Source organism: Paenibacillus sp. P32E (genome assembly GCF_001909085.1).
Lineage (GTDB): Bacteria > Bacillota > Bacilli > Paenibacillales > Paenibacillaceae > Paenibacillus_AQ > Paenibacillus_AQ helianthi.
The window spans coordinates 1-57,671 of the sequence record NZ_LVYY01000010.1 but is presented as its reverse complement, the minus strand read 5'-3'; the positions used below and the strand labels follow the sequence as shown (position 1 = coordinate 57,671).

The 57,671-nt window shown below is 50.1% G+C and carries 56 protein-coding genes, 1 rRNA gene and 1 riboswitch (1 of these 58 running past the window's edge); of the genes, 45 read left to right on the top strand and 12 right to left on the bottom strand.

Annotation, left to right across the window (positions count from 1 at the left end):
• The 4 genes from A3848_RS10930 to A3848_RS10915 all read left to right on the top strand — a co-directional run.
• Positions 1–127: the 3' end of a carbohydrate ABC transporter permease gene (locus A3848_RS10930; protein ID WP_178381970.1), read on the top strand. It extends 773 nt beyond the left edge of the window; only the last 127 of its 900 coding nucleotides appear in the window; its start codon lies beyond the left edge, outside the window; it ends in the stop codon at positions 125–127.
• Between the two features lie 196 nt (positions 128–323).
• Positions 324–2,072: an ABC transporter substrate-binding protein gene (locus A3848_RS10925; RefSeq protein ID WP_074084999.1), complete on the top strand. Its 1,749-nt coding sequence runs from the start codon at positions 324–326 to the stop codon at positions 2,070–2,072.
• Between the two features lie 112 nt (positions 2,073–2,184).
• Positions 2,185–4,566: a glycoside hydrolase family 95 protein gene (locus A3848_RS10920; protein WP_074084998.1), complete on the top strand. Its 2,382-nt coding sequence runs from the start codon at positions 2,185–2,187 to the stop codon at positions 4,564–4,566.
• A 337-nt stretch (positions 4,567–4,903) separates the two neighbouring features.
• Complete coding sequence (locus A3848_RS10915; protein ID WP_074084997.1) at positions 4,904–6,043, top strand: transglutaminase domain-containing protein; 1,140 nt, start codon at positions 4,904–4,906, stop codon at positions 6,041–6,043.
• An 88-nt stretch (positions 6,044–6,131) separates the two neighbouring features.
• Here A3848_RS10915 and A3848_RS10910 read toward each other — a convergent pair whose 3' ends face one another.
• Both A3848_RS10910 and A3848_RS10905 read right to left on the bottom strand, forming a co-directional pair.
• The gene (locus A3848_RS10910; protein WP_074084996.1) at positions 6,132–7,625 is read right to left on the bottom strand and encodes an amino acid permease; all 1,494 of its coding nucleotides are present in this window, start codon (positions 7,623–7,625) and stop codon (positions 6,132–6,134) included.
• A gap of 135 nt (positions 7,626–7,760) precedes the next feature.
• A riboswitch (Lysine riboswitch) is annotated at positions 7,761–7,975 on the bottom strand.
• 99 nt (positions 7,976–8,074) lie between these two features.
• On the bottom strand, positions 8,075–9,208 hold the full coding sequence (locus A3848_RS10905) for a virulence factor (RefSeq protein ID WP_074084995.1): 1,134 nt from the start codon (positions 9,206–9,208) through the stop codon (positions 8,075–8,077).
• Between the two features lie 235 nt (positions 9,209–9,443).
• Between A3848_RS10905 and A3848_RS10900 the strand changes: the two genes are divergently transcribed.
• Both A3848_RS10900 and A3848_RS10895 read left to right on the top strand, forming a co-directional pair.
• The gene (locus A3848_RS10900; RefSeq protein WP_074084994.1) at positions 9,444–10,433 is read left to right on the top strand and encodes an MBL fold metallo-hydrolase; all 990 of its coding nucleotides are present in this window, start codon (positions 9,444–9,446) and stop codon (positions 10,431–10,433) included.
• 120 nt (positions 10,434–10,553) lie between these two features.
• Entirely contained in the window at positions 10,554–12,179 is a 1,626-nt protein-coding gene (locus A3848_RS10895) for an ABC-F family ATP-binding cassette domain-containing protein (protein ID WP_074084993.1), read from the top strand.
• A gap of 108 nt (positions 12,180–12,287) precedes the next feature.
• On the opposite strand, the gene A3848_RS10890 is transcribed toward A3848_RS10895, so the two are convergent.
• Positions 12,288–12,473, bottom strand: a complete 186-nt coding sequence (locus tag A3848_RS10890) for a hypothetical protein (RefSeq protein WP_074084992.1) — start codon at positions 12,471–12,473, stop codon at positions 12,288–12,290.
• A 138-nt stretch (positions 12,474–12,611) separates the two neighbouring features.
• Between A3848_RS10890 and A3848_RS10885 the strand changes: the two genes are divergently transcribed.
• Both A3848_RS10885 and A3848_RS10880 read left to right on the top strand, forming a co-directional pair.
• Entirely contained in the window at positions 12,612–13,481 is an 870-nt protein-coding gene (locus tag A3848_RS10885) for a cation diffusion facilitator family transporter (protein ID WP_074084991.1), read from the top strand.
• 212 nt (positions 13,482–13,693) lie between these two features.
• On the top strand, positions 13,694–14,782 hold the full coding sequence (locus A3848_RS10880; RefSeq protein ID WP_074084990.1) for a C40 family peptidase: 1,089 nt from the start codon (positions 13,694–13,696) through the stop codon (positions 14,780–14,782).
• Positions 14,783–15,096: 314 nt separating this feature from the next.
• On the opposite strand, the gene A3848_RS10875 is transcribed toward A3848_RS10880, so the two are convergent.
• Complete coding sequence (locus A3848_RS10875; RefSeq protein ID WP_074084989.1) at positions 15,097–15,471, bottom strand: hypothetical protein; 375 nt, start codon at positions 15,469–15,471, stop codon at positions 15,097–15,099.
• Between the two features lie 315 nt (positions 15,472–15,786).
• Entirely contained in the window at positions 15,787–15,954 is a 168-nt protein-coding gene (locus A3848_RS10870; RefSeq protein ID WP_074084988.1) for a DUF1328 domain-containing protein, read from the bottom strand.
• A gap of 184 nt (positions 15,955–16,138) precedes the next feature.
• Between A3848_RS10870 and A3848_RS10865 the strand changes: the two genes are divergently transcribed.
• The 10 genes from A3848_RS10865 to A3848_RS10820 all read left to right on the top strand — a co-directional run bounded on the left by A3848_RS10865 (position 16,139) and on the right by A3848_RS10820 (position 27,060).
• Positions 16,139–16,645, top strand: a complete 507-nt coding sequence (locus A3848_RS10865; protein ID WP_074085079.1) for a DUF948 domain-containing protein — start codon at positions 16,139–16,141, stop codon at positions 16,643–16,645.
• Between the two features lie 70 nt (positions 16,646–16,715).
• Complete coding sequence (locus A3848_RS10860; RefSeq protein WP_074084987.1) at positions 16,716–17,249, top strand: hypothetical protein; 534 nt, start codon at positions 16,716–16,718, stop codon at positions 17,247–17,249.
• Positions 17,250–17,337: 88 nt separating this feature from the next.
• Positions 17,338–17,685 carry a YflT domain-containing protein gene (locus A3848_RS10855; RefSeq protein ID WP_074084986.1) on the top strand — a complete coding sequence of 116 codons (348 nt, stop codon included), beginning with the start codon at positions 17,338–17,340 and terminating at the stop codon, positions 17,683–17,685.
• A gap of 216 nt (positions 17,686–17,901) precedes the next feature.
• A complete protein-coding gene (locus A3848_RS10850) occupies positions 17,902–19,074 on the top strand; it encodes a SpoIIE family protein phosphatase (RefSeq protein WP_074084985.1) in 1,173 nt (390 codons plus the stop codon).
• A complete protein-coding gene (locus A3848_RS10845) occupies positions 19,071–22,745 on the top strand; it encodes a response regulator (RefSeq protein ID WP_074084984.1) in 3,675 nt (1,224 codons plus the stop codon). Before A3848_RS10850 ends, A3848_RS10845 begins: the two co-directional genes overlap by 4 nt.
• Before the next feature lie 83 nt (positions 22,746–22,828).
• Positions 22,829–23,698 (top strand): CheR family methyltransferase, encoded by an 870-nt coding sequence (locus A3848_RS10840; RefSeq protein ID WP_074084983.1) that lies wholly within the window; start codon positions 22,829–22,831, stop codon positions 23,696–23,698.
• A 17-nt stretch (positions 23,699–23,715) separates the two neighbouring features.
• Positions 23,716–25,386 carry a response regulator gene (locus tag A3848_RS10835; RefSeq protein WP_074084982.1) on the top strand — a complete coding sequence of 557 codons (1,671 nt, stop codon included), beginning with the start codon at positions 23,716–23,718 and terminating at the stop codon, positions 25,384–25,386.
• A gap of 97 nt (positions 25,387–25,483) precedes the next feature.
• Positions 25,484–25,822, top strand: coding sequence for an STAS domain-containing protein (locus A3848_RS10830; protein WP_074084981.1), 339 nt, complete (start codon positions 25,484–25,486; stop codon positions 25,820–25,822).
• 18 nt (positions 25,823–25,840) lie between these two features.
• A complete protein-coding gene (rsbW, locus tag A3848_RS10825; protein ID WP_074084980.1) occupies positions 25,841–26,293 on the top strand; it encodes an anti-sigma B factor RsbW in 453 nt (150 codons plus the stop codon).
• Positions 26,290–27,060: a sigma-70 family RNA polymerase sigma factor gene (locus A3848_RS10820; protein ID WP_074084979.1), complete on the top strand. Its 771-nt coding sequence runs from the start codon at positions 26,290–26,292 to the stop codon at positions 27,058–27,060. Before rsbW ends, A3848_RS10820 begins: the two co-directional genes overlap by 4 nt.
• Before the next feature lie 88 nt (positions 27,061–27,148).
• Here A3848_RS10820 and A3848_RS10815 read toward each other — a convergent pair whose 3' ends face one another.
• Both A3848_RS10815 and A3848_RS10810 read right to left on the bottom strand, forming a co-directional pair.
• Positions 27,149–27,481 (bottom strand): DUF5665 domain-containing protein, encoded by a 333-nt coding sequence (locus tag A3848_RS10815; protein ID WP_074084978.1) that lies wholly within the window; start codon positions 27,479–27,481, stop codon positions 27,149–27,151.
• A 124-nt stretch (positions 27,482–27,605) separates the two neighbouring features.
• Positions 27,606–28,109, bottom strand: a complete 504-nt coding sequence (locus A3848_RS10810) for a YtxH domain-containing protein (protein ID WP_074084977.1) — start codon at positions 28,107–28,109, stop codon at positions 27,606–27,608.
• Between the two features lie 393 nt (positions 28,110–28,502).
• Here A3848_RS10810 and A3848_RS10805 point away from each other — a divergent pair, with 393 nt between their 5' ends.
• A complete protein-coding gene (locus A3848_RS10805; RefSeq protein WP_074084976.1) occupies positions 28,503–29,222 on the top strand; it encodes a pirin family protein in 720 nt (239 codons plus the stop codon).
• A 100-nt stretch (positions 29,223–29,322) separates the two neighbouring features.
• Here A3848_RS10805 and A3848_RS10800 read toward each other — a convergent pair whose 3' ends face one another.
• A complete protein-coding gene (locus tag A3848_RS10800) occupies positions 29,323–29,547 on the bottom strand; it encodes a DUF1128 family protein (protein WP_074084975.1) in 225 nt (74 codons plus the stop codon).
• 184 nt (positions 29,548–29,731) lie between these two features.
• Here A3848_RS10800 and yyaC point away from each other — a divergent pair, with 184 nt between their 5' ends.
• The 5 genes from yyaC to A3848_RS10775 all read left to right on the top strand — a co-directional run bounded on the left by yyaC (position 29,732) and on the right by A3848_RS10775 (position 35,711).
• Positions 29,732–30,238, top strand: a complete 507-nt coding sequence (gene yyaC, locus A3848_RS10795; protein WP_083612079.1) for a spore protease YyaC — start codon at positions 29,732–29,734, stop codon at positions 30,236–30,238.
• A 103-nt stretch (positions 30,239–30,341) separates the two neighbouring features.
• Positions 30,342–31,127: an alpha/beta fold hydrolase gene (locus A3848_RS10790; RefSeq protein ID WP_074084973.1), complete on the top strand. Its 786-nt coding sequence runs from the start codon at positions 30,342–30,344 to the stop codon at positions 31,125–31,127.
• A gap of 255 nt (positions 31,128–31,382) precedes the next feature.
• A complete protein-coding gene (locus tag A3848_RS10785; protein ID WP_074084972.1) occupies positions 31,383–32,039 on the top strand; it encodes a DUF6483 family protein in 657 nt (218 codons plus the stop codon).
• A 113-nt stretch (positions 32,040–32,152) separates the two neighbouring features.
• Positions 32,153–33,346, top strand: coding sequence for a class I SAM-dependent methyltransferase (locus A3848_RS10780; RefSeq protein WP_074084971.1), 1,194 nt, complete (start codon positions 32,153–32,155; stop codon positions 33,344–33,346).
• 193 nt (positions 33,347–33,539) lie between these two features.
• Entirely contained in the window at positions 33,540–35,711 is a 2,172-nt protein-coding gene (locus A3848_RS10775) for an O-antigen ligase family protein (RefSeq protein WP_074084970.1), read from the top strand.
• Positions 35,712–35,839: 128 nt separating this feature from the next.
• Here the strand turns inward: A3848_RS10775 and A3848_RS10770 are convergent, their stop codons facing one another.
• Both A3848_RS10770 and A3848_RS10765 read right to left on the bottom strand, forming a co-directional pair.
• Positions 35,840–36,493, bottom strand: coding sequence for an SdpI family protein (locus tag A3848_RS10770; protein ID WP_178381969.1), 654 nt, complete (start codon positions 36,491–36,493; stop codon positions 35,840–35,842).
• A gap of 2 nt (positions 36,494–36,495) precedes the next feature.
• On the bottom strand, positions 36,496–36,828 hold the full coding sequence (locus A3848_RS10765) for an autorepressor SdpR family transcription factor (protein WP_074085078.1): 333 nt from the start codon (positions 36,826–36,828) through the stop codon (positions 36,496–36,498).
• Between the two features lie 365 nt (positions 36,829–37,193).
• On the opposite strand from A3848_RS10765, the gene uptA reads away from it, so the two are divergent.
• The 12 genes from uptA to A3848_RS10710 all read left to right on the top strand — a co-directional run bounded on the left by uptA (position 37,194) and on the right by A3848_RS10710 (position 45,291).
• Positions 37,194–37,808: an undecaprenyl phosphate transporter UptA gene (gene uptA / locus A3848_RS10760; RefSeq protein WP_074084968.1), complete on the top strand. Its 615-nt coding sequence runs from the start codon at positions 37,194–37,196 to the stop codon at positions 37,806–37,808.
• Positions 37,805–38,371, top strand: coding sequence for a thioredoxin family protein (locus tag A3848_RS10755; RefSeq protein WP_074084967.1), 567 nt, complete (start codon positions 37,805–37,807; stop codon positions 38,369–38,371). The genes uptA and A3848_RS10755 overlap by 4 nt, the downstream gene beginning before the upstream one ends.
• A 6-nt stretch (positions 38,372–38,377) precedes the next feature.
• Positions 38,378–39,007, top strand: coding sequence for an MBL fold metallo-hydrolase (locus A3848_RS10750; protein ID WP_074084966.1), 630 nt, complete (start codon positions 38,378–38,380; stop codon positions 39,005–39,007).
• 188 nt (positions 39,008–39,195) lie between these two features.
• Positions 39,196–39,372 carry a hypothetical protein gene (locus A3848_RS32265; protein ID WP_167374681.1) on the top strand — a complete coding sequence of 59 codons (177 nt, stop codon included), beginning with the start codon at positions 39,196–39,198 and terminating at the stop codon, positions 39,370–39,372.
• A 58-nt stretch (positions 39,373–39,430) separates the two neighbouring features.
• A complete protein-coding gene (gene sigY, locus A3848_RS10745; RefSeq protein ID WP_083612070.1) occupies positions 39,431–39,970 on the top strand; it encodes an RNA polymerase sigma factor SigY in 540 nt (179 codons plus the stop codon).
• A complete protein-coding gene (locus A3848_RS10740) occupies positions 39,954–40,280 on the top strand; it encodes a YxlC family protein (RefSeq protein ID WP_074084964.1) in 327 nt (108 codons plus the stop codon). The genes sigY and A3848_RS10740 overlap by 17 nt, the downstream gene beginning before the upstream one ends.
• The gene (locus A3848_RS10735; protein ID WP_074084963.1) at positions 40,277–40,498 is read left to right on the top strand and encodes a hypothetical protein; all 222 of its coding nucleotides are present in this window, start codon (positions 40,277–40,279) and stop codon (positions 40,496–40,498) included. The genes A3848_RS10740 and A3848_RS10735 overlap by 4 nt, the downstream gene beginning before the upstream one ends.
• 48 nt (positions 40,499–40,546) lie before the next feature.
• A complete protein-coding gene (locus A3848_RS10730) occupies positions 40,547–40,738 on the top strand; it encodes a PLD nuclease N-terminal domain-containing protein (RefSeq protein ID WP_074084962.1) in 192 nt (63 codons plus the stop codon).
• Positions 40,738–41,649: an ABC transporter ATP-binding protein gene (locus A3848_RS10725; protein ID WP_074084961.1), complete on the top strand. Its 912-nt coding sequence runs from the start codon at positions 40,738–40,740 to the stop codon at positions 41,647–41,649. The genes A3848_RS10730 and A3848_RS10725 overlap by 1 nt, the downstream gene beginning before the upstream one ends.
• Complete coding sequence (locus A3848_RS10720) at positions 41,646–42,416, top strand: ABC transporter permease (RefSeq protein WP_074084960.1); 771 nt, start codon at positions 41,646–41,648, stop codon at positions 42,414–42,416. The genes A3848_RS10725 and A3848_RS10720 overlap by 4 nt, the downstream gene beginning before the upstream one ends.
• A gap of 160 nt (positions 42,417–42,576) precedes the next feature.
• Positions 42,577–42,960 carry an ATPase gene (locus A3848_RS10715; RefSeq protein ID WP_074084959.1) on the top strand — a complete coding sequence of 128 codons (384 nt, stop codon included), beginning with the start codon at positions 42,577–42,579 and terminating at the stop codon, positions 42,958–42,960.
• Between the two features lie 303 nt (positions 42,961–43,263).
• On the top strand, positions 43,264–45,291 hold the full coding sequence (locus A3848_RS10710) for an FAD-dependent oxidoreductase (RefSeq protein WP_074084958.1): 2,028 nt from the start codon (positions 43,264–43,266) through the stop codon (positions 45,289–45,291).
• Between the two features lie 18 nt (positions 45,292–45,309).
• On the opposite strand, the gene A3848_RS10705 is transcribed toward A3848_RS10710, so the two are convergent.
• Positions 45,310–46,953, bottom strand: a complete 1,644-nt coding sequence (locus tag A3848_RS10705) for a PucR family transcriptional regulator (RefSeq protein WP_074084957.1) — start codon at positions 46,951–46,953, stop codon at positions 45,310–45,312.
• 183 nt (positions 46,954–47,136) lie between these two features.
• On the opposite strand from A3848_RS10705, the gene gatC reads away from it, so the two are divergent.
• From gatC to A3848_RS10670, 7 genes are all read left to right on the top strand, one after another.
• Positions 47,137–47,424 carry an Asp-tRNA(Asn)/Glu-tRNA(Gln) amidotransferase subunit GatC gene (gatC, locus tag A3848_RS10700; RefSeq protein WP_074084956.1) on the top strand — a complete coding sequence of 96 codons (288 nt, stop codon included), beginning with the start codon at positions 47,137–47,139 and terminating at the stop codon, positions 47,422–47,424.
• 23 nt (positions 47,425–47,447) lie between these two features.
• Positions 47,448–48,905 carry an Asp-tRNA(Asn)/Glu-tRNA(Gln) amidotransferase subunit GatA gene (gene gatA, locus A3848_RS10695; RefSeq protein ID WP_074084955.1) on the top strand — a complete coding sequence of 486 codons (1,458 nt, stop codon included), beginning with the start codon at positions 47,448–47,450 and terminating at the stop codon, positions 48,903–48,905.
• A gap of 97 nt (positions 48,906–49,002) precedes the next feature.
• Positions 49,003–50,436, top strand: a complete 1,434-nt coding sequence (gene gatB, locus A3848_RS10690; RefSeq protein WP_178381968.1) for an Asp-tRNA(Asn)/Glu-tRNA(Gln) amidotransferase subunit GatB — start codon at positions 49,003–49,005, stop codon at positions 50,434–50,436.
• Between the two features lie 96 nt (positions 50,437–50,532).
• Positions 50,533–51,003 carry a GNAT family N-acetyltransferase gene (locus tag A3848_RS10685; protein WP_074084953.1) on the top strand — a complete coding sequence of 157 codons (471 nt, stop codon included), beginning with the start codon at positions 50,533–50,535 and terminating at the stop codon, positions 51,001–51,003.
• A 41-nt stretch (positions 51,004–51,044) separates the two neighbouring features.
• The gene (locus A3848_RS10680) at positions 51,045–52,970 is read left to right on the top strand and encodes a DUF4097 family beta strand repeat-containing protein (protein ID WP_256702289.1); all 1,926 of its coding nucleotides are present in this window, start codon (positions 51,045–51,047) and stop codon (positions 52,968–52,970) included.
• Between the two features lie 124 nt (positions 52,971–53,094).
• Complete coding sequence (gene perR, locus A3848_RS10675; protein WP_074084952.1) at positions 53,095–53,526, top strand: peroxide-responsive transcriptional repressor PerR; 432 nt, start codon at positions 53,095–53,097, stop codon at positions 53,524–53,526.
• A gap of 303 nt (positions 53,527–53,829) precedes the next feature.
• Positions 53,830–55,551 (top strand): glycosyl hydrolase family 18 protein, encoded by a 1,722-nt coding sequence (locus A3848_RS10670; RefSeq protein WP_074084951.1) that lies wholly within the window; start codon positions 53,830–53,832, stop codon positions 55,549–55,551.
• 127 nt (positions 55,552–55,678) lie between these two features.
• Here the strand turns inward: A3848_RS10670 and A3848_RS10665 are convergent, their stop codons facing one another.
• Positions 55,679–56,044: a DUF2614 family zinc ribbon-containing protein gene (locus tag A3848_RS10665; RefSeq protein WP_074084950.1), complete on the bottom strand. Its 366-nt coding sequence runs from the start codon at positions 56,042–56,044 to the stop codon at positions 55,679–55,681.
• Positions 56,045–56,172: 128 nt separating this feature from the next.
• Here A3848_RS10665 and A3848_RS10660 point away from each other — a divergent pair, with 128 nt between their 5' ends.
• Together A3848_RS10660 and A3848_RS10655 are read left to right on the top strand one after the other, a co-directional pair.
• Complete coding sequence (locus A3848_RS10660) at positions 56,173–57,048, top strand: nucleotidyltransferase-like protein (RefSeq protein ID WP_074084949.1); 876 nt, start codon at positions 56,173–56,175, stop codon at positions 57,046–57,048.
• Positions 57,049–57,449: 401 nt separating this feature from the next.
• Positions 57,450–57,671, top strand: a 16S ribosomal RNA gene (locus tag A3848_RS10655); the annotation flags it as partial.

The following is a 57,671-nucleotide window of genomic DNA, read 5'->3' as shown; positions in this document are numbered from 1 at the left end:
GCAAATATCGCCTGAATCCATCAAGATGGCTATTACTATTGTAGTAACAGTACCGATTCTTGTGGTGTATCCATTCCTGCAAAAGTATTTTGTAGGCGGTATGACGTTAGGTGCAGTTAAGGCTTAGGCCAAGCATGGAACAGATTCATGGGATCGTGTTTCCTGATTCAACAATGGACGGATCAGGAAACATTCCCAATGATCTTTTTCAAAGAATAAGAATTGGAATTATATTTATATTGGTTTTGCAAGCGTTATCAATGGTATATTCAGGACTATCCTGATATGCATAGATGAAACACACATTACAAGGGGGATAAAAAATGAAAAGCAAGAGTATCAAGACTGCTTTCACGCTCATGCTCATGAGTTCCATGCTGATTGCCGGCTGTGGCGGAAACAACAACGCTGACAACAGTAAAAATGCGGCTAACACCGGAAATAATGCGTCGACTGCAACTGCTACCGATAGTGCAGCCAATACAACTGCAGATACCAGCCCCGTTACATTCTCATTCTTTGGTGCTGATGCCAGCCCTAACTGGAACAAAATGCAGGACGAAGTAGGTAAAGTCATTACGGAAAAAACCGGTGTAACCCTGAATGCTGAATATGATGTAGGCAGCGGCGGCGGTGAACAAAAGATTTCTCTGATGGCAGCCAGCGGTGACGTGCCTGATCTGATCTTTGCTAAAGGTAATCTAAGTAAACTGGTTGATGCAGGTCTGGTTATCGATATGACAGATTTGATCGACAAGTATGCGCCTAACTTGAAAAAGGTCTACGGCGATAATATGAAGCGTTTGAAATACAGCAAAGACGATCAAAAAATCTACTCCATTCCTACAAATGCCGGGGTTGACCAACAATCCTTTGACGCCGGAGGCGGTTTTGAAATTCAGCAGCGTGTATTGAAAGAACTTGGATATCCTCAAGTGAAGACCGTTCAAGATTATGAAAAGGTGCTTAAAGACTATGTAGCCAAACATCCTGAAACCGACGGTCAGCCAACCATTCCGCTTACGCTGAATGCAGATGACTGGAAAATCATGATCACGGTTACCAACCCGGCATTCCTAACCACTGGTGCACCGGATGATGGTGAATATTATGTAGATCCAACGACATATGCAGCACAACTTCACTACAAACGTCCAGCTGAAAAAGAATATTTCCGTTGGTTGAACCACATGTACAGCGAAGGGCTGCTGGACAAAGATACTTTTGTACAAAAAGATGACCAATATAAAGCTAAAGTGGCCAGCGGACGCGTGCTCGGTCTGATCTCCCAGGAATGGGAATACCAAGACGGTGAGAATGCTCTGAAGGCAGCAGGTAAAGACGAGTATACTTATGCTCATTTCCCTGTGACTTTGACCGATGAGTACAAAGACCATTCTTTCCAATCTGCAGGTGTTGATGCATCTGGAATCGCCATTACTACCGCTTGTAAAGATCCGGTTCGCGCCATTAAGTTCCTGGACTGGCTCGCTTCTGACGAAGGCCAGGTGCTGATGAACTGGGGGATTGAAGGAAAACAATATACGGTTAACGCAGACGGCAAACGTGTAATTCCTGCTGATGTTCAAAAGAAGAAAACAGATGACGCTAACAATTTTGCCAAAGAAACAGGGATTGGCCTGTACACAGCTTTGACTGCTCACTATGGTGACGGTGTGAAGGATTCCACAGGCAACTACTACACCACTAACTTCCCTGAACAAATCGTAGCTGCATATTCAGATGCTGAGAAAGAAACCTTGAAGGCTTACAAAGCTACAACATGGAAGGACTTGTTCCCTAAGGAATCCGACTTCCCGGTTAAGGAATGGGGCGCGTTGTACAACATGCCTACTCCTACAGATGGCGATTATCAGGTTACCTTCAAGAAAACGCAGGATATTATCCGTAAACGTATTCCAGAAGCCATCCTGTCCAAACCAGCTGACTTCGATAAGGTATATGATGCATTCATCGCTGAGCTGAACAAAGCCGGTGCTGAAAAGATGGAAGCAGAATACACTGATCTCGTAAAAGCAAGAGTATCCCTGTGGACTGGTAAGGATCTGTAAATCAACAAATTAGTAATTGAAGCATTTATCTGCTATCTGCTAATGTAAAGCAAAGGCCCGACTTTGGTCAGGGCCTTTTGCCTGTAGTTAGGGACTTGGAGGAGGAGAGGGAATGGCGGAGGAGAGCAAAGCACACACCTGGATATTGAAATATGACCAGCCGGCAGCGGTCTGGGAAGAAGCGCTGCCGCTCGGTAACGGGCATATGGGAGCTATGGTGTTCGGCGGAGCAGCCAAGGAGCGCATTCAGCTTAATGAGGATACATTATGGGCAGGGTTTCCCCGTGACAGCAACAATTACGAAGCTCAGCGTTATTTGAAGAAGGTGCGCGGGCTGGTCTCAGAAGGCAACTATGGCGGGGCTGAGGATCTTATTAACACGCGTATGCTTGGTGTAAACACACAGCCGTATTTACCGCTGGGCGATCTGTATCTGGAGCATCCGGGAGTGGAGAATACTGAGGGGTACCGCCGGGAGCTGGATCTGGACAGCGGCATTGCCACCGTGTCCTATCGAACGGATGATTGTACATTTACCCGTGAGGCTTTTATCAGCGCTCCCGATGGAGTCTGCGTGGTTCGGGTGGCAAGTGAGATAAAGGGGAAGCTTGAGCTGGTCATCTCAATGGATAGCCTCTTGAAACATAGTGTGCAAAGCAGCGGACAGCAAAAGCTGACGATGTGCGGGCAGTGTCCTACGTATGTAGCCGATAATTATTTTGGGGATCATCCGTACCCGGTCCAGTATGAGGAGGGACTAGGTATTGGCTTTGAACTGCAGCTGGAGGCGAAGGTTACCGGCGGAAGTGTACAGACAGTAGAAGGAAAGATTGTAATCACCGGTGCGGACAGCGTAGTACTGCTGCTTGCAGCAGGTACAACTTACGAAGAGCTGAAGCAAAAGGCGGCACATATCCGCACCGACCTGGCTAAAATCTCTACGACAATTCCAAATCCTGCAAAAATTTGTGCAGAGCGATTATCGGCGGCTGCGCAGAGGCCGCATGAGGAACTGCGGCAACGTCATGTGGATGACCACCAGGCCATCTTCCGCCGTGTGGACCTCAATCTCGGGGGCTGGGAAGCAGCTGCACTGCCGACGGACCAGCGTTTAGCTGCATACCGGGAAGGTCAGTCCGATCCGGCACTGGAGGCTCTTTTATTTCAATATGGCCGTTATTTGCTGATGGCCAGTTCCCGGCCGGGTACCCAGGCTGCCAATTTACAAGGAATATGGAATCCTCATCTGACACCGCCATGGAACAGCAACTATACCACCAATATTAATGCACAAATGAACTATTGGCTGGCTGAGGTCTGCAATCTGAGTGAATGTCATGAACCTTTGATCGATTTGATTCGTGAGGTCAGTGTCACCGGGTCAAGAACAGCCGCTATTCATTATGGGGCCCGTGGCTGGGTTGCCCATCACAATGTGGATCTGTGGCGTCATTCATCCCCTTCGGGCGGGGATGCCAGCTGGGCCTTCTGGCCAATGGGCGGGGTATGGCTCAGCAGCCACCTGTGGGAACATTATGCGTTTAACCCGGACCGCGAATACCTTGCACAGACGGCATATCCGCTGATGAAAGGGGCGGCGTTATTCTGTCTGGACTGGCTGACGGAAGGGCCGGATGGCATGCTGATTACGAGTCCCTCTACCTCGCCGGAGAACCGTTTTGTAACGGAAGATGGCCGGCCGTGCAGTATCTCTATGGGTTCGGCTATGGATATGAGCCTTATCCGCGAATTGTTCGGAAATTGCCTTACAGCCGCTAATATTCTCGGTGTTGACGAAGACTTCCGGCTTCAGTTGAAAGAGGCGGCTGCCCGTATGTTCCCTCTGCAGATCAGTAGAGACGGGCGCTTGCAGGAGTGGTTCCAGGATTTCACCGAGTCTGAGCCGGGGCACCGTCATGTCTCCCATTTGTATGGGCTGTATCCCGGGAATATGATTAATGAGAAGGAAACTCCGGATCTGCTGGAAGCCGCCCGCTTGTCACTGGAGAAGCGGATCGCCTCCGGCGGAGGCCACACCGGCTGGAGCTGCGCATGGCTGATCAATCTGTACGCCCGGCTTAAGGATGGAGCCGCCGCATACGGTTTTGTGCGTACGCTGCTAACCCGTTCCGTGTACCCGAACTTGTTCGATGCCCATCCGCCGTTTCAGATTGACGGGAATTTCGGAGCTGCCGCAGGGATTGCGGAAATGCTGCTGCAGAGCCATCTGGGTGAAATCAGCCTGCTGCCCGCACTGCCGGATCATTGGAACAACGGCCGGGTGGAAGGGCTTAGAGCCCGGGGTGGCTTCGTGGTGGATATGGAGTGGCAGGACCATGTACTTGTCTCTGCCAAGATTACAGCCGGGCAGGATAGCTTATGCCGGTTGAGCTATTCGCGTGAGCTGAAGCTTCAGCTACAGGGCGGCACGGTGGCAGAACCCGGAACTCCGCTGTACATGAAGGCTGGAGACAGTATTATTGCAAGCGTGTAAAAGGGCATTCATGCAGAACTGAAGCTGTGGTAATATGGCGGCGGACATTGTATACTGCTTTCTGGCAGAGGAACTGCCGGGAAGCAGTTTTTTTGCATATTCAGATTTATATGTTTTACAACCGCTAGGGACATTGTTTAGCTGCGGGCCTTATTCTGCGGCTGTGACGAACCGATAATAGAGAATATATAGCAAGATTTTACGATGGGAATTGCTCCAAGAATAAAATGCAAGGTATATGGGATGCTACGGTTGTGCAGACTGGATTTTCGGCATCTACTATACAGTACATACTATTGGGTGAGCCATTATAGGGCATGCAGGAGGAACAGGATCTATGGGGAAAAAGCATTTGTCGCTGATGAAGACCATTCTGGGAGGCGTGCTTATATGTGCGGCTCTGCCGCCGGCACTATACTGGGGTTGGGACCAGGCTTATGCGGCCAGCACTCAAACCGTGCTTCAATCGGGAACGGAAATGGCCCAGAAGCTGACTGCAGCAATGAATAACCGGAGAGAGAACATCACATTCGTATATGAAGGAAAGACCGCCAATTTGAAATCCTTGGTGCAAAAGGCCATTGACCAGGCTATGGGCAGTGACCCTTACCTCTACTATATTATTGACAGCTACGCTTTTTCTTACCAGGGGGGCAGCCGCTCAGCCAACATAACGGTGCAGATGGAGTACCGGGAGACATTGCAGCAGACCGCTCTGGTGAACAAGCAGGTGAAGACGATTCTGCAGCAGATTATTACTCCTGGGATGAACAATCACCAGAAGGTGAAGGTTATTCATGACTGGGTGGTGCTGCATCTGCAATATGATGCTACGTACCGCAAATATACAGCTTACGAAGGATTAGAGACCGGTAGTGCTGTCTGCCAGGGATATTCTCTGCTAACTTATAAATTGCTTCTGGGTGCGGGTATCCCTAATAAAATTGTTGAAGGTACAGCAAGACCGGCAGGTGGACCTGCCCAATCGCATGCCTGGAACCTGGTCCAGCTTGACGGGCGCTGGTACCACTTGGATACCACCTGGGACGATCCAACACCAAGCCCGGAGGGCGGTATCAGTACGCTTTACTATCTGCGGACTGATGCCCAGATGCGGCATGATCACAGCTGGACCAAGTCCTATCCGGCAGCATCCGTCGGCTACGCGCAGACCTTGTCCGAGCTGGTGAGCCGCGGAGGGCAGAACGTGTCTGTATACAAGGACCTTCAGCAGAAGCTCGACTATCGTCTGTATGAGGAGGGACAGGTGGTTACTTCTGCGTCAGAGTTGAATACCCTCGTGAAGGAAGCGGTGGCGTCAGGTAAACAGTCCCTTTTGTTCCGTTACCGGGGCACCGAAAGACTGCTCAAAATCGATCTGCAGGGATTGTACGGCTTAGGCCTGGAGAACCTATCGTATAACACTACTCCGTTTGATAACACCGGGGATTTGAAGGTATATGTGACCTGGAAATAACCCTCAGCGGTTCAGCAAAACAGGGATGCCACCGAGCCATTTGGCTGCGGGACATCCCTGTTTTGCTATTGACTATTAAATTCACCTGTTAATCTGCGTGAGTGCTCAGATCGCATTGATCCAGCGGGATAATGCGGCTCTGGCGGAACCAGCGGTAACCGATCCAGATTAGCAGGAACAGCGGCAGGCTGACGTAGGAGACGAGGATGCCGTACCAATCGATGGTGCCGCCTGTGAAAGCACCAAGGTTCTGTCCGAATACGGCAATGAGACATAGCGCCAGTGCGAACAACGGCCCAAAGGGGAACCATCTGGCCCGGTAAGGCAGCTCATCCAGCGAATGGCCCTGGGCTACAAAAGCCCGTCGGAAACGGTAATGACACACCGCAATGCCCAGCCAGTTAATGAATCCGCACATCCCCGAAGCATTAAGCAGCCAATTATAGACGGCACCGTCACCAAAGAATGAGGCCAGAAAAGCCAGCATGCCTACGGCAGTAGTCACGAGAAGAGCGCCTACGGGTACTCCGCGGCGGTTCAGTCTGCCGAGCGCACGCGGTGCCATGCCATCCTTGGCCATTGCGTACAGGACCCGGGTGGAAGCGTACATGCCGGAGTTTCCGGCTGACAGTACAGAACTGAGAATGACAGCATTCATGACGGATGCGGCAATCGCAAGTCCTGCTTTATTGAAGACAATGGTGAACGGGCTGACACCGATATCATCGATGCCGCCGCGGAGCAGATCCGGATTGGTATAAGGGATAAGCAGCCCGATCACAAGAATGGAGAAAATGTAGAAGATCAGGATGCGCCAGAATACCTGGCGGATGGCCAATGGCACATTGCGGCGCGGGTTTTCGCTCTCCCCTGCTGCAACCCCGACGAGTTCAGTACCCTGGAATGAGAAACCGGCAGCCATGAAGACCCCGACGAAGGCAAAGAAGCCGCCATGGAAGGAGCTCCCGCCAAGCTGGAAGTTGCTGAGGCCTACCGCCTTGCCGCCCATAATCCCGAAGATCATCAGCACACCGACAGCCAGGAACACGACTACGGTGATAATTTTGATAATTGCAAACCAGTACTCCGATTCGCCGTAACCGCGTGATGACATGAAGTTCAGTCCGAACATCAGCAGCAGGAACAGAAGGCTCCAGAGCACGGAAGGACTGTCCGGGAACCAGTATTTTATAATCACTGTGGCAGCGGACAGTTCGGCAGCGATGGTGACGGCCCAGTTGTACCAGAAGTTCCAGCCGATGGCGAAGCCGAAGGCAGGGCTGACAAACCGCGTGCCGTAGGTGCTGAAGGAGCCGGAGTCCGGCAGGTAGGTTGCCAGCTCTCCAAGGCTGGTCATAAGAAAATACACCATAATGCCGACCGCTGTATAGGCCAGCAGCGCGCCTCCCGGTCCGGAAGAAGCGATAGCGCCGCCGCTGGCCAGGAACAGCCCGGTTCCAATGGAGCCGCCGAGCGCGATCATGGTTAAATGTCTGGCCTTGAAGGTTTTGCGCAGCCCCGGAGCGGCAGGATTACTGCTCTGTGCCGTTATGTGCTGCTGTTCGTCTTTCTTAGCTTTCATGAATAGAACACTCCCTTAATTGTGATGTTTCTGTTCAAGGGCTCTAACCAAGTAGCATATCCATCCTGCAAGCACAAAAAAAACCGCAGACGGATTCTGCGGTTTCCTGTATTTACAGCTCCGCACCATACTCCCTGTTCAGATAGCGCAACACAGTGCCTGGCCGCAGTCTCCTGACGGGCCAAGCCCTGTGACAGTTCCGTGCCTTTCGGCGACGGCCCCAGCCTGCACTGCTTAATAAGAGCAGCGGCGCAGACTTCGGCGGATATTCCTTTCGGCGGCGTTTCACAGACGGCTCTTATAGCGTCTCCACGCGCGTACTCTTTATATCCGCGACCTCTACCTCATCTTAGGTATGATGAGGCTATCTTGTAACGATATGAACACAACAGGGATTAGTATAATGCAACTTGGCTGGGCAAGCAATGACAATTTAAGGCAGGTTAACGTCAGGTTCTCCGGCGCTCCGACATCTGCTGCCAGACGGTACCGGCAGCCTCTTCACCCGATGCGATGCGCTCCAGCGCCATTCGGGCCTGCAGGCCGACCTCGAATTCCGGGTCGTCCGCAGCAAGGCTCAGCGCGTCCTGAGCTTCAGCTGTGCCAACCTCGTAGAGGAAGCGTGCCGCCCGCCAGCGGACGAGCTTGCTCTTGTCTGTAAGCGCCGCTGTCATCACCGGCGTCGCTGCCGGATCGCCGATGTCGGACAGCGTGTCTCCAGCCGTGCGCCGCACGGCCGGGGCGCTGTCTGCCATCGCCTCATAGAGCAGCTCCATCGCCTCGGGCGTGCGGATGTCGCCCAGGTACACGACCGCAAGCCTGCGGATATGCAGCTTGGGGTCGTGCAGCGCCGTGCGCAGCTCCGGCAGGAGGTCTGCCGTAGGCTGAAGATCCTCCAGCGCGGCGTAGCGCATGCGCCAGTCCTCGTCCTTCAGGTCTCGCAGCAGCTCGGCCTGTTCCTTCTTCTGCCGCTGCTCGATGAACTCGCCGCCAGCCCCGTGCGCGATGGCCTGCTGCACGAGGGAGTCGAGGCGTTCCTGCGGATACGCCGCTTCCAGCTCCTGCTCGACCTCGCGCGCGATAGCGCCTGGCTCGCCATAGCGCACGCCGTAATCGGTGAGCTTGCGCTCTTTGATCATTACGGCGCTGGCCACATCCGTTACCGCCTTCGTGAACCGGGCGGCGAGGGCGATGCGCTCCTCACTCGCGCCGGTCTTGACGCGGATCTGGATCGGGATCCCGCGGAACATCTGCACGAATACCTGTGATTCCCCGAAGTGGGCACCGGCATTTTCATCCTCCAGATTGAAGTCGGCGCTCAGGCCTTCCGCACCGAAACGGGTCTGGACCTCGCGTAGAATCGCTGCCCAGTCGGCATTGCCTCTACGCTCCAGAGCAGCAAAATCGGCCGCGTGATAAATGCTGGTGACTCCAGGAATAGTGAGCATCTCCCGCGCCCAGGAAGGGGCGGAACGCTGGCTCTCCGGTGTATAGGTACGGCGGACTCCGGCCTCCAGAGTCTCATCGAGATGAAGCTTCATCGTATTGGGACTGGGAGTCGGTTCAATAAATGTAATCTTCATACGCTTGGCTCCTCTTTAAACGGCGTAAGCACCGTAAGTACTTTACCCGCATTTTACCTCATTTTGGCCACTCAATACAAAAGAGTTGCAGCACCGTTCCGCTTAAGCCTGGGACCAAATGGTTAAACTTTGTAGCATAAGGGTTGGGTATTACGCGATTTTGCAAAACCATTCGTAGAATCCTATAGTTAGAATAAAGTATATTTTCCGGCAACTTGTTAAGGAGAGATGCGGAATGGCCAGATTACGCTACAATAACATTGACAATGTCAGTACCGACAAAACGCTCAAGCAGCTCCGCCAGTGGCGCGAGGAGCGGCGGATGAAGAAGAAGGACTACTCCTATAAAGTGCCGAATCATCCGCCCAAGCTGGACTATCTATTTAAGAATCGTCTTGATACGACAATAACCTGGATTGGGCATTCGACATTTTTGCTTCAATATGAAGGGATGAATATCATTACCGATCCCGTATGGGCACAGCGGCTGGGGTTTGAAAAACGGATCTGCCAGCCCGGTATTCCGCTCAGCGGCATCCCCCCGGTGGATCTCATTCTGATCTCCCATTCGCATTATGATCACCTGCATCTGGCATCTATACGCAAGCTGTACAGGGCGGGGACCACCCTCGTGGTGCCGGTGGGACTGAAGCGCAAGATGGTGCGCAAAGGCTTTGCGAACTGCCTGGAAATGCAGTGGTGGGAGGAGCTTACCCTGGGAGCCGTGAAGCTGACCTTTGTTCCGACACAGCACTGGACGCGGCGGACGCCATTTGATACCAATACCTCCCACTGGGGCGGGTTTGTGCTGCAGCCTGCTGAGCCCGGCAAGCATCCCCGGGGTGACGGAGCCGCGCATGAGCTGCCTCCCAATCTGTACTTTGCTGGAGACAGCGGCTTTTTCCCGGGATTCAAAGAAATTGGCAGCCGCTTCAAGCTGCATGTGGCGCTGATGCCGATCGGTGCCTATGAGCCGGAATGGTTCATGAGCTCGCAGCATGTGACTCCCGAGGAGGCCATTCAGGCCTTTATGGATGTAGGCGCGGAATTGATGGTCCCCATGCACTTTGGAACCTTCCGGCTGGCGGATGATACGGCCCGGGAGGCGCTGGACCGGATGGAACAGGCACGCCTGGCACATGGAATTGACGGGAAACGTATACGTACACTGGCTTATGGGGAAACGCTGATTGTACATCCGGCGGAGCGGACACCAGCCCAATAGAGATTACATGTATCCGTTTATTGGGCAAAACTATACTTTATAGGCGGATCTTCGGGCTTTTTTCCTTGTTTTTATGCTATAATGAGCCGGAACCCTAAGTGAAAAGGATGGTAATGCTTAATGATCAGTACAAGCGGCGTAACACTCCGCTACGGAAAACGCGCACTATTTGAGGATGTCAACATAAAATTCACACCCGGCAACTGCTACGGCCTGATCGGAGCGAACGGCGCGGGTAAATCCACTTTTTTGAAAATTCTGTCCGGAGAGATTGAAGCCAACATCGGCGATGTGCATATCACACCCGGCGAACGTCTGGCCATACTGAAACAGAACCATTTTGAGTATGACGAGTATCTGGTACTGGAAACGGTAATTATGGGCCATACCCGCCTGTATGACATTATGAAGGAAAAAGATGCGCTCTATGCCAAAAGCGACTTCACCGAAGCTGACGGACTACGCGCCGGTGAGCTGGAAGGCGAATTTGCTGAACTGAACGGCTGGGACGCAGAACCTGATGCTGCTGCTATGCTGATCGGTCTTGGTATTATGCGTGAAATGCATGATAAGAAAATGGCCGAACTCAGCGGCAACGAGAAGGTCCGGGTACTCTTGGCGCAAGCCCTGTTCGGACGTCCGAATAACCTGCTGCTCGATGAGCCTACCAACCATTTGGATCTGGAATCCATCGGCTGGCTGGAGAACTTCCTCATGGATTATGAAGGTACTGTTATCGTCGTATCCCATGACCGACATTTCCTGAACAAGGTATGTACACATATTGCCGATATCGATTTTGGCAAAATCCAGATGTATGTAGGCAACTACGACTTCTGGTATGAATCCAGTCAGCTGGCCCAGGCGCTGCAGCGTGACTCGAACAAGAAAAAGGAAGACAAGATGAAGGAGCTGCAGGCGTTCATCCAGCGCTTCTCCGCCAATGCTTCCAAGTCCAAACAGGCGACCTCCCGTAAGAAACAGCTGGAGAAGATTACGCTGGACGATATCCGCCCATCGAACCGCAAATATCCGTTCCTCAACTTCAAACCTGAGCGTGAAGCCGGCAAGCAACTGCTTACCATCAGCGGGCTGAGCAAATCGGTGGAAGGCGAGAAGATGCTGGATGAGATCAGCTTTGTGGTCAACAAAGGCGACAAAATTGCTTTTGTCGGTCCTTACTCTCAGCCAAAATCACTGCTCTTCGATGTGATTATGGGCGAGAAAGAGGCGGATGCCGGCGAATATACTTGGGGCGTGACAACAACACAGGCATATTTTCCGAAAGACAACTCCAGCTATTTTGATGGAGTGAACATGAATTTGGTAGAATGGCTGCGTCAATACTCCAAGGATCAGGACGAAACCTTCCTGCGCGGATTCCTTGGACGGATGCTGTTCGCTGGTGAGGAAGCGCTGAAGAAAGCAAGTGTGCTGTCCGGGGGCGAGAAGGTTCGCTGCATGCTGGCCAAGATGATGCTGAACGGTGCCAACGTGCTCGTGTTTGATGAGCCCACCAACCACTTGGATCTTGAATCGATTACTGCACTCAATAACGGACTGATTGATTTTGATGGCACGATTCTGTTCACTTCCCATGACCATCAGTTTATTCAGACCATCGCCAACCGTATTATTGAAATTACACCGGCAGGGGTTATCGACCGCTCCATGACCTATGATGAGTATCTGGAGAATCCGGAAATCAAGGAAATGCGTGCCCGGATGTATCCTGTAGAAGTGTAAGAATGATATAGAAGCCTTGAACAAGCAATGTTCATAAGAAAAACGGCTGCGTCGTCCCGAAAGGGATAACGCAGCCGTTTATGTTCCAAATATAAACAAGTACCTTACTTAGGAACCGCCAGTACGGCGGCGCTGATTGTTGGGCTTTTTGTTATTCTGGCTTTTCAGCGGTTTGGCAGAACCGGCTTGAAAGGTGGAACCAGGCTTGCCGGAAGCGTGCTGTTTCTTCTGCTCCAGTTTTTGCCGGATGGCATCCGCCAGATTAATTTTTGGTTTTTCATGGTTCTCGCTCATTATGTTAACCCCCTTAGGTAGCAAGTCCTTTCCTTTATTCTAATTGTTTTTAAATGCTGCCACAAGGGCAAGAATAATTCAAAGAATGATCTGCCGGGGCACGGGAACAGTATAGAGAGTAATAGGGGGGGATGAAGGTTGGTTGATATTTATGATGATATACGTAAAGGTGAACGGGGCGCTCTAATTAGTGTTATCGCCTATCTTATTCTATCGGCCTTCAAATTGATCAGCGGCTATGTGTTCGGTTCGAGTGCGCTGCTTGCGGATGGGTTCAACAACCTCACCGATATTGTTGCTTCGCTTGCGGTGCTGATCGGTCTGCGTATTTCACGGAAACCGCCTGATTCCGATCATACGTACGGACATTTCCGTGCGGAGACGGTAGCGGCGCTCCTGGCTTCCTTTATCATGGCGATGGTTGGCATCCAGGTGATTGTGGAGGCCGTCCGCTCCCTGTTTGAGGGAGCCAAGGCCACGCCGCAGCTATGGTCAGCCGGGGTGGCAGTCGTCTGTGCAGCAGCCATGATGGGTGTATACATATATAACAAACGGCTCGCCAGACAGATTAATAACAACGCACTGATGGCTGCAGCGAAGGATAATTTCTCGGATGCTATGGTGAGCATTGGTGCCGCGGTAGGAATTGCCGGGGCACAATTCGGTCTGCCCTGGATTGATTCCGCCGCAGCCGTCGCTGTCGGTTTGCTGATACTGAAGACGGCATGGGATATTTTCCGTGATTCAACGTACCGCCTGACGGACGGATTCGACCAGGATCAGCTGATGGATCTACGAAGCACGATTGCCCGCACACCCGGAGTCGAAGGTATCAAGGACTTAAAAGCCCGTGTTCACGGGAATCATGTGCTGGTGGATGTGGTTGTGGAAGTCGATGCCCAGATTACAGTGAAGCAAGGCCACGCCATCAGTGACTCTATTGAGGAGCGGATGAGCAAGCTGCATAACATCATGAATGTGCAGGTTCATGTCGAACCGAAGCCTTGAGATTCCTTAATTTCTTCTAATTAGCTGTAATTTCCACCAAATCCAAGGAGAATTCGAGACTATAGACCCGGTAGTTACCATAAGTTGGCAAGCTTTTTTGTGAAATTTGGAGCATGTTCCATTTCCCGGTCAAGCCTATAATGAGGGCAGAAAGCAACAAACGAAGCGCGCGCCGTTGTTGAATTTCTCATTATGCTAAGCGGGGGAACGCTATGATCGTATCATATAAAGGGCTGGCATCATTTTTGCTGGTCTCGGCATCACTTGCGGTATCTCTGGGGGTGTTCAATCCGCAGCAGGCGCAGGCCGCTTCTGTTTCTGCCCAATCATCCGTTTCGGCATCCGCAGCGCAAACAGGTGTTATTGTATCATCTGTCCGTCTGCGTACAGCTCCATCAACAACTGGAAAAGTGCTGGGATATTTAAATAAGGGCGACCAGGTTGTTATCCTGGAAGAAACGAACAGCTATTGGTACAAAGTCAGAACCGTAGACGGTGACGTTGGATATACAAGCAGGGGAGAGCAGTATATCCAAGTGGCCGCAGCTCCGGCAGTACAAACAGCAGTGATTCAAGCTACAGTCCGTCTTCGGGATACCCCTTCAACGAGCGGGCAGATTACGGGATATCTATATAAAGATGATCAGGTTGCCATTTTGGAAGTACCGAATAGCTACTGGTACAAGGTAAGAACGGCTAATGGTAATGTTGGATATACAAGCTCGTCGGATCAATACATTTTAGTGGATGGAGGTACGGCATTGCCGGTTCCTGCTCCGACACCAGTGCCGACACCAGTGCCAACACCAGTACCGACGCCAGCACCAACACCTGCACCGGTGCCTACGGCTCCGCCACAGGCGGCAGTCATTGAGAGTGTAATTGCTGCAGGGATGGGCTACCTTGGAACCCCTTATGAGTTCGGCTCCAGCCGCAGCGATACCAGCACCTTTGATTGCTCCGATTTTATCCGGCAGATTTTTATGGATGCAGCCAATCTGAAGCTTCCTGCCGATTCCCGGCAGCAGGGTGACTGGATTAAGCAGAACAGTACGGTAGTCACCGATATTTCCGGACTGAAGCGTGGAGATTTGATGTTCTTCACGGATTACCAAGGTAGCTCGGTTTCCGCATATGCCGGAATTGACAAGTTGACGGCCAGAATTACGCATGTAGCTATGTATTTGGGGGATGGTCAGCTGCTTCAGACCTATTCAGTGGCTTCAGGCGGAGTACGGGTTGATAAATTAAGCGCTTCTTGGGTGAATCGTTTCCTTTACGGGGGCTCGGTCATCCGCTAAAATATAGAATAGTAGAGATGCGAAGCGACAGCAGGACAAGTTTGTGACGGGTGAACTAGGGCGGGTGTTTTGTGAGGCTATCCCTTTAGTAGATTGATTCTACTAAAGGGATAGCCTCTGTTTTTATGTTCATTGATATTCCCCGTTGCAGGCCCCTGACATAAATAAGCCGTGCAGGATCATTTAGATCTGCACGGCTTATCGTATGTAGGCCCGTAAAGAGTACGAAAAGGCTGGGATTTACGGGCGCTCGGCCGGGTATAGAATATGCTTCATAGCATGTTCTTCCTGCCGGAGTTACAATTATGGAATCATTACATCGCTGGAGTGATTACATAAGCAGACGCAGGCACCTTGATCCAGGCTGTTCCCAGCCATGTGTAAATTTCTCTCCATTCATTGCCCCAACTGTCGGTCTTGACAGCCCCAGTGGTATCAATGGTCTGTGCACTTAACCAGCCCGCTGGAGTCATGCTGTCCATGGAAAGGTGGAAAGGTGTTGCTTTGGTCAGGATAATCATAGGCGTAGCTGGCTTAATATCTGCTTGTGTGATTACAGTCTCGAATTTCCCACCGTAGGTGTTGCCTGTTACGGTTGTGGTGGTACCCGATACTTCATCGGCTGAAGCCGTTGCGGCAAAAGAAGCTACAAGACCCATGGCTACTGCGATACTGGCGAATTTTTTCATCTGTGATTCCTCCTGGGATTGGTTTGTTTGTAGCAGGTTTTTCCTTATTCGTGCTAATAAGCTTGTAAACAGAAAGAAGGCCCTATGAACCAAACGTCTTATTTTTTTATTTTCACAGTAACGGTCTTTGGTGCAAGGCCTACATGTTCTGCAGCGTGAATAGGATAGAAGAGAATTCCGAAACGGGTATGAGGTTCAGTGGGGAAAAGGCCGCAGGATGCCGCTTCACACACAATGAACCCGGATACTCCATCAGGAGTCCGGGCTCAGGTTGTGCCTGTATATGGAGAAGATCTTAAAGGCGGCTAATGCTATTTACATCGATCTTCCCCTGCGTCCCATAAACAGTGAAACAATGAAGAGAATCAGGAAGATGTAGAACAGTATTTTTGCGATGCCTACAGCGGCAGCTACAACATTGAAGAATCCGAAAATACCGGCGATTAAAGCAATAACAAGCAGAATTACCGACCATTTTAACATGATGTGTCATCCTTTCGGTGTGTAGGGTGTAGTCGAATGTAGTCATTGTTTAAACGGGGAGTTTTGTTTTGAAACAAACAAGGAGGGGGATTTGGCTTTTGTTTCGGGCTATTCACGTAAGGGTAACTATGCAGTAATAAGGCAGAGCAAGCAGACATTCAACGATTTGGAAGGGGTTTTGGAAATGATTATTGATCTAAGCGTCGCACTCGTGGCGATTGCATTTGCCGTACTCGTCTACTTTTTAATTAAAACCTTGAAATCAGCGAAGGAATCCCTCGATAAGGTCAGCCAGACTCTGCAGGAAGTGCAGAAAACGATTGACGAACTTACTTATGAAGTGAAAACCACAGTCAGACACGCGAACGATATTACCGCAGATGTTCAGAGCAAAATTCAAAAGATTGATCCGATTGTCGATTCCGTGAAAAACCTAGGTGACGTCATGAATGAACTGACGCTGACCATGAAGCAGGTATCAGTAACCGTCATTGAAAAGTACCGCAAGTCGCGTGAACTGAAGGAAAAGGCTAAAGCTGTATCGGTAGAAAGTACTCCGCTTAGTCCGGCAGAAGAACGCACCGTGAAGTCATACGATAGTGCAAATGCCAAGAAGTCACCTGGAAAAATAGCCATGGCGTTAAAAGGTGTAGACACAGCCGCTACCATTTGGCAGAAATTCCGTCATTAGTTCATAAGACTGAGAACACGCAGCCGGGACGGCCATACCAAGCAGCAGAACATGAAAGGCGGGATGCTCCATGAACGTTATCCTTCTTTTGCTAAGTCTCCTGTCTCCCTATTTATCTGTATCTCCGCAGAAGGAGTCTGTTCCTGCCGCTTGGTTGTTCCCGCAGTCGCCGGTAGTGCTCGCTACTGAGCACAGTGTAAATGCCAGCCCCTATATCACTGCCTTTGATTCCCTTGCCGGGGTGCCCTTGTATATGCCGGAAGAGGAGCTGCTGCAGGTTAAAGGTACGCCGCTCTCTGTTACCCCGGATCCTTGGCAGGGGTGCGAGGAGTACCATTATTCGGATATGTCCGCCGGAATTTGTGATGGGGCTGTTCTATACGTGCATGTCACTCCGGCTGAAGCGGGGGAATACGGACTGTACTTGAATGGACAGCGGATTGAACCGCAGAAGAATAATCTGCCTGAACTCCTGGGCTCTCCGGATTTTGTAGCTGAAGACGGGGATGTATATATGAGAGGAAGCACCGCACTTAAGATATACCGCAATTCACAGACAGGTGAATGGAACGGTATTGATTTGTTTGACGGGAATTCTTCTTGAGGCGTTTCAAACGCGTGGAAAGATGGTTAATGAAAGTCAGTCATCTTTTTAGCGTTGCCCTCTTATATAATACAAGGAGCGTGATTTCATGGATTCAATCCGTACGCAGGCTTATGCCAAGTTGCTTGAGAATGGTATTCAGGCGATAGAAGAAGTGAATCGGCTGCGCGATAGTGGTTACACTAGGGATGACATTTATGTGATCAGCCATAATGCGGATCGCGAAGGCCGAATTGTGGATGCGGCAGATGCGAATGAGGTAGGTTTACACGAAGAGGGGCTGTTCGGCTCCATTGCCAACATGTTTCGTTCACGGGGTGATGCACTCCGCAACAAGATTACTTCACTAGGTTTCAGTGCAGCAGAAGCTGGCTTTTACGAGAAAGAGCTTGATACGGGCAAGGTTCTTGTTATCGCCAAAAAAAACCTGCATTAATTCGATGGCATTCACATGGAGAGACCTATAGTCCAATAGCGTAACCTCCAGTCCCACTGCAAGTGGTGGGGCTGGAGGTTACTTTGTTGAATACAAGTACATGGATTCATTCCAATACCTTGCTTTATGGAAACTGGACTTTTAGATATCGTATGATAGAGTTGAATATTTCTGAATTTTACGGTTGAAATACTATTCGTGCGGGGTGAAGAAAAATTGAGAATTTTAATCGTAGACGATAATCCGACTAACGTAATCATAATCCGTGAAATTCTAAAGAAGGAAGATTACCGGAACTTTATAACTGCAGCTTCAGCCAAAGAGATGCTACAGCTGCTGGGGATCGGCACAGGGACTGAAGACAAGCGGCCGAGACAGTCGGATATTGACTTGATTCTGCTGGACATGATGATGCCGGAAATGGATGGAATTGAGGCCTGCCGGGTAGTCCAGCAATATGAGCATCTGAGAGATATCCCGATTATTATGGTTACTGCGGTTGGTGACTCCAAGAAATTGGCTGAAGCGCTTGATGCGGGTGCTGTAGATTATGTGACCAAGCCGATTAACAAGGTTGAACTGATGGCACGTATCCGGCTGGCCCTCCGCTTAAAGCGCGAAAAGGATTGGCATGTGGAGCGGGACCAGCGGATACAGGATGAGCTGAAGCTGGCTGCTTTGGTACAAAATGCAGTCCTGAGTCTGCCGCTCAAGGAAGAGGCTTTTGAAGTTCATGCCCTTTACCAGCCCTCAGCAGAGCTTGCAGGTGACTTGTATGCTTGGTATCCGCTTGGAGACGGCCGGTATGCTGTTATTCTGCTGGATATGATGGGACATGGTATTTCCTCGTCCCTATTCTGCATGTTCCTTGCTTCTGTACTCAAGGATACCGTAACGACGTATGTGCAGCCGGAGAAAGTTATTCAAGAGTTGAACCGGCGGTTTAACCAGTTATATATTGAGAAACAGCTGGTGCAGTATTATTTTACGGCGATTTATCTGGTTATAGATACCCGGATGAAGCGTATTGATTACGTGAACGCGGGGCACCCGCCGGGGCTCTTCTTCGAAGGCGGCTCCCTAAGTCCTGTTTTGCTGGAGAGCAACTGTCATCCGGTTGGCCTATTTGACAGCATTGATATTGAGCCGCAAACGCTGACCTTTGAGGATGAAGGCCACTTGGTGCTCTATACCGACGGGCTGCTCGAAATGTCAGAGGGCGGACAAGAAGAACAGCTGGATTTTATGGTTGGTTATTTGAACGGAGGGCATGAGTGGCACGAGCAGCTGATGCGCGCCTCCTTCTTCCATGACGTTCCTGACCAGGAACGTGATGATGACAAATGCCTGGTATGGATTTCGCTGAAGAAAGGAACAGATCCGGAATGAAAATAAAGGCTAAACTGCTGATCGGCTTCAGCGCAATGCTGGCCATTATGCTTTTGTTAACCTTCATTGGATACGACCGGCTTAATAATATGAGCAGCCAGCTGGACAGCTTTCAGGACAGGTACAGCAAGGGCCGCTCATCCTCCGGACTCCGGGGTGAAGTGAACGATATGGCGCGTATACTGACGACCTCCATGCTCAATGCGGACAAGCTCTCGGTTGGTTCCCAAAAAAGCGAGCTTGAGGCTAAAGTCAAAAAAGCCGGAGGGTACCTCCAGAATATCGAAGATTCGATGGAAACAACAGAAGAAATGCAGCTGCTGAAACGGATTGAATCAGCCTATTCGGGTTATATAAATTATCAGAACAAAGTGCTTGATATGCTTTCCGCCGGCTATTTTCAGAATGCCAACGCCTACCGGAATGCAGAAGGGCAGAACATTCAGGAAGAGGTGCTGAACAGCCTGAATGCCCTGTCGGATTACAACGCATTCAGAATGACGGAGGAGAATACCAACGCTAAGAAGGCTTATGAGAGCTCCATCCAGATGGTGACCTTAATTATGGTTATAGGGCTGCTGCTGGGGCTTGGGGTTATTCTATGGGTGATTCCAAGCATCACACGAGGGCTTAATGTCGTTTCCATGATGATTAAGAGCTTCGGCAACGGCAAAATGAGGGCTATCCGCCGAATCAGGGTTACCTCCAAAGATGAGATTGGGGATGTCGCCCGGGTATTTCAGAACATGGCCAAAGATCTTGAACAGAAGCAGGAGATGGAGAAGGCCTATGCGCAGGCGCAGAGCGATCAGGCTTGGCTCAACGCAAATATTGCCCGTGTAACAGATCTTCTGCGTGGCGTCAATTCGCTGGAACAGGTGACCCAGACCTTCATTGGTGAGTTCACCCCGGTGCTTGGTGCACAATATGGGGCAATCTACCTGAAGGATCAGAACAATCCTAATCTGCTTGTCAGTAGCGCATCTTATGCGGGAGAGGGCAGCGCCAAACTCAAAGCAAGCTTTGAAATGGGTCAAGGGCTTGTGGGGCAAAGCGCGCTGGATAAAACTCCAATCAAGCTTATAGAGGCACCGGAGGACTATATTTCTGTCACATCCGGTTTTGGGGGTTCGCATCCGGATCATATTCTGATCTATCCGGTCCTCTTCGAAGATGAATTGATGGGGGTTCTTGAATTTGCCTCCTTTACTCCATTTAGTGTCCTGCAGAATGAATTGCTGCATCAGCTTGCAATCAGCATGGGTGTGATTCTAAATAATATCAGCCGCCAGCTTGTAGTGGAGGAGCTGCTCCGGGAATCCCAGGCGCTTACTGAAGAATTGCAATGCCAGTCGGAGGAGCTGCAGACACAGCAGGAAGAGCTTCGCCGCTCCAATGAGAATCTGGAGGAGCAGACGGATGCGCTTCGACGCTCTCAAGAATTACTGCAGCGGCAGCAGGGAGAATTGGAGCATTACAATACCGAGTTGATCGCTAAGACCCGTGCATTGGAGGACCAGGTGCAGGAGGTGGAGGAGAAGAAGGACGAAATCGAGCATGCCCGCAGCCAGTTGGAGAAGCAGGCGATGCAGCTTGCCGTAACCAGTAAATATAAATCCGAGTTTCTGGCCAATATGTCACATGAACTGCGCACTCCACTCAACAGTCTGCTGATTCTATCCCAGCTGCTTACAGAGAATAAGGATGGGAATCTGACGGAGAAGCAGGTGGAATTTGCGCATACGATTTATATGTCTGGCGCGGATCTGCTTAAAATGATTGATGAGATTCTTGATCTCTCCAAAGTGGACGCCGGCAAAATGGAGCTAAATTATGAGGAAATACCTCTAACTGAGCTGAAAACCTTCGTGAAGCAGAATTTTGCACCGCAGGCTGTGAAAAAAGGATTGTCTTTGCGCCTTTTGTTCGATGAGCCGTTGCCGGATTCCCTCTTCACAGACGGTCACCGGCTGAAGCAAATTCTGCGGAATCTGCTGTCCAACGCCTTCAAGTTCACGAGTGAGGGCTTTGTGGAATTTGCGGTAAGCGCCGCAAATAAGGAGCATCTGCCCGCCTTCCTTCCGCATGAGTTCGAATATATTGCGATTTCTGTGAAGGATAGCGGGATTGGGATTCCTGCAGACAAGACAGACATTGTCTTTGAAGCGTTCCAGCAGGTGGATGGAACAACCAGCCGCAAATATGGCGGTACCGGACTGGGACTATCGATTAGCCGGGAACTTGCACGTCTTATGGGTGGAGCCATTGGACTGGAATCGCGTGAAGGTCAAGGCAGTATTTTCACCTTGTACTTGCCGGTTAAAGGTCATTACAGCCTCCTTCCTGGAGTGCTCGAGGCTGCAGCCTCCCGGGAGCGTGAGGTTTCGGTGATATCTCAATATAACAGCGAGTACCGGATAGAACGTACAGAAGACATTCCAGCTGCGCCTATGGAGCCTATTATCATGGAGGATGACCGTGATCATTTGTCTTCCAAGGATAAGATCCTGCTGATTATTGAAGATGATGAGAAGTTCGCCAAGATTCTGCTTGATATGGCCCGGAGCCGCGGTTTCAAGGGTCTGGTAGCCCTTCAGGGAGATATTGGCCTGACTATGGCCCAGACGTATCTGCCGGATGCCATTATCCTGGATATCCAGCTTCCAGTTCTGGATGGTTGGGCGATTCTGCGGGAGCTCAAGGGCTCTTCACAGACCCGCCATATTCCTGTTCATGTGATTTCTGTGAATGATGAAGTGAAGCAGGGATTGATGATGGGGGCGATGGCTTACTTAAGAAAGCCATCCTCAAGAGAAGCACTGGACCGTGCATTTTCACAAATTGAGAACTATACAGCCAGTACCCTGAAGCATTTGCTGATTGTAGAGGATGACGCTACTCAGCGCCGCTCCATCATGGAGCTTATCGGGCATGATGATGTAGCCATCACCGCAGTTTCCACTGGGCATGAAGCGCTGAGCGAGCTTCGTAAGCAAAGATATGACTGTATGGTTCTCGATCTGATGCTGGACGATATGACCGGTTTCGAGCTGCTGGACCAGATTCGTGATGATGAAGATCTAAATGATCTGCCGATTATTATCTATACCGGCAAGGACCTGGACAGCAAGGAAGAAACTAAGCTGCGCAAGTATGCTGAATCTATTATTATTAAGGATGTGCGTTCACCGGAAAGACTGTTGGATGAAACCACGTTGTTCCTGCATCGGGTGGAAGCCAATCTTCCTGAAGACAAGCGTAAAATCCTGCAAAAGCTGCACAATAAAGAAGAACTGTTCGACGGTAAAAAAATATTGCTGGTTGATGATGATATCCGCAATGTATTCGCCCTTTCCAGTGTGCTGGAAGGGTATCATATGGAAGTTAAGTTTGCAGAGAACGGCCGTGAGGCGCTGGACATGCTGGTGGAGCAGGAGGATTTTGATCTGGTGCTGATGGATATGATGATGCCGGAAATGGACGGATATGAGGCCATGCGCCGGATCAGACAGATGCCGCAATATCAGAAACTGCCCATTATTGCGCTTACGGCTAAGGCAATGAAAGAGGACCGGGCCAAGTGTATAGAAGCCGGCGCCTCTGATTATATGAAGAAACCTATCAGTACTGAGCAGCTTCTTTCTCTAATGCGTGTGTGGTTGTATTCGTAAGCCCGCTTTTGGGGTAATAGGATTACAGTACTAAATTACAACCCATCCGGAGATACGTTAGGTGCAAGGGAGCCTTGATAATAATGACAGCTATGGAACACGGGTATGAAGAGCAATCTGCCCAGACCGGGATCAAACAGGAGCTTGAGCAGATTGAAATTGAACTGCTTCTCAGCGGTGTACACCGCCTTTACGGATATGATTTCAGGAATTATGCGCTGCCTTCCCTGAGGCGGCGGATCTGGCATCATGTGCATACGGAGAATGTACCCAGCATTTCCGCCCTGCAGGAGAAAGTGCTGCATAACCGGGACTGTTTTGAACGGTTTGTATACAGCTTGTCCATTCCGGTAACGGAGATGTTTCGGGACCCCGGCCTCTTCCTGACCTTCCGTCAGAAGGTCATCCCGCTCCTTCGGACCTATCCCTATATCCGGATCTGGCATGCCGGGTGCTCCACCGGAGAAGAAGTGTATTCCATGGCCATCCTCCTGCATGAGGAAGGGCTGTACGACAAGGCGCGCATTTATGCCACGGACATGAATGCACGCTCCCTGCAGCAGGCCAAAGAAGGGGTATACGAGATCAGTAAGATGAAGCAGTATACCAAGAATTACATGGAAGCGGGAGGGACCCGCGCATTCTCCGAATATTATACAGCGAAATATAATTCTGTGATTCTGCAGCCTTATTTGCGCAAAAATATTATTTTTGCAGAGCACAATCTGGCTACAGATACCTCTTTTAATGAGTTCAATGTAATATTTTGCCGGAATGTCATGATCTATTTCAATGACGAACTCAGGGATCATGTGCATGGCTTGTTCCATGAAAGCTTAAGCCGTTTCGGAGTTCTGGTACTGGGCTCCAAAGAGTCTATACATTTTACCAGGTTCAGTGACAGTTATGAGCCCCTGGACAGAGTGGAAAAAATATACCGTAAGAACAAATAGCGGGTGAGGAGGGGCCAATGGGGGTTCAAGAACCGATTCATATACTGCTTGTCGATGACCGTCCTGAGAATCTGCTGGCGCTGGAAGCAGTGCTTGAAAGCCAGCATTATAAGCTTGTCAAAGCGAATTCCGGTGAAGAAGCACTGCGGTGTTTATTAAGATATGAATTTGCAGTGATTGTACTGGACGTACAGATGCCGGGTATGGATGGAATTGAAACTGCCAAATTGATCAAAGCCAGAGAGAAGACAAAGGATATTCCAATTATTTTCATCTCAGCCAACAGCAAAGAGGCGGAGCATCTGTTTGCGGGATATTCGGCTGGTGCGATTGATTATATGGTCAAGCCCTTCATCCCCCAAATTCTGAAGTCCAAAATCGAAGGCTTCGTCGATATGCACCTTACGACCAAAAAGCATCAGATGCAGACCATGCTGCTGCAGCAAAAGACGCAAGAGCTGGAGAGAATTAACGGAGAACTGACCAAAGCTAAGGAAGAGGCGGAGATTGCCGCCAAAGCCAAGACGGAATTCCTGGCTATGATGAGCCATGAGATTCGCACGCCAATGAACGGTGTGGTGGGCATGATTGACCTGCTCATGGAGACGGAGCTTGCTCCAGACCAGAAAGAGTATACGGAGATCATCCGCAAAAGTGCCGATACGCTCATTACCGTTATTAACGATATTCTTGATTTCACCAAGATGGAATCAGGTAAAATGGAAATGGAAGAACAGTTATTTGAGCTACAGACCACTATCCAGGAGGTATTTAGCTTATTTTCTGCGGAAGCTGGCAAAAAAAATCTTGAACTGGCCTATTTTATTGACCAAAAGCTGCCTAGGCTGATTTACGGGGATATGGCCCGTTTGCGTCAGGTATTAATCAATTTAGTCGCGAATGCCGTTAAATTTACCAATCAAGGCGGTGTTTACCTTGTAGCCTCCAGGGTGTCTTCGGAAGATCATAAGATGACCGTAGAATTCACCATTAAGGATACAGGCATTGGGATTTCTCCGGAAAAATGTGACCGGCTGTTCCAGCCGTTTTCTCAGCTGGATTCCTCTATGACGCGCAAATACGGCGGCACAGGTCTGGGACTGGCCATCTGCAAATCCCTGGTTGGAATGATGGGCGGTGAAATCCGTGTGGAATCCATGGAGGAAAAAGGGGCGACCTTTGTTTTTACAATTAAGACCACAGTGCCGGATGATGAACTTGGAAGAACCTTTCAGGAGGAGGAGCATCCTGCTGTAGAAACCGGTCAACATTGGCAGAAAAAGATCCTTGTAGTGGATGATCATCCGATCAATCAGCGCCTGATGGTAAGTATGCTGGACAAGCTGGGCTATGACTCCACAGTTGCCAAGGATGGTCATCAGGCAGTGGAGCTGTCTCTCCGCGAGGATTATGATTTCATATTTATGGACCTGCAGATGCCTGTTATGGATGGATTGACGGCCACCTCCAGAATCAGGCAGGGCTCTGGACATAATGCTACCCATGCTGTCATTATTGCGATGACCGCGAATGTAATGGAGGGGGTCCAGAACCGCTGTTCTGCTGCTGGAATGGATGGGTATATCAGCAAGCCGCTGAAAATGAGCAGCTTGAAACAAATAATTTTACGTTATGCCTCCAGTGACAATCCGGCTGAGAAACGGAACACCTCACTTTTCAAGGCATAATCCATTAAGTACCAATGTATGAATGTGGCGTTTTTTGTTTCAACCGTATAGCTTTAGGGTTATTGGTAAAGAAAACATTTATCAGGAGAGATTGTCTATGAATACAAATAAAAGCGAAAAGTTCCACGCAAGAACCGAAACAGAAGGCAATGTATGCACGGTTTACTTAGTTGGCGAGCTCGATTTGTCGGTAGCTCCCGACTTTCGTCTGGTGATGGAACCACTGGTAGGGGATACTGGGCTTGACCTAGTGATTAATCTGAAGGAATTGAGATATATCGACAGCACAGGCATTGGTATTCTGCTCTCGATTCTCAAAGCAAGACATGGAATGGACGTTAAGTTTTCAGTTGAGGAAGTTCCGCCGCAAATACAGAAGCTATTTGATATGACAGGAATCTCCAAGTTTTTTGCCCCCCAAGAGAATTCCCACTAGGAAAGGATCGAACTAAGGATGAGTGATGACGTGCAAAAAGTAGTTCTTCAGTTACCCGCAAGTGCAGAATATGTCGATATCGTCAGACTGAATTTATATGGCATTGCCTCCAAAATGGGCTTTACTTATGAAGACATTGAGGATATGAAAGTGGCTGTATCCGAAGCATGCAACAATTCGGTTCTTTACGCTTACGGGCAGGAAGACGGGATGGTTGATGTAATCTTTGAAGTTGGAACACGAGCCTTGTCCATCACCGTCAAAGATGAGGGGGAGAGCTTTGACGGATTGGAAGAGTCCGAGGAACGTATGACGCTGCATGATAAAGAGCTGAATGATGTTCAGGTAGGCGGGCTGGGCTTTTATTTAATGCAAGCGCTCATGGATGACGTTAGCGTAGTGAGCGAAGCAGGGAGAGGGACAGTCGTCACCCTGACCAAGCGGCTTAATTTCAGCGAGGAGAAAGTATGAACGAAAAAGTGACTCCCCCCGAGTCCATGAACGAAGCGGTAAGTCTGATCTGGGAATACCAGCAGACCAAAGATAATGAAATTGCAACAGTTTTGATCCGTAAATATGAACCCATGGTGAAGATGGCTGCCGGTAAAATTGCCCGCAACCGTCCAGATCTGTACGAAGACTTATATCAGGTAGGACAAATGGCGCTGATTAGGCTGCTGCAACAATACGACATCAGTCTGGGAATTCCTTTTGAACCGTATGCCATGAAAAGCATGATCGGGCACATGAAAAATTACCTGCGCGATAAATCCTGGTACATACAGGTTCCTAGAAGGATCAAAGAAAAAGGTGCCCTTGTCCAGCAGGCGATTGATGAGCTAACCATCAGATTGGAACGTTCACCTGCCGTAGAGGAAATTGCTCATTATCTTGATCTTACCGTAGAAGAAACTGTGGAAGTACTAGCCGGTCGAGAATGCTACCATTACGTATCCCTGGATTCGCCTCTATCCCAAGAGGAGACAGGGGCTACACTTGGTGAGATTATCAGCTCTGAAGCCAATGATTATGAGACCGTAGAGAAACGCATGGATTTGCAGCAGGCCCTCGGGCAGCTTAAGGAACAGGAACAGCAGGTGTTGCTGCTGGCTTTCCAGGACGGGCAATCCCAACGTGCCATCGCCCAGAAGCTTGGAGTGTCGCAAATGAGCGTATCACGGATTCAAAAGCGGGCTACAGAAAAGCTGAAGCAGATTATGGCGAATTCATCCTATTAATATAAATTTGGGTTATAACAAAATGGACATGCCTGATTCCCGTGCGGGGAGGGCATGTCCATTTTATATATATCATTATTTAAATGGATCAGCTGTTGGCATCAATGTACTTCTTGATCTCTCCGAGGTATTCTCCGATTACCGGCACATTCAGGAACAGACTGAGAATATAGCCCAGTAAGCCCAGAATCACAAAGGTGCCAAGGGAGAGTCCCAGACCACGGGATATGCCGGCCATGAGATTGGTGATAATCCGTTTTTTAGGGTCCGTATAGTTTTCAAGGATATCCTTAAATTCCGATTTTTCCAGCGAATCGGCAATTTTGTCAAGCCTGGCGTTTAGCCGTTTCACTTCATGCCTAAGCTCGAAGGGATGCTCCTCTACATCGTAGGTTTTCGTGTTGTTCCCCGCATCTCCCATAAGGTTACCTGCTTTCTATAGCCCGTAACCGGACTTTGATAATTAAACAAATGTTACATAACAACAGCCAGCTGCAAGTGAGCTGGCTGTTTCCGGATTTAGATCAAGCCGCGGATCACCGCTTTTAGTAAGAAGATTTATAAGAAGCCTTAACTTCTTCCTTGGCTTCCTGTGCCGTATCCGATATATCCTTGGAAGAAGCGGAGGCTTCCTCGGCAACGTCCTTTGAAGCGTCTTTGACATCAGAAATGATATCTGCGGATGCGCTTCCTACGGTTTCGCCGATTTTTTTACCTGTTTCGGATAACGTAGCGGCAATTTGTTGTTTACTGTCACTGACTGTAGTGAAAATATCAGAAGCTTTGGCGGATACCGTGCTGGCAAGGTCAGTAGTCTTTTCTAGGGCAGTAGCAGCAATCGTTTTGGTTTTATCCGTTACTACACCTGCAACCTCTTTGGTTTTGTCCGTAGCGGTCGAGAATTTCTCAGACAAGTCACTGCGCATTTCACGGCCTGGCTTAGGAGCGAACAGCAATGCTGCGGCAGCTCCAATCAAACCTCCGATGAAAATACCTTTGAAAAATGTGTTTCCGCTCTCTACCGGATATTCTGTCTCTGCTTTATTCATAACCAATCACTCCTCATTCGATTATTGTATTCCAGTTCCTGGCGGCAGGGAGTAGAGCATATAGTGTAGATGGTTTCCCTCGCCGCCGGTAACCGGATTTCAGGGTGGCCTGAACGTTCTTACTTCGTATATAAACTTGGGCGTATGGGCTGAAACAGCAAAGAAGGACGGCAAAGATTCCCGGAGCATGCTTCAGCATTTGTGATGTTAAGAGACCTATTGTGATAAAAACGGGGGATTTTGCGACTTTACAAACTGCCGAAACTTTAAAATCAAAACAAACCATTCTGGCTTCCTTGATTGACAAAGAAAGGAAGAGGGTAAGGAATACATAATTACAGCGCCCTTGTATTTGAGGATAAGATTCATACATCATTGGAGGTGCACGCAATTATGATCAAAGTCATTACTTCAGCAGAGCGCCATACTTCGAATAAAGAATGGATACACAGTGAATTCAGCTTTTCTTTTGCCGATTACGATGATCCAAGCAATGCGCACTTTGGGGCACTGCTGGCCCATAACGATAATGAGCTTAGACCGGGGCAGGGAATGCATGAGCATCCGCATCATGATCTGGAGATTATCACTTATGTAGTTTCTGGAGTGTTGAAACATCAGGATGATCAGGGCAATCATGCCGAGCTTCAGGGCGGCAGCATTCAGATCATGAGCGCAGGTACGGGCATTAATCATTCCGAGACCAATCCGTCGGACACTGACAATACGCGTTTTCTGCAAATTTGGCTGCTCCCGGATCAGCCGGGCCGGCAGCCCAAATGGGACGCGAAGTTCTATCCAGTTGAGCATAAGACCAATACCCTTCTGCCTGTAGTTTCAGGAAAGGGGGAAGAAGGTGCGCTTGAGATCCATGAGAATATAACGATCTATCTGTCTTCTCTGGAAACGAACCGGGAGCTGAAGTTCCTTCAACGTGAAGAGAGGCGGACGCATATCTACCTTATTTCCGGCAATTTGGAGATCTCGTGCCCGGACGGAACGTTCCACCTTCAGCCGGGCGATGCGGCCCGCATCCGCAAAAGCTGCGATCTGAATTTGAAAGGAACGGGCAGTGACATGAGCGCGGAGTTCCTGCTGATTGACCTTCCTTAGATTCAACTTTCAGCAAGTCAAAGAGAGTCCCATGCCTTAGGTGTCCATCTGCTGATGGCCGTAAGGCATGGGACTCTTGTTCGTACTTGTATCACATTTTTTATTTCGCCCGTAGGCGTCCGAGTTCGGAAACCAGCGCTTCGACTTGGGAAATGCTTAGTCTGTCACTGCCCATAGCCACTTCGTAAATATCAAGAATGTCCTCATAATTCTTTACCGAGAAGGCTGAAGCCTGCATGGCTGCAGCACTTGCCATTTTCAGCTTGCTTTTAATGCCCTCAATCATATATTCAACATTTTCCTGGGTAGGCTGGGATAGATCCATTGGGGTTAACAGTCCTCTCTGCATATTAATTCAAATATTCTATCATGTTTGGGGGTGCAAACACCATTTTTTTGTCCATTCCATGGATATCATGTTAAATTAATAGAAATATATTTGGAATGAATCGTAGAAAGGGGCGGGGAGATTGGCAATCAGGGAGCAGGAGAGCAGAAAACGCAAAAAAATGGATGCTTCCGGGCTGACTTCCTTCTTCCGGGAGATCGCGTTCCGGCATCCGCTGGAACAGATCACATTTTTGTGCATAGGTACGGACAGGTCCACTGGGGATGCGCTTGGACCGCTGACCGGAAGCCGACTTTTGGAGCATGGATTTCCGCATGTAAGCGGCACGCTGCCGTCACCTTGTGACGCGGATAATCTGGAGGTACGGATAGCAGAGATTCCTGCAGGGCAGATTATTATTGCTATTGACGCATGTCTCGGTCCTCCGGCATCGCTTGGCTATTTCCTGACGGCTGCTGAGCCGCTGCGTCCGGCACAATCGGTGGGACTGATGCTTCCGGCTGTGGGACATTACAGCTTGGCTGCCATTGTAGACGTGAACGGACCACGTCCTTACCGGACACTGCAGAGTACTCCGCTGAACAGAGTGATGGGAATGGCCGGGCAAATTGCCCTGGCTGCAGCGGCCGGATTCGGAATGGATGACCGGAAAGCGTTTCAAGAGTGAAGAAATGGCTTAATAATTAAGACAAGCAAACCGTCTCAAGCCTCGGATCGTTTAGCTGTCCGCGAGCCGCGTTTGGCTATTACATAGAAAGAGGGAAGCTGACATGGAAAACATTCGTTGTGAGGGAAGCAATATTTGTTACAGTGATCAGGGCAAAGGTGACGTTATTGTGCTGCTGCACGGTTTCTGTGGAAGCTCCGCTTATTGGGAGCAGGTAATCCCGTTTCTGAGCAGTAATTATCGGGTGATTGCTCCGGACCTGCGGGGCCATGGGGCCTCGGATGCCCCGCTCGGGGCGTATACTGTGGATCAGATGGCTGATGATGTACTATCACTGCTTAATGCGCTTGAGATCCCGGAGTGTTACCTGCTGGGGCATTCACTTGGCGGATATATCACTCTATCCTTTGCACAGCGTCACGCATCCCGTCTAAAAGGGTTCGGGCTGATACACTCTAGTGGCTACCCGGACAGTGAAGAAGCCAAAGAGAACCGTCTGAAAAGTGTAAGCACGATTCAGAATGAAGGAATCTTTGCGTTTGTGGATGGTCTGGTACCAGGTCTTTTTGCACCAGGGGCCGCTCCGCAACTGCTTGAGCGCACGAAGGAGATCGGTTACAGAACGCCTCCGCAAGGGGCGGTGGGTGCAGCGATGGCGATGCGTGAGCGTCCTGACCGCCGCGACGTCATCTCAGCTACAATGCTGCCGGTGCTGCTGGTAGCCGGTGCAGAGGACAGTAAGGTACCCCCTGAACGGACGTTTACCTCGGACAAACCGAATGTAACCCAGGCGACCATTCCAGGAGTAGGACATATGAGCATGTATGAAGCTCCTGGACGCTTGTCGGAAATCATTAAGGATTACGTGCATGCGGCTGTGCGCACATAACTAGAAATTGGAACAAACCGCAAGACCTTTTGCTAAGCATACAGAAAACCTACAGGGGCATCACCCGCCAGACTACGCGGGTGATGCCTCTGTTATTGGAACACTATTCCTGATCTCTTCGGCCATAGGCTAGTTAAGTAGCGCATAGATGTGTAATGGTTTAAGATGAATTCAAAGGGCAGCCCAGCCGTAAGGGGTGGCCGTTAAGAGAAGCATAGCAGTCCATGCGCTGCAGCTATGGAAGGAGTGTGCCATATGTTCCGAAGAGACTACATCGTGCGGATGATTGAGGATATGACGGCGATGGTTGCCAAGGTAATGACACTTAAGCAGGAGAAAAAGACAACCGAAGCTTTGTGGGAGGTCGATGAGCTGCTGATCCGGCATTTCCGCCTGAATTCCCGGCTGCTGAATTCACTGTCCGTAGAGGATATTATCGATATGTATCTGCTTGGAGGCGTTGTGGAATCCGATAAGCTTCAGGGTGTGGCGCGGCTGCTTAAAGAAGAAGGAGAAATCTATGCTGCGGCTGGAAACCAAGATGCGGCTTTGTTCAGAGCGATGAGGGCACTGCATCTTTTTTTGTACGCCGATCTTCATGGTGCAGAACGTGAATTGCTGCAGATGCCGGCTGACATTGATGAGCTGTTAATAGAAACGCAGGCGTATAGGCTTCCGGCAAAAACAGAACGGCTGCTGCTCACCTACTTGGAATCCATCGGGCGGTATGCCAAAGCAGAGGACAGCCTCTACAGACTCTGGGAGCAAGGGGAGAATGTTGCCCGGGAAGGCAAAGAACTGTATGACCGTCTGTTGCTGAAAAGCCCGGAGGAACTGGAACTCGGCGGTCTTCCGGCACAAGAGGTTAGAGAAGGCAGGGATGAATGGGAGAGACGGCTACAGTTCCACTAAAAAAATGCTATACTACATTAAGAAAATTCAGGAGAACAATTGTCTCCCATGTTATGAATAACTATGACCTAAATGTATAACGCTATAATTTATTTTTGCGTGACGAAAGTGAGATGTACCCTGTGGAATCTTTGAATGCATTGATTGAACAAGTCATAAGCGGCCGTACTCTGATTACGGCAACTCTTAGCCAGCTGCGCAGCAAAGGCGAGACCCCCTACACCAAGGTTCAGGTGAAACCTGTGGAATTAAAGGGCAAGCTGAATTATCAGTTTGCCTATTATACCGGTCCCAAGGTTGAACACCGCAATATTCCGGCTGAGGCTGCTGCGGAGGAATTGATGTCATTGCTGAGAGAGACGTTCCGCCAAGGACTGCTCTGTACCATTGAGGCAGATTATCAAGTGTTGATCAGTAAAAAGTACAAGGTTTCGATTCTGACCAAATCGCCGAGCAAGCAGGAGGCTCCGGACTTGGCCCATAACCGCCGCAAGCGGTATGTGCTGGATGAAGGAGAACCTGTGCCGTTTCTGGTGGAGCTGGGCATTATGAACAGCGAAGGAAAGGTGCTGGCTAAGAAATACGACAAGTTCCGCCAGATCAACAGGTTCCTGGAGATGGTGGAGGATGTGCTTAACGATCTGCCGGCTGGCCGTCCATTGACCATTGTTGATTTTGGCTGCGGCAAATCCTATTTGACCTTTGCCTTGTATCATTATCTGGCCATCCGCGAGCAGCGGGAGCTGAACATTGTCGGACTCGATCTCAAAGCCGATGTCATTGAGCATTGCAGCGCGCTTGCGTCAAGGCTCGGCTACGACAAGCTACGCTTCCTGGTTGGTGATATTGCGGACTATAACGAGCTGGATCAGGTCGATATGGTCGTAACACTTCATGCCTGCGATACGGCTACTGATGCTGCACTGGAAAAAGCCGTCCGCTGGGGCGCATCGGTGATCCTGTCAGTTCCCTGCTGCCAGCACGAGCTGTTTGCCCAGATCGAAAGTGAGGTACTGAATCCGCTGCTGTCGCACGGAATTCTGAAAGAGCGGTTCTCCGCCCTCGCTACCGACGCGATCCGGGCGAAGCTCCTGGACCTCATGGGCTACCGGACACAACTGCTGGAGTTCATCGATATGGAACATACGCCGAAGAACATCCTGATCCGTGCTGTCAAAAGCGCAAGCGGAGACAATGCCGCCAAATGGCGCGAATACAGTGCATTCCGTGACTTTCTTGGTGCGGAACCGTATCTTGAACGCGCCTGCACTGATCTGCTGCCGATAAAAAGCAGCCTGGAGGGTTAAACCCTTTAATAGGATGAATAGTTAATACCATGACAGGACGGATGGTTCCCGGAGGGAACAACCGTCCTGTTTTAAATTTATGGATTAACATGGCTCCGCTATAGATGATCCGGATATTCAGCTACGTTATCTTTTGTTTCAGACTAAATCTGGAAATACTAAAGGTAACTTGATTCATACAGGAGAAATTCGAATGCGGTGGAATAAGCGGCTGAACAGCCCGGAGCTGAATATAGTGTATGTTTGTGCAGGTACGGTATTTACTGCGGGGGTGGCAGCCTGTCTGTTGAGGGGGCTGTTTTTTACCTGGGAGATATATCCGTTTCTCACGGTGTGGTTTGCACTGTGCGGGCTTCTTGTCGCCCCGGTGCTGGCTGTATTTGAATTGCACAAGAGGACTGACGGAAGAGGTCAAGAATCCGGGGGCCCAGTGGTGAAAAAGGCCGCTTTGACCCTGCTGGGCTGTCCGCTGGCCATCCTTGTTCTTTATGCATGGACAGGGCTGCGGGGGCCTATATCTGCGCAGGGGACACTGGATGAGCTGCTCCGCTGGGGATTGTATGCTTCTTTTGCCGTACTGGCCTATTTCTGTGCGGGATACCGGCAGGGTGCCCGGCTTCTGGGGGCGATGTGGCATGCGATGGGAATGGCCATCAGTTTAAGCGCATTGCTTGCAGTATGTGCCGGGTTCAAGCTCCCCTATGCGGTAGCATATACTTCAGCGCCTGAAGTCAGCGCCACAGGCGCCAGACTGGCAGGTCTGCTCGAGTATCCGAATACGTTTGGAGCAGTGATGGCTGTTTTCCTGCTGGAGCGCCTGTTTGCTGCTGCTTCTCTGATGGAATCGGCTAAGCCCAGGCCATCAGCGATCAAACAGTCCGTAGCTACTGGAGTGTATGGCATGCTGCCGCTGTTCCCTTATGCCGCCGCGCTGCTCCTCAGCGAGTCGCGCGGCGCGTGGTTGTCCGCGGCCTTCGCCGGCGCCGCGGTCCTGCTCTGGAAGCGGCAGCTCTGCGCGCCGCTTCTGCTTGCCGGCGCCGCGCCTATGGCTGCTGCGGCGCTGTTCTACCGCCAGCTGGCCCGTGCCGGGCTGGCGGTAGAGCCTGGACCCGGCCTGCTGCTGCTGGCCGGGCTGTGGGGCGCCGCGCTGCTTGGCGGCGCGTGGCTGTGCTGCCGCCGGCGAGTCGCGGCAGGCGGGGGCAGCGCCGCCAGGGTGGCTCTGGCGGCGGTGATGTGGACGGCGGCGGGCAGCGCCGTCCTCTTGCAGGTACGCGAGCGGATAACCGGACCGTCATCGACGGTCGCCGCTCGCGGGCTGCTCTACCGCGATGCCTGGAAGCTCGCGGCAGAGGCGCCCTGGCTGGGACGCGGGGGCGGGACTTGGCGGAGCTCGTATCTCGCCGCCCAGTCCCGCCCCTATGTGGGCAGCCAGGTGCACAATGGTTACCTCGACCTCCTGCTGAACCTGGGAGGCGTCGGCCTTGCCATTCTCCTGCTGCTGCTGATCGCAGCAGGATGGCTGGTGGCAGCAGCAGCGCCCAGGCTGCTGCCGTCCCTGCTGGCGCTTGCCCTGCACAGCGCCGTCGATTTTGACTGGAGCTACGGCCTCATGTGGCTGCTGCTGTTCCTGCTGCCAGCGCTTGCCCGGGCCGAGAAGCTTCACAGCGTTGTCGCAGGCGAACCGCCACAGCTCCCCGCATCCGCTGAACCGCCACCCGTTCCTGGCGGACCGGGAAGGCCTGCTGCGGCGGCCGCACTGCTTTTCAGTGTGGCGCTGGCACTTTTCATCCTTTCCTTCCAAGCGATGAAAGGGGAAACACTATATAAGCAGGCGGCTGGCACCTCGCAGAATAGAGAGAGAATTGTTCTACTGCGGCAATCCCTGCAGTGGAATCCTCGTGATCCCATGACAGCTGCCGCTTTATCCCGCATGCTTCCAGGGAACCAGGGTCGTGACCTGATTTTGAAGAGTCTGAAGTACTCCCCAGAGAATGCTGCTTTGAAGTGGGAGCTGGCAAAACGGGCTTTGGAAGGGGAACATCCGGGAACGGCAATGTACTGGGTGCGAAGAGGCCAGCAACTTGATGTTTTTAATGCGGCCAAACGCATAGAAGCGGCAGAAGGAATGCTGGACATGAGTGTACGCAGACTCCGGGAGGGGGACTGGACAAGCGCGCGCCAGAGTGCGGAAGCCGGTTTGGAGCTGCTGCGGCAGTACCGTCTGTTGGGGGAACGGGAGAGTGGGAAGGGAATTCAACACAATGACCGCCGTTTTGGCAATGTGCAAGAAGCCGAAGGCTTAGGCCTTCGGCTGAAGGGAGTACGTTCTGAAGCCTGGCATTTGGAGATGGCAATCCGTTTGTAAGCGGGCAGACGCGTTGCCTGAACCAAAGTCTTAATCTTGTGAAATCATGCTGTTACCCAATTGCTTCCTTATCAGGGACGGCAGCACAGCGTGGGTTGCTTTATTCTAAGAAGTTGTATCTCCTGTTCTTAAGCTCTACTGCGGGGAGAGATCAGCCACGAATACCCAATAGGCAGTAAAGTGACAATCACCAGTGCTGCAATAATCATACTGATAGACAAGCTCTTGGGTAAAAATGCTCCCAGCACGATCAACAGGCCGCCGATCATCCACATCCTGCCTGAGAAACGGTGTGTCTTCCGCCATACCTCCGGGCTGGCCAGCGTCCAGGCTGTGCGGACACCTGTGAAATAGTTGTCCCGGATCTGGGGCATAAAGTAGCCGACCACAACAAACAGCAAGCCCAGAACGACCATAGCAATTTTTCCGGCAGGAATGCTTTGATCCAGACCATAAGAGACGTTCAGGACAAGCATGGCATCGAATACAGCTGCGATCACCAGACGGATCATTTTGTAGGCATTTTGAAATTTACTGTAGTTCTCTCTCTTTGGATCGATATTGCGGAAGAACTGCATCGCGAGCGGAAAAACCACGCCCATAAAGCCCATCAAAGCGATAATGGAACCTTTGCTCCAGTACGAGTTAACCTCCCCGCTGATGCTGAAATGGGCAGGGAGCTGGTCGGGCAGCCTGCTGTAATTGACCAGTGCATAACCCAGTGAGAGAACACCCAGAATCACAATCATTGTGTCCTGCCATTTCCATTTGAAATCCTTCATCATCAATCAACCTCCTTGTTTTTCTCTTTACTCTGCTTTGGTTTGGGTTCTGTACTGCTTGGCGTTTCACTCTCTTTTCCCGTACCCGTAAACTCAAGGAACCAGCCGAGCACCTCTTCCAGCACAGTTGTATCGAGCGAATACAGAATGAATTGCCCCTGACGTTCGTCCTGTACCAGTCCCGCATGTTTCAGGGCATTAAGATGATGTGAGATACTGGGCTTTGACATGTTAAAATAATCGGCGATCTCCCCGGCAGTACGATCCTTTTCCCTAAGCAGCCGTAGAATCTGTCTCCGGGTCGGGTCAGCCAGCGCTTTGAAGGATTCGTTCATCATTCACCTGTCCTTTCGATATTTAAATAATTATCTAAATGTATAATATTTCTTTTAGGATTGAAATGTCAATGGGCATTTTCATATCGGAGCTGCAACATTGATTTCTTCTTGAAATATAAGGATTTATATGTTTCACGCTATAAATCATCCTTCTATTTCTCGCTGAAACGGATTCCGTCCCTAAAAAGGACGGCGAAGCCGTTTTCACTTGCCAGAAAGGTTTTCAGTTTCCCTTAAGTAGAAGTCGTAAGCCCGCATATGCTAGAATAGGCTAGGAGAAGCTGGGTACATAGAGTGGAATCGCTAAAAATCTATAAAACGTAAAGCGAATTCCGCGAAAAAAACGGGAGGAGGAGCTGCATTTGCATGTTATTTCTGATCTGATCTCGCAGTTATTTGAATGGATTCAGAGTCTTGGGTATTTCGGGATTATGATCGGACTTATGATTGAGGTTATCCCAAGTGAAATTGTACTGGCCTATGGCGGTTATCTGGTCTCGCAAGGAGAGATTAATTATTTCGGCGCGGTGCTCTTCGGTACGGTAGGCGGAGTGGTGGCCCAGATATTTGTATACTGGATTGGCCGTTATGGCGGCAGACCCGTTCTGGAGAAATACGGGAAGTACATTTTTATTAAGAAAAAGCATATTGATCATTCCGAGGAATGGTTCAATAAGTATGGCACCGGTGTTATCTTCACGGCCAGGTTCATTCCGGTTGTGCGCCATGCCATATCCGTTCCAGCCGGGATCTCGCGCATGCCGCTGGCCAAGTTCACCTTGTTGACCACGCTTGCCGTAATTCCATGGAGTGCGCTGTTTGTCTATTTGGGTTATACACTTGGCGACAGATGGGAAACAATTGATGAAGTAGCTGCCAAATATACGAACGAGCTTATTCTTGCGGCCCTTGCTGTCATTGTTATATACTTCCTGTTCAAATGGTACAAATCCAAGAAGAAAGGTAGTGCAGTATGAAGCAGAATGTAGCCCCTAAATTCGGTCAAGGCCTTACTCCGCGCCAGTTCGTGGAAGGCATGACGAAGAACCAGCAGGTATTCGAATCATGGTATGAAAAATTCGCCTGGGAAGATGCAGACGACCGGGAGTACTTTGAAAGTTTGAACCACAGGGATGACCTTCGGGTACTGATACTCGCTGCGGATTGGTGTGGAGATGTTGTACGCAATGTGCCGGTCGTGTTCCGTATTCTGGAAACAGCAGGCATCCGAACCGAAGTGCTGATTGTGGAAGAAAATCAGGACGTTATGGATGATTATCTAACCATGGGCGGCAGATCCGTGCCAATCGTGATATTTGCCGATACAGGCGGTTACGTGCTGGGTCATTGGGGACCCCGTCCAGAGCATGTGCAGTCGCTGATGAGAGCGTTCAAACAAGAGAATCCTGACCGCGAGGCTCCTGACTACGAGAGCAAAATTGCCGAAGTTCGCAAGGCGATGGGCCAAGCCTACGGGGAAGGAACGGAATCGCACGCAGTAATCGCCAAGGAACTGCGCAGCCTGATCTCCGGATTCTAAGAAGCGATGCTTAATATTCGTTCATATAATTTGGGATCACTTCAGACGAATGCTTATTTGCTTACCGGAGCGGACCCCGGACGTGGCATTATTATTGACCCCGGTGCAAATCCGGCAGCCCTTCTGCGGGCTGCTGAAGGAATGGAGATTGAGGCTGTTCTGCTCACCCATGCCCACTTTGATCATATCGCCGGGCTTGATGAGATCCGCAAAGCCAAGAAATGTCCCGTGTACCTGCATCCTATGGAGAGTGAGTGGCTGGGCAGTCCCAAGCTAAACGGCTCCCTCATGTGGCCGGATGTCACACCACCCATTAGCACAGAACCTGCCGAGTATGATCTGGCAGAGGGGCAGGTACTTACGCTTCTGGGGCTTACCTTCCGTGTCATGCATACGCCTGGTCATTCTCCGGGCAGCGTCAGCTTCCTCTGCGGAAATGATCTTTTTTCCGGAGACGTACTCTTTAAGCTGGGAGTAGGACGTACCGATTTGCCTGGAGGCCGGGAACGTGATCTTATTGATTCCATCCGGGGGAAATTATACCGGCTGGATGAGGAAGTCAGAGTATTTCCCGGCCATGGGCCACGGACAACGATCGGTTTTGAGCGGCTCCGTAATCCTTATGTCCCCATGTAGTGTTCTGCCTCGCGCTCAATCGACAATAAGCGGGAAAATACTGATGGACAAGAGACTACAAAGTTGCTACAATAATGTTAATTAAATGTAACATTTAACCTCGCGAAGCACGCAGACTGTGGAATAATCCCGGTTTGCGTTCTTTTTTTGTCTATTTTTAAGGGGAAAGGGTGCTAGGGGACGGGATCATGAAAAAAATTGAACAGAAAGTACACACCGGGGAAGAATATCCGGTACCAGTATCTATTACGGAAGAGCAGGAGAAGCGGGAATGTCTCTTCTGGAGCTTCCCGCACGGTAAGGGTGCGGTTCAGCCCTGGCGGCGTAGATTGTGGGAGTTGCAAAATAATTCAGATGGCGAATGAACGATTCACTTTACATATTCGTATTACATAGGAATGAACGTTACAGATGGAGGAGCAGATGAGCGACGGGACGCACGATAGGATCATCAGAGCGCAGCAAGGCGATGCTTCCGCGCTGGCTGTGCTACTGCGGGATCATTATGCCTTTCTCTACAAATATCTGATCAAGGCAACCATGGACCCCTCACTTGCGGAAGAGCTTGCCCAGGATACCATGGTCCGATGCATGGAGAAGATTGCTGCCTATAACGGAGCTTCTTCTTTTTCCTCATGGCTGATTACCATTGCTACCCGTCTGTATATCGACAGGAAGCGCCGCTGGAAGCTGGAGATGCAATGGAAACGGCAGGAAGAGGGAGTAAGGTCCATCCGCTGGCGTTTTGAGAGCCGGAATATGGAGTGGAGTGAGGTCCTTGATGCACTCTCACACCTGACCTCCGCTCAGCGCATGGCAGTACTGCTCAAGCATTATTACGGTTATGGGTATGAAGAGATTGCTGAGATTTTGCAGATCCCTTCCGGCACTGCCAAATCTCGGGTAGCATCAGGGCTAAATCAACTGCGGAAGGAGCTTAGTGAGGATGAAGAAGGAGAATAATGAAGAATTACTTCGGATGCTATCGTCAGACCTTGCTCGGCTTGACGCACAGTACGATGATATATCGCCACCATCCTTGCCCGGACTGGAGCAGCTAATCGCTGATGAAGCTCTCCGCAGGCAACGCCAGAGCCGCAGAGAGTTTCAGAGATTTTTGCTAGTGGGGCTGTTCTTGGTGAGTGTTGTCCTGTTTAGCTTGGGGTTTGCACCAGTAACGTACTGGATCCTTCAGGCGGCATTTCCGGTTGCCGCGCTTGGGGGCTTGGCGGTTATGCGGTTCAGGATTCGGCGGGAGGACACAGAAGAGTGAATGAACTGCAGGAAGTGCCTTATTGGTTGTGGGGTTGTCTGGCTGTGGCACTGCTGCTCCAGGGTACCTTGCTCTTTAGGAATGCACAGAAGCGTGGCCGAGGCAAAGTGGCCTGGTTCTGGGGCTTATGGGGGTTAACCGGAATTCCTACACCGCTCATTTGCTATCTGTTGTTTGTGGTCTATTTTGACTGGAGAAAAGCAAATAGGAAGCCTTGATCAGCCGGACTGTGGTTCCGGAGAAGAATTTAAGGGGTGGGTGTACTCATGGATGAAATCAAATGGGGTTTAATTTGGCCGCTGCTTGTACTGCAGGCAGTGTTGGCCATAATCGGCTTAATTTCTTTGGCTAAGGCAGAACGGACACGGGGACCTAAGTGGCTGTGGGTTATAATATTGATTTTTGGCAATCTCCTGGGCAGCGTGGCCTATTTTACGATAGGAAGGAAAGAAAGCTGATGCCGCTGCTACAAGTTGCAAATTTACGCAAAGTCTATGGAGAGCATACCTCAGTGGACGGAATCTCTTTTGATATTGAAGCAGGGAAATGTGTAGCTTTACTAGGCCCCAACGGTGCAGGAAAGACCACCACCCTGCGTATGCTGGCCGGTCTGTTGCAGCCAAGCTCAGGGTTGATTTCTTTTGATGGCGGCAGCGGTGTGGATTACCGCAGTCTGCTGGGTTATTTGCCGCAATCTCCGGCATTTTACAGCTGGATGAGCGGGCAGGAGTATGTTGTATTTGCTGCGAAACTTTGCGGTATCTCTTCTAGCGAAGCCGGGAGACTTGCGGCGGATGCGCTGGAACACGTAGGTTTGAAGGACGTATCCCGCCGCAAGATCGCGGGATATTCCGGTGGGATGAAGCAGCGGCTTGGTCTTGCCCAGGCGTTGGTTCACCGTCCCCGGCTGCTGCTTTTGGATGAACCGGTTTCTGCCCTTGATCCTATTGGACGCCGGGAAGTTATGGAGCTGCTGCGGGGGATCCGGGAGGAGACCACCATTATTTTTTCTACCCACGTCCTGCATGACGCCGAAGAAATATGTGACGATATTATCCTGATGAATCATGGTTTAATAGCAGAGCAGGGAACGCTATCCCGGCTGCGCTCACAATACAGCCTGCCTGTGATTCGCTTGAGTACGGGAATGGATGAGAAGGCACTGGGGTGGCTGCAAGATCTTGCACACAGATCCTTTGTTGAGCAGTCCGTGATCTTCTCCGGGTCTGCTACCCTGAATGTCAGTGATATGGAACTGGCACGCCGGACTATTCTTCAGGAAGCCGCAAGCCTGGACATTTCATTGCTTCAATTCGAAGCAGGCTCTTCCACCCTTGAGGACTTGTTCATGAAGGTGGTGGGGGCATGAGGAAGGTATGGACGCTATACCATAAAGAAATGTTGGAGGCCCTGCGCAGCTATAAACTGATTTGGGTCCCGGTAGTATTTATGATTCTTGGTATTATGCAGCCGCTCACAACCTATTACATGCCTGAGATCCTCAAAGCATCCGGGAATGTGCCGCCTGGAATGCTGGAGGGCTACGAGATGCCGGGAGCGGCTATGGTAATGGCACAGACACTTGGACAATATGGTACCATCGGTATGCTGATACTGGTGCTGGGCGTAATGAACAGTCTGGCAGGTGAACGGAGCGGAGGGACTATAGAGATGCTGATGGTCAAGCCGGTGGCCCCCGCAGCTATCGTCTCGGCCAAGTGGGCTGCCCAACTGACTACTCTTATTGTTGCTCTTGGACTGGGCGTAGCAGGAGCGGCCTATTATACAGAGCAGTTGATGGGTCCTCTTTCCTGGGGCAGGTTATGTGCAGGAGCCGGGTTATACGGGCTGTGGCTGCTGTGCGCTGTTTCGCTGACGCTGATGTTCAGCGCGTGGCTGCGCGGACCAGCGGCTGCGTTTCTGGGCTTGGGGGTTGCAGCGGCGATGTCGCTGGCCCATAGCCTGCTGCCGTCGCAGCTAGGTTGGACACCCGCAGCGCTAACTGCCCAGTCTGCTGCAATCATTACAGAAGGAAGAGGCGGTACCTGGGGGCCTGCGTGTTCTGCAGGTGTTCTGATCGTAGTATGCCTTGCCGCCGCATCCCTCCTGATTCGCAGGAATAAACTACCGGATTGATAATAGCATGCGAAATTTGACGAATTTAATCGGTTTCTAGAATGTTATCTGCAAAAAAACAGCTGAACCCGCTTGCTGGTGCTGGACAGCTCTATCTTTTTTTAGTAGACTGTTGGAACAAGTAAGAGTTATGAAAGATTCCAGGTCAGGAGGTAGGGCGATGCTGCGTTTAGGTGAGAAGATTGTCATTGTCGCGGACGCTTTCGAGCAGAGTCTTCCTATCGGAGACTATGGCTACCTGATTGCTTATGACCGTAATCCTGACAATGCGTTTGATTACGTCATCCGTGTTCCGCAGGCCAACAGAAATTTCTATGTTACAGCTGAGGATGTCGAAGCGGAAGAGCAGTTGCTGGCAGCTCAGGCTGAAAGTGCAACGCATGAAGCATTGATAGATTATGCTTTGTCCACGCACAACGAGAAGCTGTTTCATCATTTGATGAATGGCGAAGAGGTGGAAGCAGTAGAGACAGAGACAACCACTAAGGAAAGCCTGTCCCAGGCGGATTTCATCAAACAGGTGAATCTTCGCGCTTGGATTTAAGGAAAACCGGCGAAAGCCGGTTTTTTTGTATTTCGTGTTTAATTTTTTGATATATAGAGCATCGCTTCTTCGGAAGTATACGCTCTTCTTACAGAGACCGGCGAGGCCGTTTCTACTTGTTACACAATAACAGTTCATATATTCAGCAATATGTATCAAATTCTCTCCCTTTTTTAGAACAGTTTGCTCCTTATCCCGTCTGTAGCAGCTATGCTACGCTTACAGCGAACGGACACCACTACGGGTGAAGCCTGCTTTCAGCAGCGGGCGGGGACCGACAGACTGCCAGGGGGAGATAAACAAATGAAAGCTTTTAGGAGCGCACTTTGTGTGCTGTTATGTATGTTGATGATTGTTAGTATCGCCGGTTGTAAAGGTGAAAAGGCTGGAGAACAGGTGATTCCTGCGGCTTCTGCACAGCAGGAGGACGGTACAGCAGCGGCCGCAAAGACAGAAGGAAAGGCTGATCAGGTGGCCACAGGAAACGCAGCAGTAGTTACATACAAGCCGGGAACCTATACCGGATCAGCTAAGGGCCATAACGGATTGATAACGGTAGAGACAGTATTCAGTGAAACTGCTATTGTCTCGGTGAAGGTTACGGAGAGCTCGGAAACGGCAGGGGTTGGTGATGCCGCAAATGAGAAAATTCCCCAGCGGATTGTTGATAACCAATCTTTGGCTGTCGATGCTGTTTCGGGTGCGTCGCAAGCGAGCAAAGCCATTATTGAGGCAGTGCAGGACTGTGTCAAGCAGGCGGGTGCCGATCCGGCAGTGCTGCTGGTGAAGCAGGAGAAGAAGGGTGGCGAGGTGCAGAACATGGCCTTCGACGTTGTGGTGGTTGGTGCTGGAGCTTCGGGAACTGCCGCGGCGTTAGCCGCAGCAGAAGCAGGTAGTAGTGTGCTGCTGTTGGAGAAGACTTCGGTACCGGCTGGTGCAGGCACAATGGCTGGGGGAATGTTCACTACGGGCAGTAAGCTGCAGCAAGCGGAAAATCTGCCGGATTGTTCGCAGTGGCTGTATGACCAATATATGGAGACGAGCAATTATAAGGCCAACAGCCGTCTGGTCCGTGAAGTGATCAGCAAATCAGGCAGCACGGTAGACTGGCTCATGGAGAACGGTGCTAAATTTACGCTGATTGATCCCGGTGTAGGTGGACAGCCGGTGCATAAGGGTGACCCTAAGGCATTCGTCGGCTACGTGGACGGCGGTTCGGCAGCGATCGGTGCCCTGCATAAGTCGATTGAGAAAAAGGGCGGGAAGATTCTATTCGATACAAAAGGCGAATCGCTGATTATTGACGATAAAGGTGCTGTAATCGGTGTGAATGCTACACAAACGGATGGCACCAAGCTGGTGATTTCCGCTAAGTCCGTTGTGCTGGCTACCGGCGGTTATGCCGCCAATGCCAAGATGATGAAGCAGTATCTTGGTGACAAAGCGCCACTTGGCTCCATTGCCTCAGCTACCGGGGATGGAATCAACATGGCTTGGAAAGCCGGGGCGGCTGAACTGGGTACAGATGTCGGGCAGTTCTTTTTCCTGAACGGTACAGAGAAGGGACAGGCCATGAAGCATGCTTCCGATATATGGACAGTGGGAAGTTATCCGTTTCTCTGGGTAAATAACAACGGTGAGCGTTTTACAAACGAAGAGGTGATCTTTGAGTATGCTGCGGCAGGGAACGCGCTGTATGAACAGCCGGGTGGAGCGGCCTGGATCGTTTTTGACCAGGGGACTGTTGATCAGATCAAGCAGAAGGGCTTTGTGTCTATTGCTGACATTTACGGCACCTGGAAGAATAATCCACAGGCCTTCAAGGAATTTAATGAGCCGGTCAATACGGTAGCGCTGAACAAGTTCCAGGAGACACCTTATGACCTGACTCCTTTTTTGGAGGAAGGAATTGCAGCCGGGGCTGTGGTCAAAGGTGAGACCTTTGGTGAGCTTGGAGAGAAGGCGGGCATGAGCAAGACTGTCTTCGAGTCTACGGCCAAACGATACGCGCAAATGGCCAAAGTTGGCAAAGACAGCGATTTTTACAAAGATCCCAAGTATTTAAGCAAGCTGGATAAAGGGCCTTACTACGCAGTTAATATCATGACACGTACACTAACGACTCTTGGCGGAGTCAAGGTCAACCAGAATATCCAGGCGGTTGATGACAATGAGAAGGTGATTCCGGGTCTGTGGGTAGCCGGAAGCGATGCGGGAGGCATGTACTCCAGCAGCTATGTGATGTTTGAAGGTGGAACCTTGGGCTTTGCCTACATTTCGGGACGGATGGCTGGCGAGAATGCTTCCGGTTACGCCGCAAGTATTCAATAACTCAATTACAATAAGGGGCTATACATGCCCCTGCCAGAATCGGGACGCACCTTGTCCCGGTTTTTTGGCATATCCGTCCCCGTTCTTCCAGTCTCCTGCTAACTCCAACATTTTAAAAGACATGCCCAGATGCAGCCCAAGCTCAGCGTCTCCCAATTGAATGTCGGCAATTTCCTGGATTTTTTTGATCCGGTATACCAGCGTGCTGCGCTGGATATGAAGAGCTTGTGCAGTCTTGGATTGATTGCAGACATTCTGCAAATAGCAGTACAGCGTTGAGGTGAAGCATGTATTGTACTGGCTGTCATATTCCAGCAGGACAGCCAGCGCCGGATGGCAGTGTGTTCGCAGCTTCTCTACGGAGGTTGAGAGCTCTAGCAGGTCGAAGAGCACATATTTCTCATAGAAATAGAGGACTTCTCCTTTGTGAAGTGTAGAGCCGAGCTTCAGTGCCTTCCGCGCCTGCTGATAGTGTGGGCGGACTTCCGAAAGACAGTTGAAGCGTTGGCTGATGCCGCATTGCAGACTGTGGGCCAATAGGAGTGTCTGCAGATCCTGCAGATCTTCCGGCAGCAAACGTCTGCTGCTGCATCGCGTTGCTGCGGCGATAATGCAGCCTTTATAGATGAGTGTTATGGCTCCGGGCAGAATTTCCTCCAGCTTTTTGCTGAGGAATTGCAGCATGGTATTCTCCCGTTCGTAGTCCCGGATGGAGATGACAAGCATATAGCAGCCACTAGCCTTAGAGGTAGCCGAGGACAGGCGGCTCAATTCCGGAATAGGGTTCGGCAGAGAATCCTTCTCCAGAAGATGATACAGCAGATACTCGTCATATTTCCCGCTGGCATTGCTCAGGAAGCTGTCCTTTTGCATTTCCAGGCTGACCATTTTGCAGAGAACGGCGACAAGCTCATAATCAAATTCATGGAACGGGCGCTCGTATTCGAACACGGAGATAAAAGCTGCCAGCTGGCCGTTGATCCGAATGTTGGAAATCATATAGGCGTAGTTATCGATCTCATGTTCAATGATCAACTGCGGGTAGTCGTTTAGGTTGACCATTTCGAACCGTCGTTTGTTTCGGTACACGTCGTAGCAGGAACTGAACCCGCCTTTGCCGTCATAGGTTGCAAGAAATTCCGCAACGGGTGCATCCTGCTTCAATTGGCGAGGTGTTGCAATAAGAGTGAAGGACATATCGCATAAGGCAAAGGGGTTCTCCAGCATCCCATAGGCTTCATCGAGAAGCTTCTGCAAGTCGCAGCCCTGCAATAACATATTGTGTAATTTTTCACAATTAGTATTATACCTCCGCCAGGCATACAGCAGATCTCTAAGCTCGTGATATACGGCTGCACCGCAGGCGGCATTCCGCAGCAGGATGAGGTTCTTGGCAACAGGCAGGTCGGAACAGCGGTTCAGCGCGTCATTGGCTGCGGCTGCACAGGGTGCGGCATACAGAATATTGATGCAGTCGCTGTCTAAGAGCAGCCCAAGACTCTCTTCGGAGCTGGTGATATAAAGAACTCCGGGATCCAGTAAAGTCAGGCGTTCCGTGTTCAGTTCCACCCCATATATAACGGTACAATCCTGACGGGATACTAGCAATTCAGTGTCATATTGTTCCAGCCTGGAGGAAATGGAGCATAGAGTTATTTGCATCGGAGATCATCCTTTTCACTGTTTTGGCAAGCCGAAGCTATTTCTGATCGCTCCAGTTTAACATGCTGCATAAGCGGTGAATTAGGAGGAAGCGCACAAGCACATTGAATTGTAGAGGCTTCTACAATATAATTAACACGTTATCCGGGCGCTTTAGCCCTTTAAACAGGAGGGATATTTCTAATGAGCATTACCATTAAAGATGTGCAGCATGTGGCCAAGCTGGCCCGTCTGCAATTAAGCCCGGAAGAAGAGGCAACCTTTACTGAACAGATGAATGCGATTTTACAATATGCTGAGAAACTGAATGAGCTTGACACAGAAAATGTAAAGCCGACAACCCATGTATTGCAAGTTAGCAATGTGATGCGTGACGATGTGGTGAAGGAGAGCCTGTCTCAAGAGGAAGCGCTGCTTAATGCGCCGGAAGCTGAAGACGGACATTTCAAAGTTCCCGCAGTTCTGGAATAACTATAGAGAAAGGAGGAAGAATGTTGAGCCTGTTTCAATATCGATTACCTGAATTACATAACATGCTGCACAGCAAAGAGATTTCAGTTAGTGAACTGACCGAACAATCACTGGCTGCCATCGCTGAGCGTGATGGGAAGGTGCATGCATTTTTGACTTTAAATGAAGAGGGGGCCCGCGCTTCGGCGCGGACGCTTGATGACAAGCTGGCTTCTGGAGCAGCCCGCGGACTGCTGTTTGGCCTTCCAGCTGGAATTAAGGATAATATTGTTACCAAAGGGCTACGCACAACATGTGCCAGTCAATTCCTCTCCAATTTCCAGCCGATTTATGACGCCACTGTTGTTTCCAAGCTGCGTCAGGCTGATGCTGTTACGATCGGGAAGCTGAATATGGATGAGTTCGCCATGGGCGGCTCCAATGAAAACTCTTCTTTCGGCCCGGTTCGTAACCCCTGGGATTTGGAGCGTGTACCCGGCGGCTCCAGTGGCGGATCTGCAGCAGCGGTGGCTGCCGGAGAAGTATTGTTTGCTCTGGGCTCCGATACCGGCGGCTCCATACGCCAACCCGCTTCGTATTGCGGAGTAGTCGGCCTTAAGCCTACTTACGGTCTAGTGTCACGATATGGTCTGGTAGCATTTGCGTCATCACTGGACCAGATTGGCCCGATCACACGAAATGTGGAAGACTCTGCTTATGTGCTTCAGGCTATTGCCGGCTATGACGCTAAGGACTCCACCTCGGCCAAAGTTGATATTCCTGACTATCTCAGCTCCCTCACAGGCGATATCTCGGGACTGCGGATCGCTGTGCCGAAGGAATATATCGGTGAAGGTGTAGATGCTTCTATCCGCGACAAAGTACTGTCCGCACTGAAAGTGCTGGAAGACCTTGGCGCAGTGTGGGAAGAGGTCTCTCTGCCGCATACCGAATATGCGGTGGCGGCCTATTATCTTCTTGCTTCTTCTGAAGCTTCCTCCAATCTGGCCCGCTTTGACGGCGTGCGTTACGGTGCGCGCGTGGATGATGGGGGAGGTCTGCTTGATCTGTACCACAACTCCCGCAGCCAAGGCTTTGGAGCAGAGGTTAAGCGCCGGATTATGCTGGGTACCTATGCACTCAGCTCAGGCTATTATGACGCTTATTATTTGAAGGCGCAGAAGGTGCGTACATTGATTAAACAGGACTTTGACGAAGTCTTTAAAAAGTATGATGTAGTCATTGGACCAACTGCGCCAACCACCGCCTTCAAGCTGGGCTCGCAGACGGAAGATCCGTTGACGATGTATCTAAATGATATTTTGACGATTCCCGTAAGTCTTGCCGGTATTCCTGCGGTCAGCATCCCCTGCGGTTTTGCTGAAGGATTGCCTGTAGGCCTGCAAATTATCGGCAAAGAATTTGATGAGAGTACAGTTCTGCGCGTCGCGCATGCTTTTGAACAAAATACAGATTACCACAGAGAGTGTCCGCAGCTGTAAGTGCAGTCTTTGAAGCCAGGACTTCAGAAGCAGGTATTGCATGAAGATACTCACTGGAGTATAGGCTCACAAAACATTTAAGGGAATGAGAATAGATATGGCTAAATACGAAACAGTCATCGGACTGGAAGTTCACGTGGAGCTTCATACCAAGTCTAAAATCTTCTGCGGCTGCTCCACAGAATTCGGAGCTCCGCCAAATACACATACCTGCCCTGTCTGTCTGGGACATCCCGGCGTTCTGCCGGTACTGAACCGTCAGGCGGTGGAGTATGCCATGAAAGCAGCGATGGCACTGAACTGTACGATTGGTGACGTCAGCAAATTTGACCGCAAAAACTACTTCTATCCCGATTCACCCAAGGCTTACCAAATTTCGCAGTATGACCAGCCTATAGGCCTGAACGGCTGGATCGATATCGAGGTGAACGGAGAGACCAAGCGGATTGGCATCACCCGTCTGCACCTGGAAGAGGACGCAGGTAAGCTGACCCACGTTGATGGCGGTTTTGCTTCATTGGTTGACTTCAACCGTGTGGGAACACCTCTGATCGAGATTGTCTCCGAGCCGGATTTGCGCTCACCGGAGGAGGCTCGCGCCTATCTCGAGAAAATACGCGCGATTATGCAGTATTGCGACGTATCCGATGTGAAGATGGAAGAGGGCTCGATGCGCTGTGATGCTAACATCAGCCTGCGGCCGGAAGGCCAGGCGGAATTTGGCATCCGCGCAGAGCTTAAGAATATGAACTCCTTCCGCGGTGTTCTCCGGGGTCTGGAGTATGAACAATTCCGTCAGGGAGAGATTCTGGACGACGGTGGTATTGTGATTCAGGAGACCCGCCGCTGGGACGAAGCTCAGGGCAAGACTTTGTCCATGCGTGGCAAGGAAGAGGCTCATGATTACCGCTACTTCCCGGACCCTGACCTGATTGTGCTGCATATTGATGATGCCTGGAAAGAGTCGATCCGGGCCACCATTCCGGAACTGCCGGATGCACGGCAGAGCCGTTACACCGATCAATATGGCCTTACAGCCTACGATGCGGGTGTCCTGACTTCCTCCAAGCCGCTGGCTGATTTCTTCGAAGGCAGTCTTGCCTTTACTAAGGATGCCAAAGCGGTTGCCAACTGGATGATGGGTGATTTACTGGCCTACTTGAACGGTGGCGGTTTGGAATTGTCCCAAGTGAAAATTACACCGCAAGGACTGGGTGAAATGATCGGTCTGATCTCAGGTGGAACCATCAGCAGCAAAATTGCTAAGACCGTCTTCAAAGAAATGCTAGAGAGCGGCAAGCTTCCGGCGGCAATCGTTGAAGAGAAGGGTCTCGTTCAAATCAGCGATGAGGGAGCGATCAAGCAGATCGTTGAAGCGGTTGTAGCTGCCAATCCCCAATCCGTTGAGGATTATAAGGCGGGCAAACAAAAGGCGATTGGTTTCCTTGTGGGACAGGTTATGAAAGAAAGCAAAGGAAAAGCGAATCCGGGACTCGTAAACACGCTGCTCGCAGAAGTATTGAACAGCTGAATTTACCCGCTTTCAGGGTAATATACATTTGAAGCATAAGCGCTAGGGCTTGTCGGCAACGGCAGGCCTTTCGCGGCATATAAGGGGAATGTGCGGATGAACAAAATAATAAAGCTGGATCTGCAGGACGGGGGTACACTCAGTGAGCTGTGGAGCCTTCAGCACAAGGCTTACAGGCTGGAAGCAGAGATTATAGGGTTCCATGAAATCCCGCCGCTCATGGAGACCAGAGACATGCTGAGCCGCTCAGAAGAACTGTTCTATGGCAGTTTCGATGATCATGGGGATTTAATGGGGGCTGTTGCCGTTCTTGAAGAATCGCCGGGCAAGCTGACAGTGACCCGAATGATGGTGAATCCCGATTTTTTTCGTCAGGGGGTTGCGGGTAAGCTTTTGGAATACATTTTTGATTTATACCAGGACATGGAGCAATTTATCGTATCTACAGGCAAGCTTAATGTTCCTGCTGTTACACTGTATACCAAACATGGTTTTATTCCAGCCGGAGTAGAAGAAGTGGCTCCTGGCGTAGAATTAATCGAATTTCACCGGAACGGCCGGCTTTGATGAACAAGAACCACAGTCCCGATGACAGGAGGAGTCCCAAAATGAGTCCCGAGCACAATGATTCTACTATGCTTCCCATCAAGGAGGAAGGGGAGTATGGTTCTGCCGCGCAGGCAGGAGACGACGTACAGGAACAGACATCGCCTTTGATTCCTCCGCGCCTGAAGCGCCGTCCCCGCCGCAAACGCAAATTCATTGCCGGACTTTTGGCAGCGCTAATCCCGGGCACTGGACATATCTACTTCGGGCTGCTTCGTAAAGGCATTTCTTTTATTTTCATTATTCTGCTGGATATTGCTGCACTGCTCTACTTCTCATCGATCGGCATGCAGATTAATGTTCCACTGCTGATTCTGCTGGCTTTGATGATTCCGGTACTGTATTTCTACAATGTGTTTGATGTGCTGCAGTCGGCAGACCGTCTTTTGCGGTTGCCCGGAGAGCTGGACCCTGAATTGTCCCCTCTCCCGGAAACGAACAGAAAACGGCACCGTCTCGTCAGTGAACCGGGGATTTCGTTTGGGCTGATGCTGCTGCTAGGGGGGGCACTACTCTTTCTTTTCCGGCAAAAACCATCCTGGCTGCAATATTTTATTGAGCATTCTGCTGGTGTAACAATTGCAGCGCTGCTAACATTTTGTGGGATAGGGTTAGCCATCCGGGAGATCACCAAAGGGCTGTCCTGGCAGAACGGCAATGAATTGCGCAGCAGGCGGGTGGGCAGGTACACCGCTTCTATATTGCTGGTATCGGTTGGGATTTTGTTGTTCCTGGACTGGAGAAACGGAACCGATAATATGCTGTTCTTATTGAAATGGTGGCCGATCATAGCGGTATTTTGGGGGATGGAGTATCTGCTCATTTACTTCTCCGCACGGCGCCATGGACAGGGGAGGAAGCGATCCCGTTCAAGAATGGATTTGCGCGGACTGCTATCCGCTGTAGCGCTCGCAGCCTGTGTATTTATGGTCTCAGAACAGGAACATTATTTGCATCTATGGAATAAGGTGAGTCTTAATTTGACCGCTGCAGCTGTGGATTACGGCGAAGCCAAGGGAAGCAAGTTCCAAAAAGCTCCATTCGTGATTCCAGTTGAACTAAGCACTTCCAAAATCACAGTGGATGGCATCAACGGGGATATCCTCATTCATCGCGCACCTGTCGAGGATATCGAAATTGGAGCTACCGTTTGGGTGGATCAACTGGAAGGGGCAGTCGCAGAGGCTATCTCAGAACAGTCCTTTGTAGAAGTAACTGAAGGTTCCAACATCAAGATCACCCCCAAGGGCAAGGCGTATGGAGATTCCGGCAAACGTCAGCCTCGGATGGACCTTGATATCTCGTTGCCTGAAGACCGCCGGTTTAACCTGGAGGTGCGGACGATGAATGGTGGCATTACTTTGCAGAATGTGGAGGCCATAGAGAACATTAATCTGGAGACTGGGAATGGGGAATTGATTCTCCACCGCATTTTTGGCAATGTCAAAGGAAAGACGCTAAATGGTGCGGTTCGTGCCAGAACGGTTCAGGGCACAGTAGATTTGGCAACAAGCGGCGGGGATATGGCAGCCTGGGATGTAATGGGTTCGCTCAAGCTTTCGACTGCTGTCGGCAATATATCGGCAATGGGAAGCAGAGATGAGGTGGACCTGTCCAGCAAGAACGGAAACATGGAGATTAATGGGGCCAGATCGAAGCTGCATGCTGAGTCTCTCAATGGCAAAATCGATGTGCGCTCTTCCGACCTCGGGGGCAACTGGGATATCTATAGCGCTGTGGGGGATATTGATCTGTACCTGCCTATGTCAGGAAATTACACCATGGATGGCTCCAGCGGCTATGGAGACATCATTTCGAATATACCAGAGCTGACCATCGATAAAAAAAACATCTCCGGAGAAGTAGGCACGGGTGAGTTTAAACTGCATGTCGAAGGAAACAGCAACCTAAATGTGAGGAAATATTGAATTAAGTAATTTTTATTATATAATAATGAATATAATATACAGACTGCGTTGACAACATTGAAAGTCCAGTCTTACAATTACTTTAAAGTTATTATTATGTTCTTTACTAAAGGCGGTGGCATTGATGGGTAGTGGCGTACAACATGCATTGGAACAATTGAAGACAACCGGTGTCCGTATTACGCCCCAGCGTCATGCGATTCTTTCGTATTTGATGGAAGCAATGAATCATCCAACGGCGGATGATATTTACCGCGCGCTTGAGCCGCAGTTTCCGAGCATGAGTGTAGCAACGGTTTACAATAACCTCAAGATGTTTATGGAAGCAGGTATGGTTCGCGAGCTAACCTACGGTGATAATTCCAGCCGTTTTGATGCTAATGTGTCTGATCATTATCATGTGATCTGCCAGGAATGCGGCAAGATTGAGGATTTCAGCTATTCATCGCTGCATGAAGTGGAACTTCGTGCCGAGCAGGCAACAGGGTTCAAAATCCATGGTTTGCGTATGGAGCTATATGGAGTCTGCAAATGCTGTGGCGAGAAAGCGCATTAAATCTGCATCGTGTGAATTTCTTTAACGTGAGGAATCCGGTATCGGAATCCTCGCGTTTTTTCGAAAATATAAGGATTTATATGTTTCACACTATAAATCATCCTTCGATTTCTCGCTGAAACGGATACTGTCCTTAGCAGGACGGTATCCGTTTCTACTTGATTTACAATGACTTTTTTCATGCGTTCCTATCAGATAAGACCAATCCTTCCAGCAGATTTACGCAACCAAAGAGTCTGAGATAGCGTATACTTAAGATTGGTTCACCGCATTCTAATTCTACTAGTGATCTGGAGGTACATTTTGAATACAAGACAGAGACAAAGACGCGTCAAGAAACGCGGAGGTCTTTTTCGCCGTTTATTAGCCCTTGTCATCATAGCCGCAGCAGCTTATTGGGTAGTTTTCTATGTCTTGCCGAACCGTCTGCACACCGATCCCGATTGGAAAGGGCTGGAACAGCCTGTTTTCGTCAAAGGAGAGCTGACCGACTATTCCGCTTCAGGTACCGGAGATACGCTGCTTTTGCCGCTTCCGCTGCTGCAGAAGTATGTAGATTCATCCATCCGTTATGAAGAAGAGACCAAATCCGTTATTTTATCTACAGACAATGAGCTTTTATATATGCAAGAAAATACAACTGCTGCCAGTCTGAACAACAAACCGCTTCAGCTTCGTCTGGCTCCAGAGGAAAAGAACGGAGTAACCTACCTGCCAGCGGACACGCTTGAAAACTTGTATGGTTTTGAGGTGGAAGAGGACAAGGATACCGGGGCTGTTCTTTTGATGACTGCTGGAGAAACGGTCCCGCTTGGTAAAGTCAAGGGTGAAGAGGGCGGGAAAACAAAAGCTCTGCGCAGTAAGGCGACCGTCCATGCTCCGATTATTGCCGACATGTCCCCTGGAACCGAGGTGAGAATTTGGAAATCGGACAATGAAAAATGGCTGTATGTGCAGATGAGCAGCGGATTCGCGGGCTATGTCAAAGCAAATGATATTATCAAGAATGGGGAGAAGAAAGTCGGTGTGAAACCGGTCACTCCCTCGCGCGCGGAACGCAGCTGGAAAGGCAAACCGGTGAATCTTTTCTGGGAAGCTGTATATGAACGTAAGCCCAACCCGGCCAAATTCGGTGACCTTCCCGGGGTCAATGTTGTCAGTCCTACCTGGTTCGAAATTGTCGACACCAAAGGGAATGTGCGCAGCAAAGCAGACAGCGCCTACGTCCAGTGGGCCCATAAGCAAGGGATGGAGGTTTGGGGGCTACTGACCAACAGCTTTAATGCTGATCTCACCACCCAGGCGTTATCAAGCTATGAGAAGCGGATGAATACGATCGTGCAGATGTTGGAATATGCTGATCTTTACGGTCTGGATGGAATAAATATTGACTTTGAAAATGTCTACACCAAGGACGGAGAGAACGTTACGCAGTTCATGCGGGAGCTGAAGCCGATGGCTCAAGCCAAAAATCTCATTGTTTCTATGGATGTCACTCCAAAATCAAACAGTGAGATGTGGTCGCTCTTTCTGGACCGTAAGGCACTTGGTTCAGTTACAGATTTCCTGATTGTCATGGCTTATGATGAGCATTGGGCGTCCAGTCCTACCGCAGGTTCTGTTGCTTCGCTTCCATGGGTGGAGAAAGCTGTAAGCCGCATCCTTGAGGAGGACGACGTTCCTGCGGAGAAGCTGGTTCTGGGTATTCCTCTGTATACCCGTATCTGGTCGGAAACCAAGGTGGATGGAAAAACCAAGGTTAGTTCCAAAGCTGTCAGCATGAATGCCGTTCAGGAAATCCTTGCCGAAAAGAAGCTGACACCTGTGCTGGATAAGAAATCAGGACAGAATTATGTGGAGTATACGGAGGATGGAATTCTTCGCAAGATATGGATAGAAGACAAGGTGTCGTTAAAAGCGAGGGTTGAACTGGCTCAATCATTTGGGCTGGGTGGCATAGGTTCCTGGAACCGCAGCTTTGCCGTTCCGGAAGCGTGGAAAACGTTGCAGGAGATTAGCGAATAGACAGCATCTATTGTAGACATAGCACAGGGGTTCCCTTAGGGAACCCCTGGTTTTTTATAATAGTATCTGTACTTACTTAAAAGAAGAAGAGGCAAGGTTGGCCGGATTCATGCAGCAATATGACTCGCTAATGTTTTAACTGCTGCCCTTCAAGTTGCTCTGCAGTGATCGTTGCTTGTGCGGGGTCCATCGTGAGGATGGTATGGCAGAACATACAACGGTCCGTTTTTCCCAGCATTTTAGTCAGCTTGCGGCATTCTGGACATTCTACCTGGACTGCACTCGTTGAAAGCATGCCGGCCCAAAAATAGATCGCCAGACTGGCCATCATGGAGATCAAACCAATGACAAGGCCGATTGCAGCAACAACCTTTCCGGCCGAACCCCAGAATACAATACCCGCTGTTCCCAGGATCATTAGACCCATTCCGAGCATGGTAAGCAGCAGTCCCCAAGTGCGAAAAGCATTGATTTTAGCCGATTTAAATTTCATGAGTATTTGCTCCTAACTGAAATATAGTTCGGTTGTCCAGGAGGAACTGATATGAACATGTAGAATATTAATATTTAAGAGAATTATAACTGACAGACGCAAATTCGCCAAATTTGATGGAGGGAAGCATGGAACTGTCCAATTTGACCTTGTTTAGTGGAGAAACATTTGACGAGAACGTCCTTGGCGCTGTAGCTCTGCATCAGACCGGCAATGCTCCGGTTCAGAGCGCGCTTCTTCATGATTTTGATGTGGTAGTACTAATGCTGCATGAGGAGCAAGAGAAGGAACGTATTATTACCCATACGATAGCCGGAGAGCGGCGCACACAGTCAGTGCATGTCGGCCTTTCTGCTCTGGAAAGAGCGGTAATGGCTGGAGATAATAATGAACTGCTTACCAGTCTCATAGCGGGTGAAGTCATTTGGGACCCCAAAGGAATTCTAGGCGAAATGCGCCGGGAAATTATACAGTTTCAGGGGCCGCTCAAGGAACGCATACTGTTCATGGAGTTTTCCAGGTTTCTGCATATGTATGTGAAATCCAAGCGGTATATGGAAGCAGGCTTTACAATGGATGCCTACAACTGTGTATTGATTGCTTTGTATCACTGGGCACGTCTTGAAGTTAGTGAGGCAGGTTGTTTTCCTGACCCCGCAGTCTGGGAGCAAGTAAAAGGCCTTAATTCGTCCGTTCATAAGCTGTATGAGGAGCTGACTGTCAGTACTGAGACGCTGGATCAGAGAGTGGAGCTCATTCTGCTAGCCTGCGAATTTGCCATTATGTCCAAGATGTCCGATTGCTGCACCATATTATTGAATATACTCGGCAGTCGTAAGGAACCTTGGAGTGTAAAAGAACTTCTGCAGCATTCGGGACTTAGTCAACTTGGCGCTGAACTGCCTCTGGTGTTGCGTAAGCTTGTATCCCGTTCACAGATTAGGGAGATTGCTTCTTGGGCCGAGGAGGCCGGAGATGGTCACACAGTACGGTACACCTTGTAAGTATAAAAGAAAATCACACATGGATTAAGGAGAGGCAACCTGCTCTCTTTTTTTTGTTGATTTTTTTTGCATGAGATGAGCAATAGAGGGAATATTTATAGTTGACGCTTATGTTAATGTTGTGTTAAATTATAACTCGTCCCTCTGACGCAGGTAATAAGCTTCAAAGCATGCGGAAGACAACCGAAAAAAAGAAATTAAAAAAAGGTTGACTAAATCGAGGGTGCTATGATATATTATAAAGGTCGCTGCTGACAAGCAACGGCGAACGGAAATGAGAGTTTGATCTTTGAAAACTGAACAACGAGTGAGTGGGATTTCACACAAGTGAGATCCAAAAATAGAGAATATTTTATTCTCGTCAGATGTTTCAAAATGAGCAATCGCTCTTTCTAAATACCAATTTGGAGAGTTTGATCCTGGCTCAGGACGAACGCTGGCGGCGTGCCTAATACATGCAAGTCGAGCGGAGCTTATCCTTCGGGATAAGCTTAGCGGCGGACGGGTGAGTAACACGTAGGCAACCTACCCTCTAGACTGGGATAACTACCGGAAACGGTAGCTAATACCGGATAATTCCTTCACCCTCATGGGCGAGGGATGAAAGGCGGAGCAATCTGCTA

Bases quoted from the DNA above. Each gene is read 5' to 3' on its own strand.
- A3848_RS10925 (WP_074084999.1), top strand. From the start codon at position 324: ATGAAAAGCAAGAGTATCAAGACTGCTTTCACGCTCATGCTCATGAGT.
- A3848_RS10920 (WP_074084998.1), top strand. From the start codon at position 2,185: ATGGCGGAGGAGAGCAAAGCACACACCTGGATATTGAAATATGACCAG.
- A3848_RS10915 (WP_074084997.1), top strand. From the start codon at position 4,904: ATGGGGAAAAAGCATTTGTCGCTGATGAAGACCATTCTGGGAGGCGTG.
- A3848_RS10910 (WP_074084996.1), bottom strand. From the start codon at position 7,625: ATGAAAGCTAAGAAAGACGAACAGCAGCACATAACGGCACAGAGCAGT.
- A3848_RS10905 (WP_074084995.1), bottom strand. From the start codon at position 9,208: ATGAAGATTACATTTATTGAACCGACTCCCAGTCCCAATACGATGAAG.
- A3848_RS10900 (WP_074084994.1), top strand. From the start codon at position 9,444: ATGGCCAGATTACGCTACAATAACATTGACAATGTCAGTACCGACAAA.
- A3848_RS10895 (WP_074084993.1), top strand. From the start codon at position 10,554: ATGATCAGTACAAGCGGCGTAACACTCCGCTACGGAAAACGCGCACTA.
- A3848_RS10890 (WP_074084992.1), bottom strand. From the start codon at position 12,473: ATGAGCGAGAACCATGAAAAACCAAAAATTAATCTGGCGGATGCCATC.
- A3848_RS10880 (WP_074084990.1), top strand. From the start codon at position 13,694: ATGATCGTATCATATAAAGGGCTGGCATCATTTTTGCTGGTCTCGGCA.
- A3848_RS10875 (WP_074084989.1), bottom strand. From the start codon at position 15,471: ATGAAAAAATTCGCCAGTATCGCAGTAGCCATGGGTCTTGTAGCTTCT.
- A3848_RS10870 (WP_074084988.1), bottom strand. From the start codon at position 15,954: ATGTTAAAATGGTCGGTAATTCTGCTTGTTATTGCTTTAATCGCCGGT.
- A3848_RS10865 (WP_074085079.1), top strand. From the start codon at position 16,139: ATGATTATTGATCTAAGCGTCGCACTCGTGGCGATTGCATTTGCCGTA.
- A3848_RS10860 (WP_074084987.1), top strand. From the start codon at position 16,716: ATGAACGTTATCCTTCTTTTGCTAAGTCTCCTGTCTCCCTATTTATCT.
- A3848_RS10855 (WP_074084986.1), top strand. From the start codon at position 17,338: ATGGATTCAATCCGTACGCAGGCTTATGCCAAGTTGCTTGAGAATGGT.
- A3848_RS10845 (WP_074084984.1), top strand. From the start codon at position 19,071: ATGAAAATAAAGGCTAAACTGCTGATCGGCTTCAGCGCAATGCTGGCC.
- A3848_RS10840 (WP_074084983.1), top strand. From the start codon at position 22,829: ATGACAGCTATGGAACACGGGTATGAAGAGCAATCTGCCCAGACCGGG.
- A3848_RS10835 (WP_074084982.1), top strand. From the start codon at position 23,716: ATGGGGGTTCAAGAACCGATTCATATACTGCTTGTCGATGACCGTCCT.
- A3848_RS10830 (WP_074084981.1), top strand. From the start codon at position 25,484: ATGAATACAAATAAAAGCGAAAAGTTCCACGCAAGAACCGAAACAGAA.
- rsbW (WP_074084980.1), top strand. From the start codon at position 25,841: ATGAGTGATGACGTGCAAAAAGTAGTTCTTCAGTTACCCGCAAGTGCA.
- A3848_RS10820 (WP_074084979.1), top strand. From the start codon at position 26,290: ATGAACGAAAAAGTGACTCCCCCCGAGTCCATGAACGAAGCGGTAAGT.
- A3848_RS10815 (WP_074084978.1), bottom strand. From the start codon at position 27,481: ATGGGAGATGCGGGGAACAACACGAAAACCTACGATGTAGAGGAGCAT.
- A3848_RS10810 (WP_074084977.1), bottom strand. From the start codon at position 28,109: ATGAATAAAGCAGAGACAGAATATCCGGTAGAGAGCGGAAACACATTT.
- A3848_RS10805 (WP_074084976.1), top strand. From the start codon at position 28,503: ATGATCAAAGTCATTACTTCAGCAGAGCGCCATACTTCGAATAAAGAA.
- A3848_RS10800 (WP_074084975.1), bottom strand. From the start codon at position 29,547: ATGGATCTATCCCAGCCTACCCAGGAAAATGTTGAATATATGATTGAG.
- yyaC (WP_083612079.1), top strand. From the start codon at position 29,732: ATGGATGCTTCCGGGCTGACTTCCTTCTTCCGGGAGATCGCGTTCCGG.
- A3848_RS10790 (WP_074084973.1), top strand. From the start codon at position 30,342: ATGGAAAACATTCGTTGTGAGGGAAGCAATATTTGTTACAGTGATCAG.
- A3848_RS10785 (WP_074084972.1), top strand. From the start codon at position 31,383: ATGTTCCGAAGAGACTACATCGTGCGGATGATTGAGGATATGACGGCG.
- A3848_RS10780 (WP_074084971.1), top strand. From the start codon at position 32,153: ATGTACCCTGTGGAATCTTTGAATGCATTGATTGAACAAGTCATAAGC.
- A3848_RS10775 (WP_074084970.1), top strand. From the start codon at position 33,540: ATGCGGTGGAATAAGCGGCTGAACAGCCCGGAGCTGAATATAGTGTAT.
- A3848_RS10770 (WP_178381969.1), bottom strand. From the start codon at position 36,493: ATGAAGGATTTCAAATGGAAATGGCAGGACACAATGATTGTGATTCTG.
- A3848_RS10765 (WP_074085078.1), bottom strand. From the start codon at position 36,828: ATGAACGAATCCTTCAAAGCGCTGGCTGACCCGACCCGGAGACAGATT.
- A3848_RS10755 (WP_074084967.1), top strand. From the start codon at position 37,805: ATGAAGCAGAATGTAGCCCCTAAATTCGGTCAAGGCCTTACTCCGCGC.
- A3848_RS10750 (WP_074084966.1), top strand. From the start codon at position 38,378: ATGCTTAATATTCGTTCATATAATTTGGGATCACTTCAGACGAATGCT.
- A3848_RS32265 (WP_167374681.1), top strand. From the start codon at position 39,196: ATGAAAAAAATTGAACAGAAAGTACACACCGGGGAAGAATATCCGGTA.
- sigY (WP_083612070.1), top strand. From the start codon at position 39,431: ATGAGCGACGGGACGCACGATAGGATCATCAGAGCGCAGCAAGGCGAT.
- A3848_RS10740 (WP_074084964.1), top strand. From the start codon at position 39,954: ATGAAGAAGGAGAATAATGAAGAATTACTTCGGATGCTATCGTCAGAC.
- A3848_RS10730 (WP_074084962.1), top strand. From the start codon at position 40,547: ATGGATGAAATCAAATGGGGTTTAATTTGGCCGCTGCTTGTACTGCAG.
- A3848_RS10725 (WP_074084961.1), top strand. From the start codon at position 40,738: ATGCCGCTGCTACAAGTTGCAAATTTACGCAAAGTCTATGGAGAGCAT.
- A3848_RS10720 (WP_074084960.1), top strand. From the start codon at position 41,646: ATGAGGAAGGTATGGACGCTATACCATAAAGAAATGTTGGAGGCCCTG.
- A3848_RS10715 (WP_074084959.1), top strand. From the start codon at position 42,577: ATGCTGCGTTTAGGTGAGAAGATTGTCATTGTCGCGGACGCTTTCGAG.
- A3848_RS10710 (WP_074084958.1), top strand. From the start codon at position 43,264: ATGAAAGCTTTTAGGAGCGCACTTTGTGTGCTGTTATGTATGTTGATG.
- A3848_RS10705 (WP_074084957.1), bottom strand. From the start codon at position 46,953: ATGCAAATAACTCTATGCTCCATTTCCTCCAGGCTGGAACAATATGAC.
- gatC (WP_074084956.1), top strand. From the start codon at position 47,137: ATGAGCATTACCATTAAAGATGTGCAGCATGTGGCCAAGCTGGCCCGT.
- gatB (WP_178381968.1), top strand. From the start codon at position 49,003: ATGGCTAAATACGAAACAGTCATCGGACTGGAAGTTCACGTGGAGCTT.
- A3848_RS10685 (WP_074084953.1), top strand. From the start codon at position 50,533: ATGAACAAAATAATAAAGCTGGATCTGCAGGACGGGGGTACACTCAGT.
- A3848_RS10680 (WP_256702289.1), top strand. From the start codon at position 51,045: ATGAGTCCCGAGCACAATGATTCTACTATGCTTCCCATCAAGGAGGAA.
- perR (WP_074084952.1), top strand. From the start codon at position 53,095: ATGGGTAGTGGCGTACAACATGCATTGGAACAATTGAAGACAACCGGT.
- A3848_RS10665 (WP_074084950.1), bottom strand. From the start codon at position 56,044: ATGAAATTTAAATCGGCTAAAATCAATGCTTTTCGCACTTGGGGACTG.
- A3848_RS10660 (WP_074084949.1), top strand. From the start codon at position 56,173: ATGGAACTGTCCAATTTGACCTTGTTTAGTGGAGAAACATTTGACGAG.